Source organism: Plantibacter sp. CFBP 8775 (genome assembly GCF_014839505.1).
Lineage (GTDB): Bacteria > Actinomycetota > Actinomycetes > Actinomycetales > Microbacteriaceae > Plantibacter > Plantibacter auratus.
This window is the reverse complement of record NZ_JACYNV010000001.1, coordinates 453,509-509,968: the sequence shown is the minus strand read 5'-3', so window position 1 is coordinate 509,968 and position 56,460 is coordinate 453,509. Positions and strand designations below refer to the sequence as shown.

General features: G+C 70.0%; 52 protein-coding genes (1 of these 52 running past the window's edge). 26 read left to right on the top strand and 26 right to left on the bottom strand.

Annotation, left to right across the window (positions count from 1 at the left end; genetic code table 11):
* The 5 genes from IFR14_RS20715 to IFR14_RS02320 all read right to left on the bottom strand — a co-directional run.
* Nucleotides 1–5,643, bottom strand: partial view of an OmpL47-type beta-barrel domain-containing protein gene (locus tag IFR14_RS20715; RefSeq protein WP_342365624.1) — the 5' portion only. It extends 618 nt beyond the left edge of the window; the window shows 5,643 of its 6,261 coding nt (coding positions 1–5,643); it begins with the start codon at nt 5,641–5,643; its stop codon lies beyond the left edge, outside the window.
* 203 nt (nt 5,644–5,846) lie between these two features.
* Nucleotides 5,847–7,814 carry a glycoside hydrolase family 127 protein gene (locus IFR14_RS02335; RefSeq protein ID WP_137242735.1) on the bottom strand — a complete coding sequence of 656 codons (1,968 nt, stop codon included), beginning with the start codon at nt 7,812–7,814 and terminating at the stop codon, nt 5,847–5,849.
* A 2-nt stretch (nt 7,815–7,816) separates the two neighbouring features.
* A complete protein-coding gene (locus IFR14_RS02330) occupies nt 7,817–8,740 on the bottom strand; it encodes a carbohydrate ABC transporter permease (protein ID WP_307783524.1) in 924 nt (307 codons plus the stop codon).
* Between the two features lie 2 nt (nt 8,741–8,742).
* On the bottom strand, nt 8,743–9,660 hold the full coding sequence (locus IFR14_RS02325; protein WP_137242736.1) for a carbohydrate ABC transporter permease: 918 nt from the start codon (nt 9,658–9,660) through the stop codon (nt 8,743–8,745).
* Between the two features lie 77 nt (nt 9,661–9,737).
* Nucleotides 9,738–11,033: an ABC transporter substrate-binding protein gene (locus IFR14_RS02320; protein ID WP_137242737.1), complete on the bottom strand. Its 1,296-nt coding sequence runs from the start codon at nt 11,031–11,033 to the stop codon at nt 9,738–9,740.
* Between the two features lie 166 nt (nt 11,034–11,199).
* Here IFR14_RS02320 and IFR14_RS02315 point away from each other — a divergent pair, with 166 nt between their 5' ends.
* Nucleotides 11,200–12,246, top strand: coding sequence for a LacI family DNA-binding transcriptional regulator (locus tag IFR14_RS02315; RefSeq protein ID WP_137242738.1), 1,047 nt, complete (start codon nt 11,200–11,202; stop codon nt 12,244–12,246).
* A gap of 70 nt (nt 12,247–12,316) precedes the next feature.
* Complete coding sequence (locus tag IFR14_RS02310) at nt 12,317–12,568, top strand: hypothetical protein (RefSeq protein WP_161578577.1); 252 nt, start codon at nt 12,317–12,319, stop codon at nt 12,566–12,568.
* 26 nt (nt 12,569–12,594) lie between these two features.
* On the opposite strand, the gene IFR14_RS02305 is transcribed toward IFR14_RS02310, so the two are convergent.
* Nucleotides 12,595–13,212, bottom strand: coding sequence for a hypothetical protein (locus IFR14_RS02305; RefSeq protein ID WP_137242739.1), 618 nt, complete (start codon nt 13,210–13,212; stop codon nt 12,595–12,597).
* Between the two features lie 73 nt (nt 13,213–13,285).
* Between IFR14_RS02305 and IFR14_RS02300 the strand changes: the two genes are divergently transcribed.
* Entirely contained in the window at nt 13,286–13,600 is a 315-nt protein-coding gene (locus tag IFR14_RS02300; RefSeq protein ID WP_137242740.1) for a hypothetical protein, read from the top strand.
* On the opposite strand, the gene IFR14_RS02295 is transcribed toward IFR14_RS02300, so the two are convergent.
* Complete coding sequence (locus tag IFR14_RS02295) at nt 13,597–14,163, bottom strand: TetR family transcriptional regulator (RefSeq protein ID WP_191940088.1); 567 nt, start codon at nt 14,161–14,163, stop codon at nt 13,597–13,599. The two genes, IFR14_RS02300 and IFR14_RS02295, sit on opposite strands and share 4 nt — an antisense overlap.
* 46 nt (nt 14,164–14,209) lie before the next feature.
* On the opposite strand from IFR14_RS02295, the gene IFR14_RS02290 reads away from it, so the two are divergent.
* Nucleotides 14,210–15,379, top strand: coding sequence for a zinc-binding alcohol dehydrogenase family protein (locus IFR14_RS02290; RefSeq protein WP_249406886.1), 1,170 nt, complete (start codon nt 14,210–14,212; stop codon nt 15,377–15,379).
* Nucleotides 15,380–15,404: 25 nt separating this feature from the next.
* On the opposite strand, the gene IFR14_RS02285 is transcribed toward IFR14_RS02290, so the two are convergent.
* A complete protein-coding gene (locus IFR14_RS02285) occupies nt 15,405–15,989 on the bottom strand; it encodes an NADPH-dependent FMN reductase (protein ID WP_191940087.1) in 585 nt (194 codons plus the stop codon).
* 59 nt (nt 15,990–16,048) lie between these two features.
* Here IFR14_RS02285 and IFR14_RS21335 point away from each other — a divergent pair, with 59 nt between their 5' ends.
* Entirely contained in the window at nt 16,049–17,116 is a 1,068-nt protein-coding gene (locus IFR14_RS21335; RefSeq protein WP_342365623.1) for a GrpB family protein, read from the top strand.
* A gap of 51 nt (nt 17,117–17,167) precedes the next feature.
* Here the strand turns inward: IFR14_RS21335 and IFR14_RS02275 are convergent, their stop codons facing one another.
* Complete coding sequence (locus IFR14_RS02275) at nt 17,168–18,442, bottom strand: threonine/serine ThrE exporter family protein (protein WP_191940086.1); 1,275 nt, start codon at nt 18,440–18,442, stop codon at nt 17,168–17,170.
* A 50-nt stretch (nt 18,443–18,492) separates the two neighbouring features.
* On the bottom strand, nt 18,493–18,699 hold the full coding sequence (locus IFR14_RS02270; protein WP_191940085.1) for a hypothetical protein: 207 nt from the start codon (nt 18,697–18,699) through the stop codon (nt 18,493–18,495).
* Between the two features lie 143 nt (nt 18,700–18,842).
* Here IFR14_RS02270 and IFR14_RS02265 point away from each other — a divergent pair, with 143 nt between their 5' ends.
* Both IFR14_RS02265 and IFR14_RS02260 read left to right on the top strand, forming a co-directional pair.
* Complete coding sequence (locus IFR14_RS02265) at nt 18,843–19,055, top strand: DUF2945 domain-containing protein (protein ID WP_191940084.1); 213 nt, start codon at nt 18,843–18,845, stop codon at nt 19,053–19,055.
* A gap of 69 nt (nt 19,056–19,124) precedes the next feature.
* Nucleotides 19,125–20,033 (top strand): cation diffusion facilitator family transporter, encoded by a 909-nt coding sequence (locus IFR14_RS02260; RefSeq protein ID WP_137242748.1) that lies wholly within the window; start codon nt 19,125–19,127, stop codon nt 20,031–20,033.
* 69 nt (nt 20,034–20,102) lie between these two features.
* Here IFR14_RS02260 and IFR14_RS02255 read toward each other — a convergent pair whose 3' ends face one another.
* Complete coding sequence (locus IFR14_RS02255) at nt 20,103–20,306, bottom strand: hypothetical protein (protein ID WP_124768057.1); 204 nt, start codon at nt 20,304–20,306, stop codon at nt 20,103–20,105.
* Nucleotides 20,307–20,466: 160 nt separating this feature from the next.
* Nucleotides 20,467–21,021: a GNAT family N-acetyltransferase gene (locus tag IFR14_RS02250; protein WP_191940083.1), complete on the bottom strand. Its 555-nt coding sequence runs from the start codon at nt 21,019–21,021 to the stop codon at nt 20,467–20,469.
* Between the two features lie 53 nt (nt 21,022–21,074).
* On the opposite strand from IFR14_RS02250, the gene IFR14_RS02245 reads away from it, so the two are divergent.
* From IFR14_RS02245 to IFR14_RS02205, 9 genes are all read left to right on the top strand, one after another.
* Nucleotides 21,075–21,362 carry a hypothetical protein gene (locus IFR14_RS02245; RefSeq protein ID WP_191940082.1) on the top strand — a complete coding sequence of 96 codons (288 nt, stop codon included), beginning with the start codon at nt 21,075–21,077 and terminating at the stop codon, nt 21,360–21,362.
* A gap of 62 nt (nt 21,363–21,424) precedes the next feature.
* Entirely contained in the window at nt 21,425–22,153 is a 729-nt protein-coding gene (locus IFR14_RS02240) for an alpha/beta hydrolase (RefSeq protein WP_191940081.1), read from the top strand.
* Between the two features lie 397 nt (nt 22,154–22,550).
* A complete protein-coding gene (locus tag IFR14_RS02235; RefSeq protein ID WP_191940080.1) occupies nt 22,551–23,903 on the top strand; it encodes a purine-cytosine permease family protein in 1,353 nt (450 codons plus the stop codon).
* Nucleotides 23,904–23,984: 81 nt separating this feature from the next.
* Nucleotides 23,985–25,538, top strand: coding sequence for a hydantoinase/oxoprolinase N-terminal domain-containing protein (locus IFR14_RS02230; RefSeq protein ID WP_191940079.1), 1,554 nt, complete (start codon nt 23,985–23,987; stop codon nt 25,536–25,538).
* Complete coding sequence (locus tag IFR14_RS02225) at nt 25,535–26,638, top strand: DUF917 domain-containing protein (RefSeq protein ID WP_191940078.1); 1,104 nt, start codon at nt 25,535–25,537, stop codon at nt 26,636–26,638. The genes IFR14_RS02230 and IFR14_RS02225 overlap by 4 nt, the downstream gene beginning before the upstream one ends.
* The gene (locus tag IFR14_RS02220; RefSeq protein WP_191940077.1) at nt 26,635–27,795 is read left to right on the top strand and encodes a DUF917 domain-containing protein; all 1,161 of its coding nucleotides are present in this window, start codon (nt 26,635–26,637) and stop codon (nt 27,793–27,795) included. The genes IFR14_RS02225 and IFR14_RS02220 overlap by 4 nt, the downstream gene beginning before the upstream one ends.
* A gap of 17 nt (nt 27,796–27,812) precedes the next feature.
* A complete protein-coding gene (locus IFR14_RS02215) occupies nt 27,813–28,067 on the top strand; it encodes a DUF1016 N-terminal domain-containing protein (RefSeq protein ID WP_191941209.1) in 255 nt (84 codons plus the stop codon).
* Nucleotides 28,068–28,076: 9 nt separating this feature from the next.
* On the top strand, nt 28,077–29,132 hold the full coding sequence (locus tag IFR14_RS02210; protein WP_191940076.1) for a DUF917 domain-containing protein: 1,056 nt from the start codon (nt 28,077–28,079) through the stop codon (nt 29,130–29,132).
* A complete protein-coding gene (locus tag IFR14_RS02205) occupies nt 29,129–30,637 on the top strand; it encodes a PucR family transcriptional regulator (RefSeq protein WP_191940075.1) in 1,509 nt (502 codons plus the stop codon). Before IFR14_RS02210 ends, IFR14_RS02205 begins: the two co-directional genes overlap by 4 nt.
* Before the next feature lie 351 nt (nt 30,638–30,988).
* Here the strand turns inward: IFR14_RS02205 and pdxY are convergent, their stop codons facing one another.
* On the bottom strand, nt 30,989–31,837 hold the full coding sequence (gene pdxY / locus IFR14_RS02200; RefSeq protein ID WP_079704522.1) for a pyridoxal kinase PdxY: 849 nt from the start codon (nt 31,835–31,837) through the stop codon (nt 30,989–30,991).
* A 170-nt stretch (nt 31,838–32,007) separates the two neighbouring features.
* Between pdxY and IFR14_RS02195 the strand changes: the two genes are divergently transcribed.
* On the top strand, nt 32,008–33,033 hold the full coding sequence (locus IFR14_RS02195) for a diacylglycerol/lipid kinase family protein (protein WP_191940074.1): 1,026 nt from the start codon (nt 32,008–32,010) through the stop codon (nt 33,031–33,033).
* Here the strand turns inward: IFR14_RS02195 and IFR14_RS02190 are convergent.
* The 3 genes from IFR14_RS02190 to IFR14_RS02180 form a co-directional block, all read right to left on the bottom strand.
* Nucleotides 32,987–34,306, bottom strand: coding sequence for a TetR family transcriptional regulator (locus IFR14_RS02190; RefSeq protein ID WP_191940073.1), 1,320 nt, complete (start codon nt 34,304–34,306; stop codon nt 32,987–32,989). The two genes, IFR14_RS02195 and IFR14_RS02190, sit on opposite strands and share 47 nt — an antisense overlap.
* Complete coding sequence (locus IFR14_RS02185) at nt 34,303–35,997, bottom strand: purine-cytosine permease family protein (RefSeq protein ID WP_191940072.1); 1,695 nt, start codon at nt 35,995–35,997, stop codon at nt 34,303–34,305. The genes IFR14_RS02190 and IFR14_RS02185 overlap by 4 nt, the downstream gene beginning before the upstream one ends.
* 100 nt (nt 35,998–36,097) lie before the next feature.
* A complete protein-coding gene (locus IFR14_RS02180; RefSeq protein ID WP_191940071.1) occupies nt 36,098–37,807 on the bottom strand; it encodes a purine-cytosine permease family protein in 1,710 nt (569 codons plus the stop codon).
* A 204-nt stretch (nt 37,808–38,011) separates the two neighbouring features.
* Between IFR14_RS02180 and IFR14_RS02175 the strand changes: the two genes are divergently transcribed.
* The 7 genes from IFR14_RS02175 to IFR14_RS02145 are packed head-to-tail and all read left to right on the top strand — an operon-like array spanning nt 38,012 to nt 43,760.
* Complete coding sequence (locus IFR14_RS02175; RefSeq protein WP_191940070.1) at nt 38,012–38,314, top strand: urease subunit gamma; 303 nt, start codon at nt 38,012–38,014, stop codon at nt 38,312–38,314.
* Between the two features lie 11 nt (nt 38,315–38,325).
* Nucleotides 38,326–38,682 (top strand): urease subunit beta, encoded by a 357-nt coding sequence (gene ureB / locus IFR14_RS02170; RefSeq protein WP_191940069.1) that lies wholly within the window; start codon nt 38,326–38,328, stop codon nt 38,680–38,682.
* Nucleotides 38,663–40,366 (top strand): urease subunit alpha, encoded by a 1,704-nt coding sequence (locus tag IFR14_RS02165; protein ID WP_191940068.1) that lies wholly within the window; start codon nt 38,663–38,665, stop codon nt 40,364–40,366. The genes ureB and IFR14_RS02165 overlap by 20 nt, the downstream gene beginning before the upstream one ends.
* Nucleotides 40,367–40,375: 9 nt before the next feature.
* Nucleotides 40,376–41,110: an urease accessory protein UreF gene (locus tag IFR14_RS02160; RefSeq protein ID WP_191940067.1), complete on the top strand. Its 735-nt coding sequence runs from the start codon at nt 40,376–40,378 to the stop codon at nt 41,108–41,110.
* Nucleotides 41,103–41,912 (top strand): urease accessory protein UreG, encoded by an 810-nt coding sequence (ureG, locus tag IFR14_RS02155; protein ID WP_446728071.1) that lies wholly within the window; start codon nt 41,103–41,105, stop codon nt 41,910–41,912. The genes IFR14_RS02160 and ureG overlap by 8 nt, the downstream gene beginning before the upstream one ends.
* A 49-nt stretch (nt 41,913–41,961) precedes the next feature.
* A complete protein-coding gene (locus IFR14_RS02150) occupies nt 41,962–42,696 on the top strand; it encodes an urease accessory protein UreD (protein ID WP_191940066.1) in 735 nt (244 codons plus the stop codon).
* Between the two features lie 8 nt (nt 42,697–42,704).
* Nucleotides 42,705–43,760, top strand: coding sequence for a HoxN/HupN/NixA family nickel/cobalt transporter (locus IFR14_RS02145; protein ID WP_191940065.1), 1,056 nt, complete (start codon nt 42,705–42,707; stop codon nt 43,758–43,760).
* A gap of 24 nt (nt 43,761–43,784) precedes the next feature.
* Here IFR14_RS02145 and IFR14_RS02140 read toward each other — a convergent pair whose 3' ends face one another.
* Together IFR14_RS02140 and IFR14_RS02135 are read right to left on the bottom strand one after the other, a co-directional pair.
* Nucleotides 43,785–45,104 (bottom strand): MFS transporter, encoded by a 1,320-nt coding sequence (locus tag IFR14_RS02140; protein ID WP_191940064.1) that lies wholly within the window; start codon nt 45,102–45,104, stop codon nt 43,785–43,787.
* A gap of 10 nt (nt 45,105–45,114) precedes the next feature.
* A complete protein-coding gene (locus IFR14_RS02135) occupies nt 45,115–45,393 on the bottom strand; it encodes a hypothetical protein (RefSeq protein ID WP_138945899.1) in 279 nt (92 codons plus the stop codon).
* A 363-nt stretch (nt 45,394–45,756) separates the two neighbouring features.
* Here IFR14_RS02135 and IFR14_RS02130 point away from each other — a divergent pair, with 363 nt between their 5' ends.
* Nucleotides 45,757–46,272 (top strand): GNAT family N-acetyltransferase, encoded by a 516-nt coding sequence (locus IFR14_RS02130; RefSeq protein WP_191940063.1) that lies wholly within the window; start codon nt 45,757–45,759, stop codon nt 46,270–46,272.
* Between the two features lie 241 nt (nt 46,273–46,513).
* Here the strand turns inward: IFR14_RS02130 and IFR14_RS02125 are convergent, their stop codons facing one another.
* From IFR14_RS02125 to IFR14_RS02090, 8 genes are all read right to left on the bottom strand, one after another.
* On the bottom strand, nt 46,514–48,451 hold the full coding sequence (locus tag IFR14_RS02125) for a hypothetical protein (protein WP_191940062.1): 1,938 nt from the start codon (nt 48,449–48,451) through the stop codon (nt 46,514–46,516).
* 10 nt (nt 48,452–48,461) lie between these two features.
* Nucleotides 48,462–49,214: an SDR family NAD(P)-dependent oxidoreductase gene (locus IFR14_RS02120; RefSeq protein ID WP_191940061.1), complete on the bottom strand. Its 753-nt coding sequence runs from the start codon at nt 49,212–49,214 to the stop codon at nt 48,462–48,464.
* A 221-nt stretch (nt 49,215–49,435) separates the two neighbouring features.
* Nucleotides 49,436–50,308 (bottom strand): phosphogluconate dehydrogenase C-terminal domain-containing protein, encoded by an 873-nt coding sequence (locus IFR14_RS02115; RefSeq protein WP_079704514.1) that lies wholly within the window; start codon nt 50,306–50,308, stop codon nt 49,436–49,438.
* Nucleotides 50,305–51,102: a sugar phosphate isomerase/epimerase family protein gene (locus tag IFR14_RS02110; RefSeq protein WP_191940060.1), complete on the bottom strand. Its 798-nt coding sequence runs from the start codon at nt 51,100–51,102 to the stop codon at nt 50,305–50,307. The genes IFR14_RS02115 and IFR14_RS02110 overlap by 4 nt, the downstream gene beginning before the upstream one ends.
* Entirely contained in the window at nt 51,099–51,881 is a 783-nt protein-coding gene (locus IFR14_RS02105) for a triose-phosphate isomerase family protein (protein WP_191940059.1), read from the bottom strand. Before IFR14_RS02105 ends, IFR14_RS02110 begins: the two co-directional genes overlap by 4 nt.
* Nucleotides 51,881–52,351: a ribose-5-phosphate isomerase gene (locus tag IFR14_RS02100; RefSeq protein WP_064295405.1), complete on the bottom strand. Its 471-nt coding sequence runs from the start codon at nt 52,349–52,351 to the stop codon at nt 51,881–51,883. Before IFR14_RS02100 ends, IFR14_RS02105 begins: the two co-directional genes overlap by 1 nt.
* Complete coding sequence (locus IFR14_RS02095; protein WP_191940058.1) at nt 52,348–54,132, bottom strand: dihydroxyacetone kinase family protein; 1,785 nt, start codon at nt 54,130–54,132, stop codon at nt 52,348–52,350. Before IFR14_RS02095 ends, IFR14_RS02100 begins: the two co-directional genes overlap by 4 nt.
* Entirely contained in the window at nt 54,129–55,508 is a 1,380-nt protein-coding gene (locus tag IFR14_RS02090; protein WP_229940051.1) for an MFS transporter, read from the bottom strand. The genes IFR14_RS02095 and IFR14_RS02090 overlap by 4 nt, the downstream gene beginning before the upstream one ends.
* 164 nt (nt 55,509–55,672) lie before the next feature.
* On the opposite strand from IFR14_RS02090, the gene IFR14_RS02085 reads away from it, so the two are divergent.
* The gene (locus IFR14_RS02085; RefSeq protein WP_064295407.1) at nt 55,673–56,410 is read left to right on the top strand and encodes a FadR/GntR family transcriptional regulator; all 738 of its coding nucleotides are present in this window, start codon (nt 55,673–55,675) and stop codon (nt 56,408–56,410) included.
* Nucleotides 56,411–56,460 lie beyond the last annotated feature (50 nt).

Here is a 56,460-nt window from a genome sequence, read left to right as displayed (position 1 = left end):
GGTGTACGTGGTCCACGCCCCGTCCCCGATCCGAACCTCCGTGAACGCGACACCGGAGTGTTGGTCCTCGGCGGTCACGGTGACGGTGCGCGCGGTCCCATCGAATGTACCCGCGGGCGTCGGGACGGTCGCATCGCGCCGCACCTCCACGACCGACGGCTCCGACACGTTGCCGGCGGCGTCCGTTCCACGGAAGGACACCGTGGTGACCCCGTCCGCGGTGACGACCACCGGGCCGGTGTACGCCACCCACTCGCCGGTCCCGACCCGCGCCTCAAGGGTCGCGACGAGGTCGCGGTCGTCGAGGGCGGTCGCCGAGACGCTCACGTCCTCGCGGAACCATCCGGAGGCGGGCAGCTCGGGGGTGACCGTAGTGGTCACGACGGGAGCGGTGACGTCCGGGACCGGCTGGTCGGCCGCCTCGAACACCTGCCACTCCTTGATCCCGAGGCTACCCTTGCCGCTCTCGGCGCCCGAGGCTTCGAGGAGCAGACGCAGCTTCGTCGTCGTCACCGGGGTGAAGGCGACCGGGTTGAACGCGTCGACCTCGGTCCCATACGCGCCCAGCGCTTCGACATCGACCCAAGCGCCGGCGCCGTCTCCGGCCTCGGCATCCCAGTACTGCGCCTTCCAGGACGTCGGGACCTCGATGCCGAGGCCCGCGTCGTCGAGGTTCGAGACGAAGTACGCCCCGGTCTCGCCGACGGTGACCGCCTCGGCCCAGTCGTACTGGACCCACTGCTGACCGATCTCCGGCCACGCACCCCAGACGGTCGCGTTGTCGTTCGGCGTGACATCACCCGACGAGGTCGGAGCGACGTCGTCGTTGAGACCGTCGACCGTGTTCCAGGCGGCCGTGAACGAGGCCGTCGGGACGGCTCCGATCGCGACGTTCCGGCGGAGCTGACCGTCGCTCTTCGGCACGACGACCGTGGTGTCCGCGGACACGTTGCCCGCGGTGTCGGTGGCACGGAGGTGGACCTTGGTCTCCTCCAGGCCAACGAGGACCGCCTTGGCGTAGGGCGTCCACTCCGCTGCATCACCGATGCGGACCTCGATGGAGGCGAGACCCGAACCGGCGTCCGTCGCGGTCGCCTTGACCGTGCGGGCCGCGGCGTCGGCGACCGGGGTCACCGACGGCGCTGTCGCGTCGATCCGGACGGTGACGTCGGAGGAGGCCGAGCGGTTGCCGGTGGCGTCCGTCGCGCGGGCGGCGACGGTGTGGACACCGTCACCACTCACGGCGATCGGACCGGTGTACGGAGCCCAGGCGGCGTCGTCGACCGACACCTCGACGACAGGCGCCGAGTCGAGGTCGTCGGTCGCGGTGACCGAGACGGTCGCAGCTCCCGTGTGCCAGCCCGAGGCCGGAGCCGCCGGGTCGGCGGTGAGGGCGACCACCGGAGCGGTGTCGTCCTCCTCGCCGCCACCGGCACCGACCGTCACCGTGGCGGTCGCCGACTTCGCTCCCGGCAGGGCCGATTCGACCGTCCCCGCGACCTCGAAGACACCTTCAGCCGCGTAGGACGAGGGATCGACGGTGGCCCACATCACCGGCAGGTCCTCGCGGGACCCGTCGTTGTAGAGGACACCGAGCGAGGTCGGCAGTGCGGGTGCGACCCCGGCTGCGGTGGTGACCGCGACCGGGTCGACGGCGTTGATCTGCCCGGGAGCGGTCGCCCGCACCCAGACGGTCGCCTTCGCCGGCACCGCGGAGCCGGTCACGAGACCGACGACGGAGAAGCTGCCCTCACCCGCGACCTGCTCGGGTGTGATCGACGCCCACGAGACCGGGAGGTCGGCGTGGCTGCCGTCCGCGAACGTCGCGTCGACCGTCGACGGCAGTGTCGGCACGACACCGGTGGTGGTGCGCACATCGATGGGTTCGATCGCCGTCGGGGCGACCGCGAACACCTCCCACTCGCTGACCGCGACACCGGCGTACGGGTCGGCTCCGGTGCCGGGACCGGCCGCGCTCAGCACGAGGCGGAGCTTGGTGGTGGTCACGGCGTCGAAGTCGACGGCGTTCGGTGCGTCGCGCTCGACGCCGTAGGCGGAAGCGCCCGTGACGTCGGCCCAGGCGTCGCCGGTCCAGTACTGCGCCTTCCAGGACTTCGGCACGTTCACACCGGCGCCGGAGGAGGGGTCCGTCTGGTCGCCCCAGAACGACACCGTTGCGGCGTCGACCCGGACCGGGTTCGCCCAGTCGTACTGCAGCCAGCGGGTGGCCGGACGGCTCCCCGACCAGGTGCCCCAGATGTCGGCCTGAGATCCGCCGCTGTGGAGGACCGTGCCGTCGTTCACCGCGTTGACGCTGTTCCATCCCGCCGTGAACTCGCCAGTCGGCGTCGCCTCGCGGGCGACGTTCTGACCGCCCGCCGACGCCGCACCCTGGACCACGAGGTCCTTCGTGCTGGTGAGCTCGCCGTCGCTGGCCGTGAGGCGCAGCGTGTACGAACCCTCGGCGGTGAAGCTCGCGGTCGTGGACGCCGCGGTGGCGTCACCGAAGATGACGAGGCCGTCGTCCGGGGCGTCGACCACGGACCACGCCGAGGTCACGTCGCCGAGCGGCAGCCCGTCGTCCTTGACCTCGCCGACGAGCGCGAGCGTGCCGCCGGCGGAGTTCGCCTGGTCGACCCAGGCGTTCACCGACGGAGCCTGGTTGGTGGAGGCGGGTGCCGCAACGCCGGTCGCGAAGAGTTGGAGCTCCTTGACCCCCGTCTTGAACCCGGCGGCGTGGTTGACCGTCAGCCGCACGGCGTCGCCGGTGACCTCGGGGAACTGCACATGGTTGTAGTTGGCTCGGGGGTAGACCGGGCCACGCGCCTGGGCCGGGATCGCCGTCCAGGTGTCGCCGTTCCGGACCTCGAGCGAGTACGTCGCCGGCTCCGAGTACCCCTGCACGGTGGCGGTGGACGAGGAGTTGTAGAAGTACACCCTGGCGTCGTCGAAGGTCTTGGTGCCTCCGAGTTCGACCACGAGCGAGTCCTTCGCGTTGGGTGACCCCGCGGTTCCCCAGAAGGGCTCGTTGGCGGTCGTGCCGTCCACCGCCGCGGTGGCGGGACGGCTCGGCGCGGAGAAGCTCGCGCTGACCTCGGCACCCTCGGCGGCGTTCGCGGATCCGGCGCTGGCCGGGTCCACGTCGGCGCCCGCCTTGGCGAAGAGGTCCACGACCCGGTCGCCGGCGGCGAAGGAGACGTCCTGCGGCGCCTGCAGCGAGGCGGTCGTCGAGGACAGGACGGTGACGTCGTCCGCCACCTCGACCGTGCCCGTCGCGGGGTCGTAGACGACCTTGCTCAGGGAGTCGATGGTGAAGGCGAGCTTGCCGTCGAGGAACACCGAGTAGCCCTCCGGGATGCTGTCGCCGTAGTGGCGCTCACCGCCCGGTGCGTCCCAGGTGATGGTGAGGTCCTGGTCGCGGAAGGCGATGTTGTTCGCCGTGAAGTGGTCCCAGTCGATGTCGATCGGGTCCAGCTCGATCTTCGCGTCGCTCCGCGGACGGAGCCCCATGGTGTCCTCGATCATCGTGAAGTTCGTCGCGCCGAGGATCGTGTGGTGGATCCAGGAGCGGTAGCCGATGTCCTGCGGGTCGGCGTCGCCGTCGGACCAGAACTCGTTCTGGTCGGGCAGGCGGTTGTCGCCGCCGTTCTGGTAGTGCGACCACGCGTTCCAATACAGGAGCTTCTTGTACCACTCGGCGTCGATCGCCTTCGTCGGGTAGTCGCGGAGCACCTTCGCCAGCATGCGGAACGTCACGGTGGAGTTGATCACCGAGAAGTTGTTGCTGCCCGGTCCGCCGTAGTCCGCCTGGTCGGCCTGGTTCGCCGTGTAGAAGGGGAAGATCGGGTACTGGGCGTCGTCCGCGAAGAGGTCGAGCGCCTTGACGTAGTCGTCGGCGTAGTCCGCATCGCCCGGCTTCGGCATGAGACCGACGGTGAAGGGGTAGAAGTTGTTGATCTCCTTCCACTTCGCCAGCTTGCCGTCGGACGTGAACCGGTGCTTCAGGACCTTCGCGTCGGCGTCCCAGAGGAGCTCGACGACCTTGTCCTTGATGCCCTGCGCGAACTCGTCCATCTCGACGGCCTTCGCCTCGTTGCCGGCGGTCCGGTAGGCGGCGGCCGAGGCGAGCGCGTTGGAGTACAGGTACGCGTTCTCGGTGCGGTCCATGTACGCGTTCGGGCGCTCGTGGAACGACACCGCGTCGGCGTCGTTGCCCGTCATGGCACCCCAGTTGTAGTCGATGAGGCCGCTGTCGTCGGTGTCGTACGCGTCGAGCAGGCCCTTCACGTCGTCCTCGGCGTACTCCGCCAGGTTCTCGGCGATCGCCGTCGGTCCGCCGTGCAGCTGGTAGGAGCGCCACGCCGCCTCGGAGATGTACTGCGTGTAGCTGTTCGACCAGTTCGCCGGGTCACCGGGGTTGTCGACGAACTTGTAGCTCTTCGAGGTCTCCCCCGCCGACACCCAGGGGCCGTAGGAGTAGATCGGGTTGCGGAAGTACTTGAGGTCGTCGATGAACATGCCCGTGGTGAGCACGATGGCGTTGTTGTAGCCGAGCACGCCCTCCATCGAGGTGGGGAACTGGTAGTCGTTGCCGGGGATGTCGGCGTCGAGGAAGTTGAAGCGCATGAGCCACCAGCGGTAGTACAGCGTCTTGTCGATGTTGTCCTCGGGCGTGTCCAGGTAGGGCACGTTGTCGGCCCACCACTGGTTGTACGCGGTGACCTGCGCCGTGTACGAGGCGTCGGGCGCGAGTCCGCGGACGGCGTCGTACTGGGTGCGCGACTCCGCGATCTCGTCGGTGACGAACCCGAGCTGCACCTTGGTGGACACGGTGCCGCCGGCCGGGACGGCGAGGCTGGCCGTGATGCCGCCGCCGTCCGGCGTGAAGCCGTCGCCGGAGAGCCGCGGGAAGATCGTCGTGAGCTTGTTGGCCGCGGACACGACGCCGGTGAGCTCATCGCCCTCGACGGTCGTCGTGTAGGCCGAGCTGGCCGTGAGCTGCACGGTGTGCGCGCCGTTGGTACTGCGGACCTGCAGCCCGGTGACCGCGACGTTCCCGTCGGTGATGTACTTCGTCTGGACGACCTCGATCCCCGAGGCCGCGTGGCGGTGCACGCTGCGCCAGTAGCTCGGCGTCTGCACCCGGCTCGCCGTGTCCTCCGTGAGCGTCACGTCGGAGCCGTCGATCTTCGCCGCGACCGTGTACGCGGCCTTGCCGTCGATGGCCTCCCAGTAGGCGACCTGGCCGCCGAACCCGAGCTTCGACGGGTCGTGCTCCTTCATGAACACCGCACGGCCGCGGCTGAAGAGCCACTGGTTGTCGTCGCCGAAGCTGCCGGTCGTGCCGGTGCGCTGGAGCATCCGGTCCATCCAGAAGTCGGGCCCGCCGAGGGCTCCGGCTCCAGCGGCCACGTCCGCGTCGAAGATCGCCTGCAGCTGGTTGCCGGCCGTGTAGCCGGTGCCGGTGGCGGGGACCGGGGTGTCGCTGCCCGAGAACGTCGGGTAGCCGATGTCGGCGTTCGCGGCCTGCGCCGGCGCCGTGAGGAAGGTCGTGCCGATGACGGCGAGAGCGGCTGTCGCCGCGATCCCGCCACGCCATCCACGCGACCCCCGCTTGGGGGTGGATTGCTGTGTTCTGACCACGCTGTCTGATTCCCTCTCGTCAGTGAGTAGGACACTCCCGGGGAGGTTATCGGGAGATTCGCAGGATTCGCAAGGCTTTTCGGAAGTTTCGGCACACCGGGCGGAAATCGGATGACAGCACGACGAAAGCGCCCGACACCATACCGAAAGTCCAGCTGTTCCGGTGTGGTGTCGGGCGTTCAACGGCGCTCCGCGGGCGTCGGTCAGCTCCGCGTCGTGGGGATCCAGACGCGCATCGTCGACGGACCGCGCTCCGCCCAGGAGTGGTACGGGGCGATGCTCGCGGTGAACGGATCGGCGTCACCCGGGGCGTCGAACCCGTCCGCGTACGGCCAGGCGGCGTCCACGACCGGGCGGGTCCGGAGCACGACCGTCAGGCGCCCGTCGGACGCCTCCTCGATGTCCGCGTGCTCGTCGATCTCGACGCGGGCGAGCGACTCGTCGCCACCCGGAAGGTCGACCGACTCGACGCAGTAGACCTCGGGGCCGCGCTCGATCGCGACGGTGCCACGGATCGCGTCCACGCGCGGGTCGGGGTGCGTCACCCGAGGCCGGATGCTGAAGGACAGCTCGACGACGTCGCCGGCGGAGAACGCGCGGGTGACGTCCGCGTACCCGGTCGGGACCTCATGCTCGTCGCGGGAGCCCGAGGCCGTCTGCACCACGAGCCGGGCGTCGTCCGCCCAGGACGGGACGCGCAGCGACACCGTGAGTGCCTGGGTGGGAGCCTCGACGATCCGAAGCGAGACCACCCCGGTGCGCGGGTACTCCGTCACCAGCTCGGCCCGGAACCGGCCGCCGTGCTCACCGCCGACGACGGTGTCGATCGTGGCGGAGGCGAACTGATGGATCTGCACGCCGTGGTCGTCGGTCGTCGCGATGAAGGCCGCGAGGCTCGCGAGCGTGCGGGCGACGTTCGGCGGGCAGCAGGAGACGTCGAACCAGGGCGCGCGCTCCGACGACGACGCCCGGGGCGACACCTCGTCGTCCGGGCTCGACTCCCCGGGCGTCCGCTGGTGCAGCGTGTTGGCGTAGAAGAACGCGGTGCCGGCGGCTGACGGCGACGTCGCCACGACGTTGTACAGCACTCGCTCGATGTGGTCCGCGTACCGGACGTCGCGGTCCTCAAGGAGGAGCCGCCAGCTGAACATGATGGAGGCGATGCCGGCGCAGGTCTCGGAGTACGCGCGATCGGACGGCAACTCGAAGTCCTCACCGAAGGCCTCGTCCTGGTGGTGCGACCCCTGGCCACCGGTCAGGTAGGTGCGCCGGGCGATCGTGCGGTCCCACTGGCCGCGGAGCGCGTCGAGCAGCCCGGTGTCCCCGTGTTCGACCGCGATGTCGGTCGCACCGGCGGCGAGGTAGTTCGCCCGGACAGCGTGTCCCCGCAGCGCCTCGGCGTCGCGGATCGGGAGGTCGTCCTGGAAATAGGCGCGCCCCCACTCGATGTCCTGGAGGACCCCGTGGCCACGACGTTCCACGAACAGCGACGCGAGGTCGAGGTACCGCGACTCCCCCGTCACGCGGGAGAGCTCGGCCAGACCGACCTCGACCTCGGCGTGCCCGCACACGGACTGGATGCCGTCTGCGCCGAACACCTCGCAGATGAGGTCGGCGGCACGCGTCGCGATGCCGAGCAGGCCGTCGTCGGCACCGGGACTCGTGCGCGCTCGCGCCACCGCCGCCTGGAACAGGTGACCGAGACAGTAGAGCTCGTGGCCCCACTCGAGGTCCGACCAGCGCGCGCCCTGGCCGGGCCGGCCGAAGCGGGTGTTGAGGTACCCGTCGGACTCCTGTGCGGCGGCGACGCGGTCCACGACGCTGCGGAACCGGGATTCGAGCGCGTCGTCACCGCCCCGTCGCCCGATCTCCCAGGCCACGGCCTCGAGGTACTTGTAGACCTCGGAGTCGGCGAACTCGCGACCCCGGCGACCCTCCGGCAGGGTGCCGGCGGCGGCCAGGTCGAAGTTGCGGATCCAGCCCTCCCGCTCCAGCCAGTGCTCGACGTGCGCGAGGGTCGCGGTGCCGTTCACGCGCTGGCGGTCCGCCCAGAACCCCTCGGTGATGCCGACCTCGTCGAGCCCGAGCGGGGTGAGCGCACCGGTGGTGGGGACGACCGGGGCCATGCTGGTCCCAGTGCCCGTTGCTGTGGTCCTGATGGTGGTGCTCATGGTTACCCCTTGAATGCGCCGGACATGAAGCCGCGCACGTAGTGACGTTGGAGGATGAGGAAGAGGAGGATGCACGGCAACGCGAGGACGACGACGCCGGCCTCGGTCGCGCCGTAGTCCACGACGCCCTGGACCTGGCCGCGCAGGTTGGAGACGGCGAGCGGCAGGGTCATCTTCGCGGAGTCGTTGATGAGGATCAGCGGCGCCATGAAGTCGTTCCAGGCGGCGAGGAACGCGAACAGTCCCACGGTGATGAGGCCGGGCTTGACCGCCGGGACGAGCACCTTCCAGAGCACGGTCCAGGAGTTGCAGCCGTCGACCATCGCCGCCTCGTCGAGCTCCTTCGGGATCGACTCGAAGGCGATCCGCATCATGAAGGTCGAGAACGGCAGCTGGAACATGGTGAGCACGAGCGCCACCCCGACGAGCGAGTTGGAGAGACCGACCAGGTTGAGGAGCACGTAGAGCGGGATGAGCAGCGTCGCGTACGGGACCATGAGGATCGCGATGGTGGCGAGGAACAGGGCGTTCTTGCCGCGGAACTGGAACCTCGCGAAGGCGTACCCGCCGAAGAGCGAGATGACGAGCGTGAGGATCACGGTCAGCAGCGAGACGAACACCGAGTTGCCGATGTATTGCAGGATGCCGTCCTGGTACCCGGCGAGGGTGATGTAGTTGCCGAGCCCCCACCCCTCGGTCTGGTTCGTACCGGCAAGCGGAGACACCGAGCGGACGGCGGTCCAGACGAGCGGGTAGAGGAAGATCACGGCGAGCGCCGCGGTGAAGATCCAGAACGGCATCCGGATGGCGATACCGAAGAAGTTCGTCGGCTTCCCGTCCCGTCCGCGGCCGCGAGTGCGTCCGTGACCACGGACGTCGGGCATCGTCGAGGTGACGGTGGCCGGTTCCTTTCGGGTGATGGTCATGCTCAGTCCTCGACCTTCTTGCTGAACGCGCGGATCTGCACGATGTTGATGACGATGAGCGCGGCGAGCACGATGACCGACAGCGCGCCGGCGACGCCGAGGTTGTTCGGGCCCTGGAACGCCACGTTGTAGATGAGCTGGACGATGGTGATGGTGCTGTTGTCGGGACCGCCCTTGGTGAGGATGTAGAACTGCTCGAACGCGAGGAGCGAGCCGGTGACGCACATCACCGTGGTGAGGGCGAGGGTCGGCTTCAGCAGCGGGACGGTGATGTCGCGGAAGGTCTGCCAACGCGACGCGCCGTCGATGCGGGCGGCCTCGTAGACCTCCTCCGGGATGCCCTGCAGCCCGACGAGCATGAGCAGCATGTAGAAGCCGGCGAAACGCCAGACGATGAGGAAGACCGTCGACCAGAGCGCCGCGTCCGGGGTCCCGAGGAAGGTGAAGCCCATCGCCTTGGTGAGGTCCGCGAACGGGCCGGCGATCGGCGAGTACAGCACGTAGAACAGGAGCGACGCCGAGGCGAGGCCGAGCGCGCTCGGGATGAGGAAGGCGGTGCGGAGGAAGCCCTTCCATCGGCTGGACTCCTGGACGAGGAGCGCGAGGCCGAGCCCCAGGCCGATGAGGAGGACCGTCGCGATGACGGTGTACTTCAGCGTGAAGACGACCGAGTCGAGGAAGAAGCGGTTGTCGATCGCCTTCGGGAAGTTCTCGGGGAAGTTCACACCCTGGTTGCCGCCGAGGAGCGGCCAGTCGGACCCCGCCATCTGGAAGACGAGCCCGAGCGGGACGAGGAAGAGGAGGATGACGAAGACGGCGGTCGGGAGCGCGAACAGCCAGCCGGTACGGGCCTGCGCGGCGCGGCGCTTCCTGGCACCGACCGAGTCCGTCGGGCCTCGTCTGGCGAGGGTGGTACTCATGGGTGGGACCTTTCGAACGGGTGGGTGCCGATGCGCCGTCGCGATGGGGGGATCACGGCGGCGCACCGGCGGTCGGACTACTGCGAGAGCACGTCCGTGATGGCGTCGTTGTCGGCGTCGACGGAGTCGGTGCCCTCGAGTACCGCGTTGCGCACGAGCGTCAGCCAGGGGCTGGTCGGCGAGTTGAAGGCCTCCTGGAAGTTCAACGAGTACGGGGTGTCACCCTTCGATGCGACCTCGTTGATCGTGACCAGGCGCGGGTCCTTGCTCGAGTACTCGTTCTCCGCGAGGTCGGAGCGGGAGACCACGTCGTTGTCCTTTGCGAGAACACCGACCTGGGCGTCCTCGGACATCAGCCAGCTGAGGAAGTTCCACGACTGCGCGGCCTTCTTGCTGTCCTTGGAGACACCGATGCCGTCGCCACCGACGAAGGTCGAGTCGCCGCCCTTCGGCCCCGGGATGCCGGACACGCCGACGTCGAACGGGGTCGAGGAGAGGAGCGTCGCCGGGTAGGGCATGACGCCGACCTTGCCCTCGGTGAAGCCGGCGGTCCAGGTGGGTCCGGCCTCGTCCTTCGAGGAGGGGAGCACGGCGCCCGACTTCCACAGATCGGCCCACGTGCTGTAGACCTCCTTCGCGCCGTCCTCGGCGAGGAGCGACTCGGTGCCGTCCTCGTTCATGACCTGCTCACCGTCGGCCCACACACTGGGGAACCAGGTGAAGACGAGGCAGCCGCCGCAGTTGAGGCCCGTGGCGGTGCCGTAGGTGTCCGGCTTGTTGAGCGCCTGCACGGCTTTGGCGTCCTCGGCGAACTCGGCGAGGGTCGTCGGACCCTGCTCGGGGTCGAGGCCCGCCTCCTTGTAGAGTTCCTTGTTCCAGAAGAGCATCGAGAGGTCGAGGACGAAGGGGAGGACGTGTTCCTTACCGTCCGCGGTGCCGGCGGCGAGGTGGCCCTGGTTGATCTCGTCCTTGAAGTCGAGCCCGTCGATGTTCGCGGTGAGGTCCTGGAAGAGGCCCTGTTCGACCCAGTTCGGGACGTACACGATGTCGGCGGCGAACAGGTCGGGGAGGCTGTCGGAGCCGGCCGCCGCACCGACCTTCGCGACGTAGTCGTCGTTCGGGACGACGGTGAGCTTCACCTGGTTCTCGTGCGAGGCGTTGTAGGCCTCCACGAGGAGCTTCGCCTGCTTCTCGAGTGGGGCGCGGGTCCAGAGCGTGAGCTCCGAGCCGTCGTCGACGCCCTCGGGTCCGGCGCTGGCGAGCGGGGCGCTCCCACCGCCGCTGGACGAACAGGCGGCGAGGCCGAGGAGCAGGGCGCTGGCCGCCAACACCCCTCCGACCCGCTGCTTGCGTGTGATGTGCGTGCTGCGCATGTGTGACTCCTCTGACTCTTCGTTGAGCGGACCGGTCGGGTCCGGCGGTGCTTCGGGAGAGGTTTCGAAACTGTCGAAAGCCCTTTCGGTAAAGCTAGCCTGGGATCAGAGTAGCGTCAAGAGGAATATCCGGTAACGTTTCCGAAAGATGAAGAGGGGGCGTTTCATGCCAGACAACGATGTTTCGGCGACGACCGGGATCGCTGCCGGTCGGGCGGCGACCCTCGGTGACGTCGCGCGCATCGCGGGCGTCTCGATCGCCACGGCGTCGAAGGCGATCAACGGGCGGAGCGAGGTCGCGCCGAAGACCCGACAGCGCGTGCTCGATGCCGCGAAGTCCGTCTCGTTCACCCCGAACGAACTCGCCCGGAGCCTCATCAACGGCCGGACGGGCACCGTCGGCCTCCTCACGAGCGACCTCGAAGGCCGGTTCGTGATCCCCATCCTCATGGGCGCCGAGGACGCGTTCGGCGCAGGCCAGGTGAACGTGTTCCTCTGCGACGCCCGCGGCGACGCGATCCGCGAGCAGCACCACCTCAACGCGCTGCTCACCCGGCGCGTCGACGGCATCATCGTCGTGGGTCGCAGCACCGACCCACGGCCCTCGCTCGGCCACAAGCTGCCCGTCCCCGTCGTCTACGCGTACGCACCGTCCGACGATCCGACGGACGTGTCCATCACCCCCGACAACCGCGACGGCGGGCGCCTCGCCGTCGAGCACCTGATCGCCTGCGGGCGCTCCCGCATCGCGATGATCACGGGTGAGCCGCAGTACGCGGCTGCCAGGGACCGCGTGACGGGCGTGCAGAACGCCCTCGCGGCGGCGGGACTGGAGCTCGTCGGCTCGCCGATGTTCTCGGAGTGGACCGAGCACTGGGGTCGCGATGCGGCGGCGATGCTGCTCGCACAGCACCCGGAGATCGACGGCATCGTCGCCGGTTCCGACCAGATCGCCCGCGGCGTGCTCGACACCGTCCGCGACCTCGGGCGCGACGTCCCGAGCGACGTCGCGGTCGTCAGCTTCGACAATTGGGAGATCCTGGCCACCAACTCGCGCCCGGAGCTGTCGTCGATCGACGCCAACCTGCAACAGCTCGGCCGGCTCGCCGCCACCCGCATCTTCGAGGCGATCGAGGGCACGGAGGTCGCGCAGGGGGTCGAATACCTGCCGGGCCGCCTCGTCCTCCGCGGTTCCACGATCCCGAGGCGCTGAAGTCCGGTCGGACGCCGATACTCGCCGCGCGGGTAATGCGACAGCCGTCGGACATCGCTACGGTCGAGCCATGGACAGCTCAACCGTCATCATGATCGTGGTCCTCGCCGCCGTCGCGGTCATCGTCTTCACGATCACCGTGCAGGCCAGACGACGTAGCGGCGGGTCGAAGCATCGCGGTGGTACGACCTCGGACTCCGGCATGCCGTTCATCGTCGATGGCGACGGTCACCATGGAGGCGGCCACCACGGCGGAAGCGACTCCGGCGGTTGGGACGGTGGCGGCGGCGGAGACGGGGGCGGTGGGGGCGGCGGCGACTGACCGGTCCGCCCGGGCCGCGTGAGCCGTCAGCGACGTCGCTGCTGCTTCGGGCGACGCTTCGGTTTCGGACGCGGCTTCCGCTTCGGTGGCGGGACCACCGCGCCAGAGCCGACCGAGTCGCCTTCTCTACCCCTCAAGCGCCTGCGCGAGACGTCGATTCCCCCGGCCGGCCCGCCGATCCACATCGGGACATCGCCCTGCCAGCCGGCGACGAAGAACAACACCCCACCGACGACCAGTCCGCCCACCCCGCTTGCCTGCCAGATCGCCTCGTCATAGATCACGGGTCCCACAGCCTGACCGTCGAAGAGCAGATGGAACCCGTTGTTCACGACGACGACGAGCAGCGTCAGCCACCCGACACCGAACACCGTGCCGGCCACCCACCCCCATGAGGCGATCGCCAACCCGCCCAAGACGGCGGCCGCAGCGACGGGTACGCCGAACGCCACGAACAGGACGATCGCGACCCAGGACTCGGCACTGTCGCCGCCGATGGCGGCCAAGACGATCGCGACGACGACGAGCAGCACCACGGAGGCGATGAGCGCGCCAGTCCACGTCGTGATGCGCCGTCGACTCATCCGGTACGGGTTGGTGGTGGGATCGCGGTGCTCCTGCGAGCCCGACTGCTGCTTCGACATGCCCTCATCCTCGACCATCGGACGCCGCTCCATCGATCGACCTCGTGGCACGGCGTCGCGATAGCCTCGCTGCATGGGGGAATCGCGAGGCACACGAGCGCGCCCGGGCGCGACCCAGGCCCGAGGCTGGCTGACCCTGTCCTGGTGCGCATCAGTCTTGGCCGCGGCGTTCCTGGGGGCAGGCGTCGTGAGCATCTCGACCTACGCGTCGTTCCTCGACTTCCCGCAGGACGATCCCGGCTGGATCAGCCACCACGACTGGCTCGCCTCCACCGGCACGGCTGCACTGATCATCGGCGCCGCGCTCGCGGTCTGCAGCGCGGTGGCGTTCATCCTGTGGCAGGTCGGGCTCCCCGAGCAGCAGACGCGGAGCCGGGATCGGCCCTAGCGACCCGCGAGGTCGCCGAGTCGGGCGCGCATCGCGCGGAGCACGTCGACGAGGAGCACGTCGTCCGGTCCGGCGAGCCACTGCTCGAGGGAGGCGTCGAAGAGTGCCGAACCGATGGACGCTGCGAGCGCCGCGTCGGCTGACGTGACACCACTCTCCATGAGGGCATCGCGCATCGCGTCGGTGAGGACCGCCGACTTCAACCGTTCCCGCTCGCGCAGCTGCGGTTCCGACCGGATGACAGCGCGGCGGGCGGCGATGTCGTCCCGCCAGCACTGCAGCTCACCGGCGGCCACGGTCTCGAGGCCGGACATCACCAGGGCGAGCGGGTCGAGCCCTGCTGGCGCCGCGGCGACCAGCCGTCCCACCACCGTCGGGAGCTCGCGCTCGCGGAGGAAGAGCACGTCGCGCTTGTCGGCGAAGTGACGGAAGAACGTGCGGGTGGTGAGCCCGGCGGCTTCGGCGATCTCCGGGACCGTCGTCGCCGCGAAGCCCCGGTCGGCGAACAGCGCCATCGCAGCGCTCTCCAGTCGGAGAGCGGCGTCGGGTGCCCAGCGTGCCATACGATCAGGATAACCGATGACACGTCGTGTCGTCAGGTGTACAGTGATGACACACCGTGTCATCATCGCCACGCCAATCCGCAACACCCTTGGAGACCTCATGCCGACGAACACCGCAGCCTGGCTGCCAGCACCCCGAGCGGACTTCGTCGTCGGTCCGGCCGCGATGCACGAACCCGGCCCTGGCGAACTCCTCATCCGGAACCGAGCGGTCGCGGTGAACCCGCTCGACGACGTCAAGCAACAGACCGGGAACCTCATGTACCGGTGGCTGCCTGTGCCCGCCGTGCTCGGGGAGGACGTCGCGGGCGAGGTCGTGGCCGTCGGGCCGGACGTCCGTCGCTTCGCCGTGGGCGACCGCGTCGTGGCCTACGCGGTCGGCATGGAGCGCGGGCGGCGCCATGTCGCCGAGGGCGGGTTCCAGCAGTTCACCGTCGTGCGGGCGGACCTCGCTGCCCCGATCCCGGACGCTCTGCGAGACGAGGACGCCGTCGTCCTGCCGCTCGGGATCTCCACAGCCGCGACCGCCCTCTTCCAGCGCGACCACCTCGCGCTCCCCCATCCCTCGGAGCACCCCACCCCCACCGGGACGACCGTCGTCGTCTGGGGCGGTGCCACCAGCGTCGGGAGCAACGCCATCCAGCTCGCTGTCGCCTCCGGCCACCGGGTCGTGACCACCGCCTCGCCGCACAACCACGACCGGATGCGCGAGCTCGGTGCCGACATCGTGCTCGACTACCGCAGCCCGACCGTCGTGGCGGATCTGGTCAACGCCCTCCGTGGTTCCTCGGTCGTCGGGGTCCTCGCCGTCGGGACCGGCTCCGCAGAACCCGCCGTCGCCGTCGCCGCCGCCACCGGTGCGCGCCGCGTCGCACTCGCGAGCCCGTCGGTGTCGTTCGGGTCACTGCCTCGTCGGGCCGGCCCGAGTCTGACGTTCGTCCGCACCATGACCCGGCTCGTGGCGGCCAACGTCGCGCTCCAGATCCGTGCCCGTCGGGCGGGGATCTCGGCGCGGTACGTGTGGGGCAGCTCCCTCATGACCAACGAGGTCGGGCCGATGCTGTGGGAGGACTACCTGCCGGGCGCGCTCGCCGGCGGACGACACGTCTGCGCGCCAGCCCCCGAGGTGGTCGGCGAAGGCCTCGAAGCGATCCAGCCGGCCCTCGACCGACTCCACGGCGGCGTCTCAGCCCGCAAGCTCGTCGTGCGGTTGTGAGGCGCGGGACCGTGACGCTCCGCCCTCACACCTCCCAGACCGAGCGGTAGCTCCGCTCGGCGAGGAGCCCCGACAGCTCCGCGTGCACGGTCATCGTCTTGGCGAGACGTTCGGCGCGGTCTGCCCTCAGTACCTCGGGACGTTCCCAGTCCCGCTCCGACAGGTAGGCCGTGTACGGGTTGATGACGCACTTGAAGTCCAGCATGAGCGACTGCCCGAGCGTGGCGGTGGCCATGTAGCTGTGCGGCAGGCCGGCGGCGCAGACGAAGGTCACGACCTTGTCGAACCAGGCGGCGACCCTGCCGTCCCCACCGGTTGCGCCGGTCGCCTCGATGAGCGACTTCACCGTTGCGGCCGGTGCCCAGTTGTAGACCGGGAAGGCGAGGACGACGCCGTCCGCAGCAGTGATCAACGCATGCAGCCGACGGAACGCAGGGCTCTCGAAGACCCGGTCGTTGTCGAACGGCGGCAGTTCCATCTCGGCCAGATCGATGACGGAGGAGTCATGACCTTGCTCGCGCAGCAGCTCGCTGCTCGCCGAAGCGAGGGTCCGGCTCCGACTCGCCGGATCAAGGCTGCAGGAGATCACGGGCAGGTTCAAGGCGGCCATCCCTCTACGCTAACCCGCCTGCCCATGCTCCGACCGCGGCGGGTGTGCGAGGGTGGAGCATGCTCTCCCCGCAGTCCCTCAGTGAAGCCGACCGCCGTCTCGTCGCCTCGTGGGCCACCGATTGCGCCGAGCGGGTGCTACCGCTGTTCGAAGCGGAGGCCCCGGACGACGACCGTCCGCGCGACGCGATCGCCCGTGCGCGGGCGTTCGCAGCCGGTGACCTCGACACCGCCGGGGAGATCCGCCGCCGCTTCGTCGCCAACCGCGCCTCGCAGGTGGTGTCCTCACCCGCAGCCAAAGCCGCCGCGTGGTCGGCCGGGCAAGCAGCAGGTGTCGCGCACATGGGCGCCCACGCGCTCGGCGCCGCCGCCTACGCGGCGAAGGCCGCCGAGCTGGACCGTCCCGGAGCCGGCGCAGCCGAGATCGCCTGGCAGCTCGCGCACCTGAGCGACCCGGTCCGCTCCGCACTGAGACTCCTGCCGGCACTCGGCACCGATCCTTCAGGGCCGCTCGGCTCCGGCCTCCTGGCCTCGGGTGCGCTCGGAGCCAACATCCGCGCCCTCCAGGACGGCTTGCGCCGACGCCCCCGCCACCCGGACGTCACCGCGCTCGAACTCGTCGGCGGCCCCGAGCCGGTCCGGGTCGAGTTGCACGACGCCGATCCCCAGTGGCCCGAACGGTATCTCGAGCACCGGCAGCGCATCCTCGACGCACTCGGCGCCAGTGCCGTCGCGATCGAGCACATCGGCTCGACCTCGGTGCCCGGACTCGCGGCGAAGCCGATCGTCGACATCGTGGTCGCCGCGGAGGACATCACGGCGGAGGAGGACTACCTCGACCACCTGCTCACCGCCGGCTACGTGCTGCGCGTCCGTGAGCCCCGCCATCGGATGGTGCGGACGCCGGAGCGCGACGTCCACGTGCACCTCTACGAACAGGGCGCACCGGAGATCGACGAGTACCTCCTCCTCCGCGACCACCTGCGTTCCGACGCCGACGACCGCGCGCTGTACGAGCGCACCAAGCGGGAGCTGCTCGGGAGGTCCTGGGACGACATGAACGACTACGCCGACGCGAAGACCGAGGTCATCCTCGCGATCAAGGCGCGCGCAGCCATGAGCCGCTGAGTCGCCCAAATCTGCACGATTTCGGCTCGGTTTCCGACGATTCCGGGCGACTCAGGGACGGGCGGTCGCACGCACCGGCGGGATGACGACCCCCGTCAGGACCGCCGCCGTCTTGACGCCGACGCAGAGGCTGATGAAGACCGTCAGCGCCGCCGTGACCGCTGAGCCTTCGAGCGTCGCGAGCGACACCAGTCCCACGGTGCCCGGCACGAGCATGAGCAAGGCCGGCTGGAACGTGACATTGGACGGCACCGCCGCCGAGTACCGCTCGACGATGCGAGCGACGACGAACACGAGCCCGGCGGTGAGCCCCGTCGCGACCGCGTTCCCCACGAGCGGGGCGAACAGGACGATGCCCGCGTAGGTCAGCGCCATCACACAGATGGTCAGCAGCGTCAGGGAGCGGCCCGAGCCGAACGCGATCCCGATCCCGGCCGCGAGCATCACGACGCCGATCCACGTGAACCACAGCGGCGGGACCGACTCCCACCCGACGAGGTCCGAGCTCCCGCGGACCACCTGACCGACGAGCGCCGTCGAGTCGGGGTCGATCGACAGGCCGGTGAGCAGCGCCCCGGCCGAGATCCCGGCCGCCATGAAGGCGAGCACGATGAGCCCGTACATCAGGCGCGCCGAGCCCGTCACGATGTCCGTCGCCGTCAACTCCAGCAGGGCGTTGGTGATGAGCGCGCCGGGCACGAGGATCGCGATCGGCGCGCAGACGGCGAACAGCGGCACGGGGCCGAGATCCATCGCCGATGCGAGCGTCCCGACGAGCGTCGTCGAGACGAACGCCGTCACGAACGGGGCGATCGCGACCGCTCCCCGCCACCGCGCCAGCAGGGTGATGACGAGGCCGACGAAGGCACCGACGAGCATGGATGCGACGATCGCCCACCATGGGCAGCGGAACAGCAGTGCGAGCCCTCCCGCGAGCAGCAGGTTCCCGACCACCCAGTGCATCGACGCATGCGGGCGCGGCGTCTCCCGGATCGACTGGATACGGGCCGGCAGATCACCGACCGGCCAGTGTCCGAGCTCGAGTTCGCGCATGAGCCGGTTCGCCCGCGCCGCACCCCGGAACGACAGCTCGCCGTGCGTGTTGCCGGCCGCGAGCACCGCGCCGGTGCGCACGTCGTTCACGATGATGAGCTGCGGCAGCACCGAGAAGGCCAGGCCCTCGTCGCCCGATGCGACCGTGGCGCGCTCCAGGGAGTCGCGGACGTCGGTGACGGAGGTGCCGGCATCGAGGAGCAGGCAGCCGAGCGCACTGTAGGCGTGCGCAGCGGTTCTGCGGTGCTCATCGGTCGCGGCGTCATCACTCATCCCGCCAACGGTACGCGAGATTCGAGGGGTGCCCGCGGCTGCCGTGCGCCTCAGCGGCGGTTGCGGAGGGCGACGGCTCCTGCCACACCGAAGTACAGGCCGGCGAGGATCGGGACGATGACGATCCACCAGAAATGGAAGCCGAAGTCGCCGTGGGCGTTCGCGATGGCGACCGGGATGAGCGCCACCCCGAGTACGACTCCCACGATGCCGATGCCGAGCGCGAGTCGGGGTCTTCCCGGAGTGAACGAGGCCATGGGGACACGCTATGCCCGCGGAGCCCCTGGACCTCGGGGGATATCCCCTGCGCTCGCGCGGCGCAAGCGCTTGTCCGGCCGCCGACACGCTGGCATCGTCGCTGTCACGTCGCGCGCGCGGCGTTGAGCGCCGAGGAGGCAGCATGGCAGACGTACGAGTGGGTGACCGCGTGTCGTGGGGCACCTCGCAGGGGCGGACGCAGGGGAAGGTCGTCGAGCGGAAGACCGCGGACTTCCAGTTCGACGACCAGCACTTCACGGCGTCGAAGGACGAGCCCGCGTTCATCGTGGAGTCCGAGAAGACCGGCGCGAAGGCCGCACATAAGGGCTCCGCGCTACGCGTCCTGAAATCCTGAGGCCCGGACCGCGGTCGTCCGGATGTCCGGGCGTACGCGGCGCACTCCGGCTGGGCGTAGCGTTGGCGCATGACCGTCGTGATCGCCTTCCTGGCCAACGTCATCGTCGCCATCGCCAAGTCCATCGTCGCCGCGCTCACCGGGTCGGCGTCGATGCTGGCTGAGGCCGCGCACTCGTGGGCCGACGCGGGGAACGAGATCTTCCTCCTCATCGCCGACAAACGGGCCGACAAGCAACGCGACGCCGCACATCCGCTCGGCTATGGCCGTGACGCGTACATCTTCTCGCTGTTCGCCGCCTTCGGGATCTTCACCGTCGGTGCGGTCGTCTCGATCCAGCACGGTATCCAGAGCCTCACCGCACCGGAGGCGATGGAGAACTACGCCCTCAGCTACCTCGTGTTGGGCGTCGCCTTCCTCCTGGAGGGGTTCTCCTTCACCCAGTCGATCCTCGAGGGTCGGCGCACGGCGAAGAAGTACGGCCGCGGCTTCTTCGACTACATCGTGAACGGCTCCAACACGACGCTCCGCTCGGTGTTCTTCGAGGACTCCGCAGCACTGCTCGGCCTCATCATCGCCGGGGCCGGCATCGGCCTCCACCAGGTGACCGGCGACCCGGTGTGGGATGCGATCGGCTCGATCGCGATCGGCGTCCTGCTCGGCGGGGTCGCGCTGCTGCTCATCAACCGCAACCGGCGCTATCTCCTCGGGGCCTCGCCGAGCCCCGCCTACCGCGCGCAGACGATCACCGCGCTCCTGACGCACCCGGAGATCGAGCGGGTCACGGCGCTGTACCTCGAGTTCAGCGGGCCGGAACGCCTCTTCCTCGTCGCGTCGGTCGACCTCGTCGGCGACGACCGCGAGAACGACGTCGCGCGTCAGCTCCGCCGACTCGAAGGCGACCTCGAGCAGGACGACCTCATCGGCAAGGCCGTGCTCACGCTCTCGGTGAGCGACGAGCCGTCGATCACCGTCTGAGCCTTGACTTGCCCAAAACTGCTCGAAATTCTTGGATTTCCGTGCAGTGTCGGGCGACTCAGTGCCGGCTCACGCCATGCAGGGAGCCCACTCCTGGTTGGACAGTTCCCGCTGCTCGTTCTCGGTCTGCAGGAGCCAACCGGTCTTCGTCGCGCCTCGGTACTGTCCGCTCACGAGGTCGGCACACCAGGAGCGACCGTCGAAGGCCCACCGGACGAAACTCGCCTCGCTCCCCTTGCGCAGGAGCGGGCGTTCGCGTTCTACCTGACTCATGTGTTCCATCTCGACCGTGGCTGACATATCTTCCAACCGTATCGAGGAACGTCTCCGGTGAACAGACTGCTTGCGTTTCGCGGCCGGTTGACCGAAAATACCCGGTCGCGCCCGGAAGCGGCGTCCTTCGAGACGCTCGGAGATCGGGTGCAGCGGTGGTTCAGCCCACGAACACGCGGAGCGCCTCGTCGCTGAGCGCCCGGTCGGCGAACACGAGGCGCACGGCATCGGGATCCGGGTTGCCCGCGTCGGGGCCACGCCAGACGACCTCCAACCCCGCGCGTTCGGCAGCCCGTCGTGATCCCTCGTTGTGCTTCAGGAGGAACGCCACCACGGGCAGATCCGGTGCCGACGCCGATGCGGCGGCTCGCGCGGCCGCGATGAGCTCCTGCGCGTATCCGCGCCCCCACGCCGCGGGCGCCAGGCGGTAGTAGAGGTTCCAGGCGACCCCGCCACGCAGGCTCGGGCCACCGATGCCGACCAACGCACCCGTCGAGGTGTCGCGCGCCACCCACACGTCGAGACGGTTCGCCTCCCAGTCGGCCTGATACCGCTCGATCAACGCACGGGTCTCGGCGAGCGCCACGTGTCGGGCGGACGGCAGGTGCGTCCAGACCGCGGGGTCGGCATGGAGCTCGTGGAGCTCCGGCAGATCGCGCTCGGTGGGACGCGTGAGCGTCAGTCGTTCCGTCAGGGTCGGCGGCGCGTCGGTCATGCCTTCCATTCTGCTCTCTGGTCGGCGGCTGCCCCACTCGATACCCTGAGCCCATGGCTGCGAAGAACGAACCGATCTCGGCGCGCGCGTGCGCGATCCTCAGTATCGCCATCGCCGCGTTCTCCATCTACCTCGTCGCCGCGACGGCGAGAGACGGCGGGTCATGGACGTTCTCGGTGCTCGCCTGCTTCGTGCCGCTGCTGTTCGCCGCCCAGGGCATCAGGATGAGTCGCCAACCCGGCGCCCCCTGGCCCACCTTCAGCCTCATCGGATCGATCGTCGGCGCAGCACTCGGACTCGTGTCCTTCGCCGCGTTCGCCTGGTTGCTCGTGCGCTCCTGAGTACAGCGACGCAGCGCGGCGTCGCCGCGTAGAGTCGTCACCAGCGCCGACGGAGGAGGGCCATGCGACTGCACGTCGAGGAACGCGGGCACGGACCGGTCCGGATCGCCCTCATCCACGGGTTCCTGGCCGACGGAGCCGCCTGGACCGACGTCGTCGCAGCGTCCGACCCGGAGCGGTACACGTTCCTGCTCGTCGACCTGCGCGGTCACGGCTCCAGCCCACGCGCCGATCGGACCCGGGGCGAGCGCTACGACATCGCCTCACTCGCGGCCGACCTCGTCGACACGCTGCCGACCGGCCTCGACGCGATCGTGGGCCACTCCCTCGGCGGGCGGCTCCTCATCGACATCGTGGGGCCGCTCCGCCCGGCGCACGCGATCTACCTCGATCCCGGGTTCGGGCTGAAACTCCCGGGTCGCGGTCTCGGAGCCCGCCTGTTCTGGGCGATCCCAGGACTGCCGCGGCTCTTAGCCTGGCTGTACGACCGCACGGACCCCGCGACGGGGCCCGCGAACGTCGCGCTCGCCGAGGCCGCCCATGCCGCGTGGGACCGCTCGATGGTCGCGGAGGTGCTGCAGGACGTCGCAGCGAACCCCGTGACACCGTCGGCGCCGACCGTCCCCTCGACGCTGGTGCTGTCGGACGACGCGAAGCTCGTCCTTCCGAGAGCCGACGTCGAGCGCTACGAACGGTTCGGCTGGACCGTCACGCGGTTCCCGGGGATCCGCCACGACATGGCGGCGCTCGACGGGGCACGGACCTTCGAGGTGATCCAGGCCTCGCTCTGAGCCGGCCCAGGGACCGAAACCAACCAAGCCGCCTTCCTCGGAAACTGAGCCTCCTTCCCCGGTCACTGAGCCTGTCGAAGTGCACACGGAGGACACCCCCTTCGACAGGCTCAGGGACCAGGTGGGTCACTCAGCGACCGAAACCAACCAAGCCGCCTTCCTCGGTCACTGAGCTTGTCGAAGTGCACACGGAGGACACCCCCTTCGACAGGCTCAGGGACCGGGTGGGTCGCCCAGGGACCAGGTGGGTCACTCAGCGACCTGGTGAGACGGGGTGCCTGTGCAGAGTGCTGATATCGCGCGCGGATTCCTGCATCATGCACATTCTGCTGCGGGCGGGCCGTCAGTAACGTTGCCGCCACCCGCACCGCTCCCTCCCCCACTTCTGGAGACCAGCATGGCTCGCATGGCACACGCAGACGACTTCGCCCTGTCCCGCGTCCGTCCCGACGCACAGAAGCCCTGGTTCGGCATCGCCGTCCAGCGCTTCGGACAGGTGTCGGCCCTGTCCCAGTTCCTCCTCGGCGCCACCCTCGGCTACAGCATGACCTTCGGCGAGGCGTTCCTCGCCCTGCTCCTCGGCTCGATCATCCTCGAGGTGATCATGTGCATCGTCGGCATCATCGGCCAGAAGGAGGGCCTCAACACCGCCCTCCTCGCCCGCTGGACCGGCTTCGGCGAGATCGGCGCGTCACTCGTCGGACTCGCGATCGGCATCAGCCTCATCGGCTGGTTCGGCATCCAGAGCGCGATCTCCGCCGAGTCGCTCGACGCCCTCCTGCCCGGCTTCATGCCGGTGTGGGCCTGGAGCCTCATCTTCGGCCTCGCCGTCACCGCCATCGTCGCCTACGGGTTCAAGGGCATGCAGTGGCTCGCGAACATCACCGTCCCGCTGTTCCTCATCCTCGTCGGCTGGTCGATCATCAGCGAACTCACCCAGCACGACTTCATGGAACTCGTCACCGGCCCGGCACCCGGCCCCACCATGAGCGTCTGGGCCGGCACCGGCATCGTCGCGGGCGGCCTCATCGTCGGCGCCATCATCACCGCCGACATGACCCGCTTCAACCGGTCCCGCGCCGACGTCATCAAGCAGACCGTCGTCGGCGTCTCGCTCGGTGAGTTCGTCATCGGCCTCTCCGGGGTCCTGCTCGCCCACGCCGCAGCCTCGGGCAACGTCGTCGCGATCGTCACGTCGTCGGTCGGCCTCATCGGCCTCATCATCGTCATCACCGGGACGCTCAAGATCAACGACTGGAACCTGTACTCTTCGACGCTCGGGCTGGTCAACTTCATCTCGACCGCGTTCGGCAAGAACCTCAACCGCGTGACCACCACCATCGTGCTCGGTGTGGTCGGCTCCATCCTCGCGGCGGTCGGCATCCTCGGGCAGTTCTCCGGATTCCTCATCATCCTCGGCGTCGCTTTCCCGCCCATCGCCGGCATCATGGTCGCCGAGTACTTCATCGTGAAGCGCTGGCGCGGCGAGCTCGACGAGACCCGCGCCTCGGGCCGCCTGCCCACGACCGCACCGCGCATCGTCCCGGCGACCATCATCATCTGGGCCGTGTCCGCGGTCACCGGCTACTTCGTCACCTGGGGCATCCCCGCCGTCCTGTCGCTCATCCTCTCGATGGTGCTGTACATCGCCGCCGGCAAGCTCGGCCTGGTCCGCGGTGTCGGCGTCGCCCACACCTCGCAGATCGAGGCGGACGTGACGACGGACAGCCCCGCCACCGCCTCGAGCTGACCCGCGGGACGCCCGTTCCATCCCGTCAGACCGTTCCAACGCACACCGCTCCACCGCACCAACAGAAAGCGAACCCCTCATATGCACATCGGTATCGATGTCGGCGGCACCAACACCGACGCCGTGCTCATGGACGGCACCACCACCCTGGCGGCCGTCAAGCACGCGACCACCCCGGACGTGACCGACGGAATCGTCCAGGCGATCGGCGAACTGCGGAGCGGACACCACTTCGATGGCGAGCAGATCACCGCGGTGATGATCGGCACGACGCACTTCATCAACGCCCTCGTGCAGGCCAAGCGGCTCGCACCCACCGCGGCTCTGCGCCTCGGACTCCCGGCCACCCGCGCACTGCCGCCGCTCGTCGACTGGCCGGCAGAGCTCGTCGAGGCGATCAGCGCACGCAGCTACCTCGCGCACGGCGGCTACGAGTTCGACGGACGCCCCATCTCGCCGATCGACCCCGACGAGCTGCGGGCACACGCCGAGGACATGCGTGCGAACGGCATCCGCTCCGTCGCGATCTCCTCCGTCTTCAGCCCCGTCAACCACGACCTCGAGGTCGAGGCGGCGCGGATCGTCGGCGACGTGCTCGGCCCGGACGTCGCCATCTCGCTCTCGCACGAGATCGGGCGCATCGGCCTCCTGGAACGCGAGAACGCGACGATCATCAACGCAGCCCTGCGCGAGCTCGCCTCGGAGATCGTCGACGGGCTCACCGCCGCCGTCCGGAAGCAGGGCATCAAGGCGCCCATCTTCCTCAGCCAGAACGACGGCACGCTCATGGACGAGGACTACGTGCGCCTCTACCCCGTCGCGACGTTCGCCTCCGGCCCCACCAACTCGATGCGCGGGGCGGCACTCACGAGCGGACTCGCGACGTGCGCGGTCGTCGACATCGGCGGCACCACGGCGGACATCGGCCTGCTCATCAACGGCTTCCCCCGCGAGACGGCGAACGAGGTCAAGGTCGCCGGCATCCGTACCAACTTCCGCATGCCCGACGTCCTGTCCATCGGGATCGGCGGCGGCAGCATCGTCGACGAGGAGACCGCCGAGGTCGGGCCGGCGTCCGTCGGGTACAAGCTCATGACCGAGGCCCTCGTCTTCGGCGGCAGCACCCTCACGGCGACGGACATCGCCGTGGCCGCCGGTCGCGCGTCGATCGGCGACGCGTCGAAGGTCGCCCACCTCGACCCGGTCTTCGTGGAGCGCGTCCTCGAGCGGATCGGCGAACGCATCGCCGAGGCCGTCGACCGCATGCGCACCTCCCCCGAGCCGATCCCCGTGGTGGCGGTCGGCGGCGGGTCGATCCTGCTCTCAGACGAACTCCCCATCTTCGGCGCCGTCCACCGGCCCGACAACTATGCCGTGGCGAATGCCATCGGTGCTTCCATCGCGCAGGTCGGGGGCGAGATCGACAAGGTCTACGCCATCGAACCCGGCCGGCGTGAGGAGGCGATCGCCGAGGTCCGTGCCGAGGCGATCGACAAGGCGATCGCGGCCGGCGCCTCCCCCGCGTCGGTCGCGATCGTCGATTTCGACGAGGTCCCGATCCCCTATCTCCCCGGGAACGCCACGCGCATCCGGGTGAAGGCCGTCGGCGACCTCGACATGGGAGGCCTCCGATGAGCTGGACCATCTCGGCCGAGCTCATCCCCGGCCTCGCCCGCGGAGCCGCCGTCCTCGGGACCGGCGGCGGCGGCGATCCGTACATCGGCGCACTCCTCGCCGCGCAGGCGCTCCGCGAGCACGGCGACGTCACCGTCGTCACCCTCGACGAGGTCCCCGACGACGCGCTCGTCCTCACCGTCGCGATGATGGGCGCCCCGACCGTCATGGTCGAGAAGCTGCCGAGCCTCACCGAGGTCGTGGCACCGGTCCACGCCCTCAGCGCGTCCCTGGGTCGCCCGGTCACGCACATCGCGTGCGCCGAGGTCGGCGGTGTGAACTCGACCATCCCGATCGCCGCAGCCGCAGCGCTCGGGCTCCCCCTCATCGACGCCGACGGGATGGGGCGAGCCTTCCCGGAGCTGCAGATGGTGCTCCCGACCCTGTACGGCGTCGACGCCTCCCCGCTCGCGTTCAGCGACGAGAAGGGCAACACCGGCGTCCTCACGACCGTCGACAACAGCTGGACGGAACGCATCGCCCGCGTCGCCTGTGTCGAGATGGGCTGCTCGGTCATGATCTCCGGCTTCCCGATGTCCGGCGCGCAGGCACGCGAGGCGCTCGTCGCCGACTCGCTGTCGCTGTGCCGCGAGATCGGCGACGGTATCGAAGCGGCCCGAGCCGAGAAGGCCGACCCCGTGGAGCGGACCGTGCAGCTGCTCGGCGGTCGCGAGCTGTTCTCCGGCAAGGTCGTCGACGTCGAGCGCGCGACCACCACCGGGTTCGCTCGCGGTCGCGCACGGATCGACGGGGCCGACGCGAGCCTCGAGCTGTCGTTCCAGAACGAGCACCTCATGGCGGCGCTCGACGGCGTCACCCTCGTGACGACGCCCGACCTCATCATGGTGCTCGAGCACGACTCCGGCGAGCCCATCACCACCGAGGGGCTCCGCTACGGACAGCGGGTCCGCGTGATCTCGGCGCCGAGCGACGACCGCTGGCACAGCCCCCAGGCGCTCGCGATGGTCGGGCCGGGGTACTTCGGGTACGAAGTGCCGTCGCACCGCTTCGACGGCACGGCCGAGACGCCTGCGCCTGACGCGCCGGAGGTCGCCGCATGAGCTGGACGCTGACCGCGGACGACCTGCCCGACCTCGCCCGAGGCGCCACCCTCCTCGGGACCGGCGGCGGAGGCGACCCCTACATCGGCATGATGCTCGTGAAGCAGGTGCTCGGCGACCGCTCCATCACGATCCTCGACCCCGACGACCTCGCCGACGACCTCTTCGTCATCCCCACCGCGCAGATGGGCGCTCCGACGGTCATGGTCGAGAAGATCCCGGCCGGGTTCGAACCGACACTCGCCCTGCGGACGCTCGAGGAGCACCTCGGGCGCACCGCCGACGCGACCATGCCGATCGAGTGCGGTGGCATCAACTCGATGATCCCGCTCATCGTGGCCGCCGAGACCGGGCTGCCGGTCGTCGACGCCGACGGCATGGGCCGGGCCTTCCCGGAGCTCTCCATGGAGACCTTCGCGGTGTACGGCGTGCATGGGTCGCCGCTCGCCATCGCCGGGGAACGCGGCGAGCGCGTGATCATCGACACCGGCGACGACGACCGACAGATGGAGTGGTTGGCGCGCGGCATCGCGATCCGTCTCGGCGGCGTCGCCCACATCGCCGAGTACGCGATGAGCGGGGCGGACGTGCGTCGCACCGCGGTGCCGCGGACGATCTCGATGGCGCTGGCCCTCGGCCGGGCGATCCGGGTCGCGCGCGAGGAGCACCGTTCACCGTTCGCCGCCATCGCCGACACGCTCTCCACGACGCTCTACTCCCACGTGCGGGAGCTGTTCGTCGGGAAGGTGGCCGACGTGGAGCGTCGCACCACCGAGGGCTTCGCCAAGGGCACGGCCGTCATCTGGTCGGCCGACCCGTCGAGCTCCGAACGCCTCGAGATCTCGTTCCAGAACGAGAACCTCATCGCCCGGTGGAACGGTGAGGTCGTCGCGATCGTGCCGGACCTCATCTGCATCGTCGACCACGAGACCGCCGAGCCGATCACCACGGAGGGGCTCCGCTACGGCCAACGGGTCCGGGTCCTCGGGATCTCGACGCCGGCACTCATGCGCACGCCGGACGCACTGCGTGCCTTCGGACCGACCGCGTTCGGGCTGACGGAGCCGTTCGTCCCGGTGGAGGGCGAGGCAGCGGCTGCGGAAGCCGCGGATGCGTTCGCCAGGGCGACGAAGGACGCTGTCAGGAACAACGGTTGATCGGCAGCAGCCGCTACATGCGTCCCTACTTTGAGGCATGGCCAGACCCGTCGGCAATTCGCCAACGGCCCGTTGGCGCATTGCCCTGGGGCCATGTGATCGAAATCCTCGGCAAACTCGACGACCCGGCGAAGCACGACTGGTGCGCGGCCACAGACGTGCATGACCACTACGGCCGATCCGTGCTGGCAGACCAGATCACGAAGCGTCTCCACGAGCGGGAGACGGCAGCTCCGACCAGCTTCTCAAGCACCAGGGACTCCCGAGCCTAGGCTGAGGGCATGCCGACCCTCCTCGAGCGCGATCGCCTCCCCGCCCTGGCGACGGGGTTCGCGATCCTGGGCTCGGGAGGTGGCGGCGCGACGACGATGCTCGAGCTGGCGCTCCGCGACGAGCGCGCCTGGCCGTTCGACCTCCACAGCGTCGACGACCTCGACCCGGAGACCCCGTGTCTCGCCGTCGGCTTCGTCGGTTCCACGATGCTGCTCAGCGAGCGCCTGCCCGGCACGGATCCGTTCGGGCGGCTGATCGGAGCTGCGGAACGCTGGCTCGGACACCGCATCCCGGCCATCTGTTCGTTGGAGGGTGGCGGGGTCAACGGGCTCACCCCCTTCGCGTTCGCCGCGGGGCGGACGATCGTCGACGCTGATCTGACCGGACGCGCCGTCCCCTCGCTCGACCAGATGTCGATCCTCGTGGACGAGGTCCCAGGCATCGTCGTCACCTGCGACACCGGTGCCGGCGGGGTCGCCCTCGTCGAGACGGAGCGGGCCCTCGACATCGAACGCGTCGTCCGCGCGGCGATCGTGCAGGCCGGCGGCAGTGGCGGCATGGTGTTCGCTGGCTTCACCGTCGGCGACCTCCGAGCGCACGCCATCGTCGGGAACGCCGCCCGGGCACTCGAGCTGGGCGGGGCGTTCCTCGCGCGGATCGACGGCCCGCTGACCGCCCTGGCCGAGTCGCTGGGTGGACGGCTCCTCGCGGAGGGACGGGTCAGCAGCATCGAGCCGGACTCCCGGGACCCGCACGTGCTCACCTTCGGGATCGACGGGAGCAGTGGCGCGCTGCACCGTCTCGTCGCCCGCTCCGAGACGCTCGCTTTCATTACCGACGGACGACTCGAAGCCGCCGCGCCGGACCTCATCGTCGTGGTCGACGCGGTCTCCCGGGACATCCTCGAGGTCACGGCGATCTCGATGGCGAGACACATCGCCGTCATCCGGGTCGACGGTCCGGACTGGTGGTCCGGCTCCCCGGAGCGACTCCGCCATGTGCTCCCGTCCGCTTACGGCCTGGACGAGCTCGACGAGGTCCGAACCGACGAGGTCCCGGCATGAGCGATCGCCTGCAGTTGGGTGCGCTCCTCGTCCACCCCGACAACGGCGGCGTGCGGCTCGTCGCCGGCCCGGCCGACGCCAACTGGGCCGGCGTCGTGGTCGAGACGAACGAGGCGGCCCTCCCCGAGGACGGCGCCGGACGACTGGCCGTGGTGACCGGAGCCCCACCCACGAGGCCGTGGCAGCAGGACGCACTCGTCCGTCGCACCCGGGATCGTGGCTTCCTCGCCCTGGCGATCCCGGAGGCCGACGGCTTCGGCGCGGGGACGCGCGCGCTCGCCGACCGACTCGGCTTCTCGCTCCTGCACGTCGACCGACCGATGCTGCTCGCGAAGGCGTGCTGGCAGCTCGTCGAGGCCCGCGACTCCCTGACCCTCGGGTACGTCCGCAAGGTCGCGCAGTCCATCGAGTACCACGCCGAGGGCCTGGCCGACCTCCTCCGCCACCTCTCGACGAGCATCGGCCACGGGATCGCCCTCATCGACAGTGAGGGCGTCCTGCTCGAGGCCGGCGGGCGGTTGCCGTCCGAGGTGCACGCGGCGATCGACTTCGGCCCCTGGGTCGACCTGACGAAGGCCGGGCGCGGCGCGGCGGCATCGGTCCGGGTGGACAGCCCGAGTCGGGAGGGCCTCCGGGTCGCGTTCTTCGGTGACGGACTCGACGACCGACAGCTGAGTGCGCTCGCGGTCGCCGCCGAGGTCGCCATGCCCGCCGTCGCGGCGCGGATCCTCATCGACGAGGTCGCCGAGGTCAGTGACGCGTCCGTGTCGTCCGGCGTCCTGCGGGACTTCGTGGACCTCCGAGGCCGCCCCGATCCCGACGTCGAACGCCGCATGCTCGAGCGGGGCTGGAGGACGACCGGCTACCACCTCGCGTTCCGGATCGTCGGCCGGAGCCGGGTGGACGCCCTGCAACTCCTCCGCTTCGTGACCGGCGCGCTCGGGCGGATCGCCGTGGACTCCCACGCGACGACGAGCGGCCGCGGGGTGAGCGGTTGGCTGACCTTCGCCGAACCGCCGGAGCCGCCGCAGGTCGAGCGGTACATCGCCGCCCTCCGCGACCTGCACGTGGAGGCGCGGCGCTCGTTCAACGTCGCGACGGCCGTCGGGTCGCTGGCGAGCGGATCGGCGGGCCTGACGTCGTCACTCGGCGAGGCGTCCGACGCGGTGCGCATCGCCGCGAACCGGTCCACGACGGGCTGGTTCGTGCGGGTGGACGGCCTCGGCCTGGAACAGCTGCTGCTCGCGTGGACCGGCAACGACACCTTCGTCCCGGCTGCGCGGTCGCTCCTCGCACCGTTGCAGACCGGCAACGGCGAGCTGCTGACGACGCTGTCCGCCTACCTCGACCACGAGTCAGCGGTCGCGCCGACGGCCGCCGCACTCGGACTGCACCGCAACACCGTCGCGACGCGGATCACCCGCGCGCAGGAGCTCCTCGGCGTCGACATGGCGGACCCGGAGGTGCGCCTCGCGCTCCACCTCGCCTGCCGCGCCGTGCGGTGAGTGAAGCGCTGAAGCACCCTGGTCACTGAGCTTGTCGAAGTGCGCCCTTCGACAAGCTCAGGGACCGGAAACCGTTCGACACACCTTCCCCGGTCACTGAGCCGCCCCCGGTCACTGAGCCTGTCGAAGTGCACACGGACAACCCCGCCCTTCGACAAGCTCAGGGACCGAAAACCGTTCGAGACACCTTCCCCGGTCGCTGAGCCGCCCCCGGTCACTGAGCCTGTCGAAGTGCACACGGACAACTCCGCCCTTCGACAAGCTCAGGGACCGGAAAGGGAGCTCAGGGACCGGAAAGGGAGCTCAGGGACCGGAAAGGGAGCTCAGGGACCGGAAGGGGACCTCAGCGGCTCAGACCGCCGTCGCGGTGAACTGCATCCGCGGGTTCGCGTAGAACTCCTGCGCCTCGACGAGCTGCAGCTCCCGCTGGCCCGAGCGGTACGTGAGCTCGACGAGGTCGAACACACTCGACGCCGTGCGCTCCAGGGCGAGCTTCGCGTCGCGGGTCTCACCGTAGTGCGCGGCGAACAGGGCGGCCGTGACGTCGCCGGAACCGTTCGCCTTGAACGGCAGCAGCGGCGTCTGGACGATCCACCGACCGGCATCGTCCACGACGAGCATCTCGATCGTCTCGGGGTCGCGGTCGGGACGCTCGACGCTCGTCACCAGGACGACCGACGGACCCATCGCGCGCGCGAGTTCGACCGACGCCAGCGTGGACTCGAGGGACGCGGGCTCGGTGCCCGTAAGGAAGCCCAGCTCGAACTGGTTCGGCGTGATGATGTCGGCGTTCGGCACGACGCGGTCGCGCAGCAGGTCGGGGATCTCCGGGGCGACGAAGCAGCCGGACTTCGCGTTGCCCATGACCGGGTCGCACGCGTACAGCGCGTCGGGGTTCGCCGCCTTGACCCGCTGTACCGCGTCCACGATGACGTCGCCGATGCCGACGCCGCCCTGGTAGCCCGAGAGCACGACGTCGATCTGCGGGAACGCACCGCGCTCCTCGACACCGGTGATGACCTCGCCGACCTGCTCGGGCGAGATCAGGGGCCCGCGCCACGCGCCGTACCCGGTGTGGTTCGAGAAGTTCACCGTGTTGACCGGGATCACCTCGACGCCGATGCGCTGGAGGGGGAACACGGCCGCGGAGTTGCCGACGTGCCCGTAGGCCACGGCTGACTGGATGGAGAGGATCTTCACGATGTCGCAATCACGATGGGGAGGCCGCCGCGGACACTGCGTTCGTGGCGGGCATGGACGGTGCCTGCAAGGACTCAACGATACTCTTCCGCCGCCTACAGAACCCACGTGCCGCGTCAACCCGTGAGCGGGATCCCCCTCACCCGCGTCTCCGCTCCTATGCTGATCGGATGACGACTCCTGAGAGCACGACCACGCCGAGCGACACCACGGCGACCAAGACCGCCGCCGTCATCTACAACCCCGTGAAGGTCGACCTCGACGCACTCCGGGAGTCGGTCGACCGCTCCGCCGCCGACGCGGGCTGGGGCGAGTCGCTCTGGTTCGAGACGAGCATCGACGACGTCGGCCAGGGCGTCACCGCCGAGGCGATCGCCGCGAAGGTCGACCTCGTCATCGCGGCCGGCGGCGACGGCACGGTCCGCGCTGTCTCAGAGGCCTTGCGGGGCAGCGGGATCCCCCTCGCGCTCCTCCCCTCCGGCACCGGCAACCTGCTCGCCCGCAACCTGAGCCTCACCCTGAACGACCTCCCGGGCTCCGTCGTCACGGCGTTCACCGGCGACGACAAGCCCATCGACCTCGGCGTCATCGACATCGAGCGCGCCGACCACTCGCGCGACCGCCACGTGTTCGTCGTCATGGCCGGCATGGGCATCGACGCGAAGATGATCAAGAACACCGACGACGACCTCAAGGCGAAGGCCGGTTGGGCCGCCTACGTCGACGCGATCGTGAAGTCGCTGCGCGACCCCGACGAACTGCACCTGCGGTTCCGCATCGACGACGAGCCGCAGACCCGCGCGACCGTCCACACCGTCATCATCGGCAACTGCGGTTCGCTGCCGGCCAACATCCTGCTGCTGCCGGACGCGGTCGTCGACGACGGCCTGTTCGACCTCATGTTCATGCGCCCCGGCGGGATCCTCGGGTGGATCCGCATCTGGGCGAAGGTCGCCTGGGTGAACGGCGTCCTCCGTCGCACGAAGGCGGGCAAGGCCCTCGCCGGCAAGCAGAAGGACGACGGCGACCTCCGGTACGGCACCGCGAAGCGCTTCGTCGCCCGCATGTCGAAGCCGGAGGAGATCGAACTCGACGGCGACGGCTTCGGCAAGGCCGTCGCGATCAACGCCTGGATCGAGCCGGGTGCCCTCACCGTCCGCGTTCCGGCTGCGGCGGAGGCGCCGACCGGCCGGTGACGCCCGTCTCGGTGCCGATCGCGCGGCGCGCCTGATGCAGGGCGTTGTCGCGGAGCGGGTCGAGCGCTGATTCGAGTGCCCAGGCCGCGGCGTCGGCGATCGCGGAGACGTCGCGACCGTGCCACCGTGCGAGGGTCGCCCAGGCCGCCGGGCTGTCGAGGTGCGTCAGCCGGGCGATGACGACGGCACGCACACCCGACTCCAGCCCGACGGCTTCCGCGTCGACCAGGGACGCGATGCGCCGCGCCTGCGCCGGGAGACCGCCGTGCGAGGTGCGCGTCGAGGCCTCCGCGGCGAGGTGCGCGAGCTCGTGGCGTTCACCGAAACGGAGCATCGACTCGCGGATGACGATCGGCAGCTCGAACACGGACGACGAGTGGGACGGGGCGAAGACCTCATCGGCGAGATGACGGGCGAGGCTCGTCACCAGGTCGAACCTCGTCGGGAAGTACCGCGCGATCGTGCGCTCACCGAGCCCGGACCTCCTGGCGATGAGCTTGTACGAGACGTCGTCGGAGCCGAGCTCTTCGATGAGCTCGATGAAGGTCGTGAGGATCAGCTCCGTGGTGCGCGGATTCCGCTCGTCGTGGCGATCGCCGAGAGGGTCCATCGGCTCGGGGACGGCATCGGACATGGTGAGCTCGACGGTCGAAGTGGTTCCGGGCACGACCCCGCCGTCCGCATCCACGACGGTGGCACCGAGACGCAGCGAAGCGAGGGTGGTGTCGAGGACGGCGTCGAACACCGCGGCGCTGCTCGCGCCGTCGAAGTCGAACGCCGAGCGCATGCGCGCCCAGTGCGTCGGTCCTGCTGCGAGCAGGAGCGACGCCACCCCGCGGCGCCGGTCCACCGAGGACAGGCCAGGGGCGACCCGCAGGAACAGGCGGTCGAGTTCCGTGGCGAGCGCCGTCGTCCCGTTGCGGGCGTCCTGGGCGCCCACCGGCGCCATCGTCTCGGCGCGGGCGAGCAGAGCGGCTTGCCCCGGTGCTTCGTCGTAGGCACGGAACGCCGACCGGACCGCGGCGCGCAGCCCGGCGATGCTGTGGAACCTCGGCGGCTCGAAGCCGTGTTGCGAGATCCACGCGGCGAGGCGCTCCAGCAGGTGCTCTCGCGTGGGGAACTGTCGGAAGACCGTGCGCTCGGACACGCCGGCCTGTGCACCGAGCTGGCCGTAGCCGATGTCGTCGAACGGGTGTTCGCGAAGGAGGTCTGCGGCGGCCTGCAGGATCGCTTCGGCGGAGCTCGATCCGATCGACGGCTCGACGGCCGTCACGCCCGGCTCCTGCGTCGCGGTGGGTCCGCCGGCAGGACGTACCGGCCCGAACGGTCGAGGGCGAGCGCGAGCGACGAGATGTACTGGACGCCACCGTCGGGCGCGCGCTCCGCCGAACGCAGCATGTCTGGCCGCTCGAAGAGGTACCCGGTGACGTGGCAGCGGAGCCGCTCGGCCGATGCGGTGCCGTCGCGGTCGTAGCGTGGGGTGTCGATGCCGTCGTCGCTCCGCCGCAGGGCGAACCGGCCGCGCGTGAGGATCGCCATGAGCGGCGTGGCGACGACCGCGACACCGATCGCGACGAGGACCGAGTACGGTGCCACGGCCTGCCCGAGCGCACCGAAGTACACCGCCATCGACAGGGCGGTCGCGAGGAGGAACGACACCATCCCTACAGGATTCCACGAGTAGAGCATTCCGCGGCGGAATTCGGGCGTCGCCGGCGAGAGCCGGAGGAGACGTCGGTTGACGGTGAGGTCCACCGCGACGGTGACGAGCCACGCCAGTGAGAAGTGCGCCGAGAATCCGAGCACCGTCGTCAACAGGGTGAAGACGTTGAACTGCATGAGCAGGAGCGCGACGCCGACGTTCACGACGACGAACGCCGCCCGACCCGGGTACCGCCGGAACAGGCGCGTGGTCACGTTCGTGAGCGCGAGCGAGCCGGAGTACGCGTTCGTGACGTTGATCTTGATCTGGGCCAGGATCACGAGCAGCAGGGCGAGCACGACGGCGACCCAGCGCGGCATGATCGTCTCGTACACGCCGAGGAACTGCCTGATCGGTTCGGTCGCCAACGAGCCGAGGGTCGGATCCACCACGGAGACGAGGTAGACCGCGAGGAAGACGCCGATGAGCTGCTTCACGCCGCTGAAGATCACCCAGCCGGGGCCGGCGAGCACGAAGGAGGTGCGCCAGCCCCGCTTCGTCGCAGCGGTTCGGGGCGGCATCAGCCGGAGATAGTCGATCTGCTCCGCCAGCTGCGGGATGAGGGCGAAACAGACGCTCGCGCTCAGGACGACGGACGCCGGGTCGAGGAGCGACCCTCCGGACGGACCACCGTCGCTCCCGGGGAACTCGAGGAAGGTGGAGACCGCTCCGGGGTCGGCGAGGACGAGGATCCCGACCGGGAGCAGCGCGAGGCCCAACCACAGCGGGGTCGTCCACCGCTGCACGCGCTCGAGTGCGCGCATGCCGTAGATCACGATCGGGATGACGACGATCGTCGCGATGAGGTACCCGATCGGGAGCGGGATCCCGATCCCCACGGACAGCCCCTGCGCCATGATGGCGCCCTCGAGGGCGAAGAAGATGATCGTGAACGACGCGAACACCGCGTTCGTGATCACCGAGCCCGCGTACCCGAAACCGGCGCCCCTGGTGATGAGGTCGAGGTCGAGGTTGAACCGCGCGGCGTGACGGGCGATCGGGTACCCGATGATGAAGATGAGCACCGAGGCGAGCAGGATCCCGACGATCGCGTTGAGCGCGCCGTGCGCGAGGCCGATCCCGGCGCCGATGGAGAAGTCGGCGAGGAACGCGATGCTCCCGAGCGCGGTGGCCCCGACCGCGCCCGCTGACCATCGGCGGAAGCTGCGGGGCACGTAGCGGAGCGCGTAGTCCTCGAGTCCGTCCTCCGTCGCGAAGCGGGCCGGGCCGGTCTGGGCGCGTGGCGGTCTCGACGTCGTCATGTCGCCTCCACCCTCGTCGTCAGCGAGCCGTCCGGAACGGTCCTGCTACCGGACGCGCCGCTGCCAGGACCGAACGCGTCGATCCTGGCAGAGGCACGTTTCAGACTGATTTCGGCTGCGCCGGCAGGACGTACCGACCGGTCCGATCGGTGGCGAGCGCGAGCGACGAGATGTACTGCGGCTCGCCGCCGGGGCCGTCCTCGGCCGAGCGCACCATGTCGGGACGCTCGAACGAGAGGCCGGTCACGTGACACCGCAGCAGCTCTCCGGACGGGTTGCCGTCGGCGTCGAACATCGGCAGGTCGATGCCGTCGTCCGTGCGTCGCAGGTAGAACCGCCCCTTGGTGATGATCGCCATGAGCGGCGTCGCGATGCAGGCGATCATGACGGCGAAGATCGGCGAGTACGGCTGCACGGCCGGCCCGAAGGCACCGAAGAACACCGCGATCGACACCCCGGCGGACAGGGCGAGGGACACCACACCGACCGGGTTCCAGGCGTACAGCATGCCTCGGCGGAACTCCGGCCGCTTCGGCGAGAGCTTCAGCACGTACTTGTTGATCGCGATGTCGGTCGCGACCGTCACGATCCACGCCATCGCGCAGTTCGCGTAGAACCCGAGGATGGTGTTCAGGAAGTCGAACATGTTCAGCTCCATGAGCAGCAGCGCGATCGCGAGGTTCACGATCACGAACACCATCCGCCCCGGGTAGGTCTTCGTGACCCGGGTGAACGAGTTCGTCCAGGCGAGGGATCCGGAGTAGGCGTTCGTCACGTTGATCTTCACCTGCGAGATGACGACGAGGACGACCGCGAGCGTCAGGGCGAGCCAGCCGGGCATCATCTGCTCGTACACGCCGAGGAACTGGTGGACGGGCTCGTTCGCCGTCGCGGCCGCGGCCGGGTCGAGCGTGGCGATGAGGTACACGGTGATGAAGAGACCGATGGCCTGCTTGAGCGCGCCGAACACGACCCAGCCGGGGCCGGCGATGATGACGGCACGCCACCAGGACACGCGGTTCTCGCGGGTCTTCGGCGGCATGAAGCGCAGGTAGTCGATCTGCTCCGCGATCTGCGCGATGAGTGACAGGCAGACACCGGCGGCGAGCATGACCGACGCGAGGCTGAGTCCGCCGTCACCGTTCTCGCCCTGGTAGGCGAAGAAGTCGCCCACCGAGTCGGGGTGCGTTGCGATCAGGTAGCCGAAGGGGATGACCATGAGGACGAGCCAGAGCGGTGTCGTCCACACCTGCACCTTCGACAGCACCTTCATGCCGTAGATGACGAGGGGGATGACGATGAGCGTCGAGAGCGCGTACCCGATCTGTCTCGGGATGCCGAGGCCGAGTTCCAGGCCCTGCGCCATGATCGAGCCCTCGAGCGCGAAGAAGATGAAGGTGAAGGTCGCGAAGATCACGTTGGTGATGATGGAGCCGGAGTAGCCGAAGCCCGAGCCGCGGGTGATGAGGTCGAGGTCGATGTTGTACCGCGCGGCGTAGTACGCCAGCGGGAGGCCCGTGACGAAGATGACGAGGGCGGCGACGGCGATCCCGAGCAGCGCGTTGGTGGTGCCGTGCGCCATGCCGATGTTGGCGCCGATCGAGAAGTCGGCGAGGTAGGCGATGCCGCCGAGGGCGCTCGTCGCGACGACACCCGCTCCCCACTTGCGGTAGCTGCGCGGCGCGAACCGGAGGGTGTAGTCCTCCAGGCTCTCCTTCGTGGCCGAGATCGCGGCGCCCTGGGCGGCCACGTCTGGCTGGTTCGGATCGGTCGGTTCGGACGGTGGTGCGACATCAAGGCGGCTGGACATGGGTCTCCGATCGGCGGTGCGGCGGATGGGGAGTGGTGGTTGGAACGCTTGGAGCCATCGTGTGGGTGTGGCATTGCTCTGACATTTCGCAGATGTCACAGTCTCGTTAACTCCTCGCGCGGAAACCCCGGGAAATCAACGATGTGGAGTCGTTGCGACACGATCACCCTCGTCGAAGCCGCACCTCGGTGGCAGAATCCTGACATGCATCTGACCCCCGGTGACACCGAGAAACTCCTGCTGGCCGTCGCCGGCATGGTGGCGAGAGACCGCCTCGGACGAGGCGTGCGCCTCAACCATCCCGAGGCCGTCGCCCTGCTCAGCACCTGGGTGATCGAGCGGGCGCGTGAAGGTGTCGAGGTCGCCACACTGATGGACGACGGCCGCCGCGTCCTCACCCGTGATCAGGTGATGGACGGCGTCGCCGACATGATCGCCGACGTCCAGATCGAGGCGATGTTCCCCGACGGGCGCAAGCTCGTCACCCTCCACCATCCGATCGACTGACGGGAGCAGACATGGCAGGCACGACACGCAGCGGCCCGGGGGCGATCCGGGTCCGGCCCGGTGAGATCGAGTTGAACGCCGACCGGCGCGACGACGAACGCATCACCCTCGTCATCGTGAACACCGGCGACCGGCCGGTCCAGATCGGTTCGCATCTGCATCTGCCCGATGCGAACGCGGCGTTGGACTTCGATCGTGAGGCCGCCAGGGGCTTCCGACTCGACATCCCGTCCGGGACCTCGCAGCGCTTCGAACCCGGAGCGTCGAGAAGCCTCGACGCCGTCGCACTCCGCGGGCTGCGTCTCGTGCCCGGCATCCGCATCGCCCGCACCGACCGAGGGGAACTCGATGGTCCGCATCGACCGTGAACGTTACGCCGCCGTCTACGGCCCGACCACCGGCGACCAGGTGCGCCTGGGCGACACCGACCTGTGGATCGAGATCGAACGGGATCTGACCGTCGGCGGCGAGGAGGCCGTCTTCGGCGGCGGCAAGTCCATCCGGGAGTCGATGGCGCAGTCGACGAGGACCCGCGCGGACGGAGCTCTCGACACCGTCATCACGAACGCGATCGTGCTCGACTGGTGGGGTGTCGTCCGCGCCGACGTCGGCATCCGTGACGGACGGATCGTCGCGCTCGGCCGCTCCGGGAACCCCGACATCGCCGACGGCGTCCACCCCGACCTCGTCATCGGTCCGTCGACCGACGTCATCTCCGGCGAGGGCCGCATCCTCACCGCCGGCGCCATCGACTCCCACGTCCACCTCATCTCCCCGTCGCAGATCCACGAGGCCCTCGCCACCGGTGTGACCACCGTCGTCGGCGGTGGCACGGGCCCGTCCGAGGGGTCGAAGGCCACCACGGTCACCCCGGGTGCCTGGCATCTCACGACCATGCATCGTGCACTGGACCACCTGCCCGTCAACGTCCTCCTCCTCGGCAAGGGGAACACCGTCTCCGCCGGAGCCTTCGCCGAGCAGGCCCTCGCCGGGGCGGCCGGCTACAAGGTGCACGAGGACTGGGGTGCCACGCCGGCGGCCATCGACGCGAGCCTGCGCGCCGCCGACGAGTTCGGGCTGCAGGTCGCACTCCACTCCGACTCGCTGAACGAGGCGGGCTTCGTCGAGTCGACGGTCGGCGCGATCGACGGCCGCGGCATCCACGCCTTCCACGTCGAGGGAGCCGGAGGCGGACACGCGCCGGACATCCTGACGATCGCGTCACTCCCCCACATCATCCCCGGGTCCACCAACCCGACCCTCCCCCACACGGTGAACACCGTCGCCGAGCACCTCGACATGCTCATGGTGTGCCACCACCTGAATCCCTCGGTGCCCGAGGACCTCGCGTTCGCCGAATCCCGCATCCGGGCCTCCACGATCGCCGCCGAGGACATCCTGCACGACCTCGGGGCCCTGTCGGTCGTCGCCTCCGACGCGCAGGCGATGGGCCGGATCGGCGAGGTCGTGACCCGCACCTGGCAGGTCGCCCACGTCATGAAGGCCCGCCGGGGGCCGCTCGGCGAATCCCTCCCGGCCGACAACGAGCGCGCCAGACGCTACGTCGCGAAGTACACCGTGAACCCGGCGATCGCGCACGGCATCGACCACGAGGTCGGCTCCGTCGAGCCGGGCCGGATGGCCGACCTCGTGCTGTGGGACCCCCGGTTCTTCGGCGTCCGTCCCGCGGTCGTCATGAAAGGTGGCGGCCTCGTCTGGGGAGCGCTCGGCGACCCGAACGCGTCGATCCCGACACCGCAGCCCGTGCTCATGCGCCCGGCGTTCCTGGATGTGATCGGTGCCGACCTCTCGACGACCTTCGTCTCGCCCACGGCCCTCGACGATGGGCTCGCCGAACGGCTGGGGCTCCGGAGACGCCTCGCCGCCGTCCGACCCACGAGGCACGTCCGGAAGCACGACCTCAAGAACAACGACGCGCTCCCGCGGATCGACATCGACGCGGACACGTTCGGTATCTCGATCGACGGCGAACCGGTCGTGCCGGCGCCCGCCTCCAGCCTCCCGCTCGCCCAGCTCTACACGATGTTCTGAGTGCACGGCATGATCCACGACCGCAGCGCGCACGCGTCGACGACCTCGACGCTCCTCGCGCCGGCCTCGACGACGGTCGCGATGCTGCTCGCGGACGCGCGCCTCCCCTCGGGCGGGCACGCGCACTCCGCCGGCCTGGAACCCGCCTTCGCCGGCGGGCTCCGCGCGGCGCAGCTCGCCGCCTTCCTCGACGGTCGCGCGCTCACGACGACCCTCGTCGACGCCGGGACCGCAGTCGTCGCTCGTCATGCGCTGCTGACGGCAGGGCAGGACGAGCAGGCCGTGGTGCTCCGATCAATCGAACGGGCGTGGGCCGCCCGCACGCCGAGCCCCGCCATGCGTGAGGCGGCGCGGGTGCTCGGCCGTGGTCTGCTCCGCCTGGCCGCGATCGTGTGGCCGGAGTCGACCGTCATCGCGATGCACCGCTCCGCCGGACGAGCCGTCTCCCGCCCCGTCGTGCTCGGCATGATCGCGGCCGCCGGAGGACTGACCGCCGTCGACCTCGTCCGGGTCAGCGTCTACGACGATGCGCAGACCGCTGCTGCCGCCATGTTGAAGCTGCAGCCCGGCGACCCGGCCGACGCGACCGTCGCCGTCCTGCGCGCCTGCGCCGCCGTGGACCACCTCGTCGTCGACATCGCAGCCATCACCACCCCGGAGGCGATCCCCGCCTCCGGCTCACCACAATCGGAGGGCTGGGCCGAGGCCCACGCCCTCCTCGACCGGAGGTTGTTCCGTGCCTGAACCCACCACGCCCATCCCGTCCACCTCGACCGCCGGACGCGCACTGCGACTCGGGGTCGCCGGGCCCGTCGGCACCGGGAAGTCGTCGCTCATCGCGACGGTCTGCCGGGTGCTCGCCCAGGAACTCCGACTGGGCGTCATCACCAACGACATCTACACCGACGAGGACGCCCGGTTCCTCCGTTCCGCCGGCGTCCTCGAGCCCGAGCGCATCCGCGCGGTCGAGACCGGTGCCTGCCCGCACACGGCGATCCGCGACGACGTCACCGCCAACCTGCTCGCGGCCGAAGACCTCGAACGCGACTTCACGCCGCTCGACGTCGTCATCATCGAGTCCGGCGGCGACAACCTCACGGCCACTTTCTCTCCGGCGCTCGTCGACGCACAGCTGTTCGTGCTCGACGTCGCAGGTGGCGGCGACGTCGCGCGGAAGGGTGGCCCCGGCATCACCGGCGCAGACCTGCTCATCGTGAACAAGACCGACCTCGCGCCCTACGTCGGCGTGGACGTCGAACTCATGGTCGCCGATGCGACGGCGGCCCGCGAGGGGCGCCCGGTCCTCGCACTGTCCCGCACCGACGAGGCGTCCGTCGCGACCCTGCGCGCCTGGGTGCTCTCGATGCTGTCGGCGCACCGCGCCGGCACGCACGTGCCGCAGGACCCTGGCCCGATGGCTCCGCACTTCCACGCCGACGAGGACGGCGGCGGACACACCCACAGCCACGCGCACGACGACGCCCACACCCACACCCACACCGCCCACGCCCACGACGACGCCACGGTCGGCGCGCACCAGCACTGACCATCCGGGCACCGGGCACTGACACGCAGCGAGGATGGCGACGACGACCATGAGCAGCACACGGATCGAGGTCTCGAGCGGCGTCGAACGCGCACGCGTGGTCCTCGGAGCGGGAGCCGTCGTGCCGCGTCTCGTCGAACGCGGGCCGTCCTCCGCCCGCATCGCCCTCGTCGCGGGTGGTGCGCTCCTCCTCGGCGGCGACGAGGTGTCGATCGAGGTCGACGTCGGCGACGGCTGCACGCTCGACCTCGAGGAGATCGGCGGCACCGTGGCGTACCGGGCCGACGGACGACCCTCCACGTGGACGGTCACGGTGCGCGTCGGTCGCGACGCCTCCCTCGCGTGGGCCGGGCTGCCGTTCGTCGTGAGCGACGGTGCCGCCGTCGTACGGCGGATGGACGTCCGGCTCACCGGTGGCGGTGTCGCCCTGCTCCGGGAGACCCTCGTGCTCGGTCGTTCCGGCGAGCGCGGCGGATGGATCGACACGACCCTCGCCGCGGGCGACGACGACGGGCCGATCCTCCACGAACGACTCGTCGTCGAGGGCGGAGCTCCGATGGTCGGTGTCCTCGGGGAGCACCGCGTCCTCGACACCGTCAGCGCACTCGGGTTCCGGCCGCCGCCCATCGGCCCCGCCGGCACCGTGCTCGACCTCGACGAACCCGGCGCCGTGAGCCGCTTCCTCGGTGCCGACACCCACGCGAGCCCGCTCGACCAGACCTGGTCGGTCTGGCGAGACGCGCTCAGCCCTGTTCCCCGACCCACTCCCGTCGTCGTCCCCTGAGAGGTCCCATGTCTTCGTCGTCCGTCCAACCCACGTTCGCTCCAGCACCGGTACCCGGCGCGCGGCGCTCCCTCCTCGTCGTCATCGTCGCCGTCGGTGCGCTGCTCCTCCTCGGTTGGGGCGTGTTCGCGTTCGTCGTCCTGCCCGGTCGGTTCGTCCTCGGTTCGGAGGGGGTCTTCGGTGTCGGTCTCGCCGTGACCGCCTTCCTGCTCGGCGTCCGGCACGCGTTCGACCCCGACCACGTCGCCGCGATCGACAACACGACCCGCAAGCTCGTGGCCGACGGTCGCGACTCCGTGGCCGTCGGCTTCTGGTTCGCGCTCGGCCACTCGACGGTCGTGGTCGGCACGGTGATCCTGCTGACCGTCGGCATCGGCGCACTGGCGTCGCAGATCACGAGCGAGTCGTCGCCGCTGTACGCGGTGACCGCGGTGTGGGGACCCGCGGTGGCCGGCGTGTTCCTCGTCCTCATCGGCGCCCTCAACATCGCCCCGCTCCGAGCGCTCCTGCGCGTCCGCGCATCCCGGGGCACCGCGGCCGAACGGGTGACGGATGCGGATGCCGCACTCGCGCGTCGCGGATTCCTCGCCCGCGTCCTCGCGCCCATCAGTCGGCGGGTCGACCGGCCGTGGAAGATGTACCTCGTCGGGCTGCTGTTCGGACTCGGCTTCGACACGGCGAGCACGATCGCCCTCCTCGTCCTCGGTGCGAACGCGGCGACCACCGCGCCCTGGTACGCGGTGCTCGTGATCCCGTTGCTCTTCACCGCGGGCATGGTCACCTTCGACGCCGCGAACGGACTCGCGATGACGAGCGCCTATCGGTGGGCACACCGCCGGCCGGAGCGACGGATCGACTACAACATCGTCGTTACCGCCCTGTCCGTCGTCATCGCCTTCGCGATCGGACTCCTCAGCCTCTCGACGGCACTCTCCGAGCTCGTTCCGGGTGGTCTCCTGAGCACACTCGCCGCCATCGACCTCGGTGACCTCGGGTTCGCGATCGTGGCGCTCTTCATCCTCATCTGGGCCATCGCCTGGCTGGCGGGCCGCTCCCGTCCCTGATACCGGACGCGTGGCTACGACCGCTCAGCCACGTGGGGTGACCCGGCGGGCCCAGAGCAGCACGGGGATCAGCAGGAGGGCGAGCACGCCGCCCGCGATCGACAGCGCACCGTAACCGACCCCCGCCATCACGACGCCGGACATGACACCGGCTCCGGCACCGGCGAGCGCGATGAGGACGTCGAGCGTGCCCTGGGTGCGTGCCCGGTTGGCGGGCACGGTGTGGTCGACGACCAGCGCGGTGCCCGCGATGAGCCCGAAGTTCCAGCCGAGTCCGAGGAGGGCGAGCGCCAGGATGAGCAGGCCGAGCGAGTCCGCCGGCGCGAGTGCTCCCGTGACACCGGCGAGCAGGAGGGTCACGCCGGCGGCGATCGCCATCGGGGTGCGGCCGATCCGATCGACCAGGACGCCGGTCACGAGCGAGGGGAGGTACATCGCCGCGATGTGGATCCCGATCACGAGCCCGACCTCGCCGAGGCCGTGGTGGTGGGCGCGCATGTGCACCGGGGTCATGGTCATCACCGCCACCATGGCGATCTGCGTGACCACCATGACCGCGGCGCCGACGTAGGCACCGACGCCGGGACGCGGGCGTGCGGCGGTCGTCGGCGATGCCTGCTTCGACCCCACCTGCTCCGCGGCGGTCTGCTCCACCTCCAGCTGCGCGAGCTCGGCGTCGAGACGGCGGGCGAGGAGGAACGGGTCGGGCCGGAGCAGCACGAGGAACGCCGTCCCGGCCGCGAGGTAGGCGACCGCGGCGAGGAGGAACGGCCCGGCGAGCGACGGCAGCCCGAGGCCGGTCGCGAACGCTCCCAGCGGCTCGACGAGGTTGGGTCCGGCGACGGCGCCGAGCGTCGTCGACACCATCGCGACGCTGATCGCCGAACCACGTCGGGCCGGGGTCGCGAGGTCGGTCCCGGCGTAGCGCGCCTGGAGGTTCGTGGCCGTGCCTGCGCCGTAGACGAAGAGGGACAAGAAGAGGAGCGGCACCAGGGCGGTGGTGGCGGCCACGACCACACCGATCGCGCCGACGCCACCCGCCGCGAATCCGAGTCCGAGCCCGATGCGCCGGCCGAGCCGCTGGGTGACGCGCCCGACGAGGAAGGCGGTGAGCGCGGAGCCGAGGGTCAGGAGCGCGGCTGCGACGCCCGCGAGGCTCATGCTGCCGAGGACGTCCTGCACGAGGAGCGCCCCGACCGTCACCCCGGCGGCGAGACCGGCGCCGCCGAGGACCTGGCTGATGACGACGACCGTGAGCGTCCGCCGCTGCACGCGGGCGCGCTCGGCGGCGATGACAGCTCTGGCGTCGGTCTCCCGGGATTCGCTCTCGCCGCGCGCGCTCATGCTCCGACCGTCAGCGTCGCGTGGAGATGCGACCGTAGGCGTCGACCGTCACGATGAGCGACTCGACCTTGCGGTTCACGACGCGGATGATCACGACGATGAGCCAGAGCCCGCCGGTGATGAGCGTCAGGATCAGGTTCCAGAACCAGCCGATGCGCTTCTGTCGCTGCAGCACGGCCTGCTGGCCCTGCACCGACGACACCGTCCAACCGCGCGCGGCGTAGCGGGCGACTTCGGCGTTCAGGACGGCGGTGAGCTGCTCCATCGGGAGCGGAGTGGAGGAGGACATGCCTCGAATCTACCCGTCACGGGCACCGGGCCCCTGAGCCCAACACCGTCGGTCCCTGAGCCCGACACCGTCGGTCTCTGAGCCGCACACCATCGGTCCCTGAGCTGGACACCCCGGTCCCTGAGCTGGACACCCCGGTCCCTGAGCCGCACACCACCGGTCCCTGAGCTTGTCGAAGGGCTGGGTCGTCCGTGTGCACTTCGACAGGCTCAGTGACCGAGCAGGGTGGCCCGGGCACGTGCAAGTCCCTCAGCGCCGCCGGCAACTGTGCCCGAGCCACCGGTCCCTGAGCCCAACCCATCGGTCCCTGAGCCCAACACCATCGGTCCCTGAGCCTGTCGAAGGGCGCTCTACGATCGATGTATGCGCATCCGTCTCGCCGAACCCGCCGACCTGCCTGGCGTCCTCGCCATCCACACCGACGCCGTCGCGAACGGTGTCGCGATCTGGACCGAGGTCACACCCGACCTCGCCGAGCGCGAGGCATGGCTCGCCCGCCACCAGGAGCCGGGCCGGGTCGCGCTCGTCGCCGTCGCCGACGGCCCCGACGACGCGCTCCCCGAGGGTGAGGTCCTCGCCTACGGCAGCTACGGCCCGTACGCCGCGAAGGACGGGTACCGCCACACCGTCGAGAACTCCGTGTACGTGCACCCGGACGCACAGGGGCGCGGCCTCGGCAAGGCGCTCATGGTCGAGCTGCTGGAACGCGCCACGGCCGACGGCCACCACGTCATGCTCGCCCTCATCGAGGCCGAGAACACCGCATCGATCGCCCTGCACACGAAGCTCGGGTTCGAGCAGGTCGGCCTGCTGCCGGAGGTCGGGACGAAGTTCGGCCGCTGGCTCGACCTCGCCATCCTGCGCCGCACGCTCGCCTGAGCCCTCCCGCCGGTTCACAACTCCTGCTCGCGTCGGTCGCACGTTCGCAGATCGGCTCAGCCCCGGCGTGCCGCTGCGCTCCCGCGACGAACTGCAGGAGTTGTGAACCGGCGGGACGCTCGGCGAGGCGTCCTGCCGGCTGAGGAGCTCGGACCGGATGCTCTGCGCACAACTCCTGCTGGTCGGTCAGAACACCGCCCAGGAGCATCCCGGACCCGGGTACGCGCCCGGGATGCAGGAGTTACGAGCCGGAGACGGGACCCGAGACGACCACCCGGGCGACCGCGCCCGCACCGAGGTCCACGGTGTGCGGCTCGGACGCGCCGGTCAGGATGACCCGGACCGGTGTCTCGCCGAGGTTGCCGAGGATCACGACGGTCTCGCCGGCGCCATCGACGGCGGCGATCGCGGTCACACCTGCCGGCGTGACGGGCGACCCGTCTCCGAGCGACACCCCGCCGATCCCGACCGCGACGCGCTGCTGTCCGCTGAGCTCGGCGATCCACCCGAGCGCCCGTCCCGCAGCCGTGAGCGTCCCGTCGGCCGCGACGAGCCCACGCGGTCCGGTCGCCTCGAAGTACGACAGCGATTCGACACCGGAGACGGCCAGGGCCGCGACACTGCCGACGACCCAGGCCCCGAGCGCCTCCGCCGCCTGCCGGTCGTCTGTCGCGCCGGGCACGTGCTCCGCGCCGAAGCCCGCGCGGAGTTCCGGGTCGCGGGAGTCACCGGCGCTCGCCCGCGTGGTGGCGACCGCGTTGTAGCGGGCGCCGAGCGTGACCGGCCCGACGTGCAGCGGGCGGCCGTCAGCGATCCTGACAGCGTCCGCCACGACGACGGCCTGCATGCCGAGCGACTCGACGAGCTGGTGCCCGCCACGGTCGTGCATGAACGGCGTGATGCTGAAGGCCACCGGGCCCGCCCAGCGCTCGAGACGCGCGTGGTTGCGGTTGAGCTCCGTGAAGTGCGCGCGCGTGCCGCCGACGAGCTCGGGGTGCGGCGTCGGGCCCTCGGCCCACAGGGTTCGCAGGACGTCGGCGAGCGCGGTCAGCAGCGTGACCTCGGAGAGGTGGGTACGGCGATGGAACGCCCCGATGCGCACGACGGGCACGGCCGCGTCGCGGAGCCGTCGTAGCACCGGCTCGGCCTCCTCGCCCGTCCCGAGCACCAGTCGGAGATCGAGGGGCCCGGCGCCGGCCTGGCGTACGGCGCGGTCGAGGATGGCCGGCCAGTCCGGGTTCGTCGGGTCGATCTCCACGAGGATCCCGGAGATCGGGTCCGAGATCTCGCCGCCCGCACGGCCTCCATCGAGGTCGCTCGACACCGACGTCGAGATCGTGGGGACGACGCTGCCGAGTAGCGCTCCGATCCGCGCTTCGACTGGCTCAGGGACCAGGCCCTGCCGTTCCGCCGCGAGCTCCGTCTCGGGCACGACGGTCACCGCGAGGGGCGTCGCCAACGGCGAGTCGGCATGCTCGGCAGCGTCGACCCGCGCACAGCTGACCTCGACGGACTGCTCCACGACGTCACCGACCGCCAGCGCGACGGGGAACGGTAACGAGAGCGGCGTCGAGTAGGTCTTGAACGAGGCGTCGGTCCAGTTGCGCTGGTCCTCCATCTCGAAGACGTCACCGCTGAAGCGGGCCGTGGTCGCGATGCGGTCGCCGGTCCAGGCGAGGGACTCGATGCGGATCGCCGGCTGATGCGGAGCGACGTGCTCCGGGAGGCGCGTGGTCGTCGTGGACCCCTCCGGGTGGCCGACGACGAGCTCGGTGCCGGCGAGAGCCGGTGACTGCAGCACGATGAGACCGATGCGCGCGCGCCGGAACGCGGCGGTCACCTCGGCCCGGACGGCGACCCGCAGTGTCGACGCACCGAGGTCGACCGACAGGGACCATGCGACGGTCTCGCCGTCGTCGCCGACCCGGCCGCGCAGGTGCAAGCCGCTCGTCGTGTGGTCGACCGCGTCGACGATGACGGGCAACGTCTTCCAGTCCTGGTCGCGGACGACGAAGCGGATGCTCCGCAGCACGAGCTCGCCGTCGAAGGCGATGTCATCCAGCTCCGAGCCGCGGAGCGAGGCCGACCAGGGCCCCCGGCCGACGGCGAGGGCGTCGCGCTCGCGGTCGAGCAGCAGGTCGGATGCGACGCGGAAGGTGGTTCCCGAACGCGAGGTCATGATCGTCGGCTCAGAGGCTCGTCATGCCGCCGTCGACCCGGAAGGTCGCGCCGGTGGCGAAGCTCGACTCGTCGCTGGCGAGGTACACCATGATGCCCTCGACGTCGGAGGCCTGGCCGGGACGACCGAGCGGGATGCGGCCGACGATCGCAGCGCGGGACTCGGGGTCGCCGGAGATCGCGGTGACGAGCGGGGTCTCCGTGTAGCCGGGGACGACGGTGTTCACGCGGATCCCCTGATCGGCGTAGGCCGCGGCGACGGTCCGGCCGAGGCCATGGATCCCGGCCTTCGTGGCGCTGTAAGCCGTGAAGTCGGCGCCCTCCCCGTTGAGACCGGTCGGGCTGCCCGTGAGGATGATGGAGCCTCCGCGGCCGAGCATGGCGCGGACGGCGTGCTTCGTCGTCAGGAAGGTGCCGGTGAGGTTGATGTCGACCGTTCGCTGCCAGACCTCGAGGTCGAGGTCGGCGATCTTCGCGTCCTGGCCGAAGAGCTGTACGCCGGCGTTCGCGACGACGACGTCCGGGGTCTTGCCGGCTGCGTCCATGACCGCGAACGCAGCCTCGACGCTCGCTTCGTCGGCGATGTCGAGTCGCACGGCGATGGCGGTCGGGAAGGGTGCCGCCGCATCGCGGGCGGCCTGGATGTCGCGGTCGGAGAAGACGACGGCGGCGTCCTCTCGCGCGAACCGTTCGGCGACCGAGCGTCCGATCCCCGATCCGGCACCCGTCACGAGCGCGGTCTTTCCTGCAAGTCGTCCAGTCATCGTCGCCTGTCTCTCGTGCGGTGTTGCGGGGGTGGTGTCGCGGGTGTCGCAGTGGCTGTCGCGGGTGGTGCATCGGATCGTCTGCAGCCTATCCGGCACAACCGGTTGACCGCATGTGACGTTCGCAATTCAGGACGGCCGCGGCGCGCTGACCCGGATCGGGGGTGGAGCGGGCCGACGCGCCGGGCACGTCCTGAACTGCGAACAGTTCGGGAAGTGGGTTACCGCTCGATCTTGTCGAGGTGGAGCATGGCGGCGAGGTTCTTGTCGAGCTCGTCGTCCTGGAAGACCTTCTTCCAATCGTCCTTGATGATCGCGCTGCGGCCGTAGTCCATGGCGATGAGGCACGCGTCGGAGAACGGGTTGTCGCCCTTGAGCGAGTTCGCGAGGGCGACCTGCGTGTGGCCGAGGAGGATCGCACGAGCGGCCGGCTCCGGCACGCCCATGGTGTTGACGGCCTCGTCGAGCGACTCCTTGAGGAGCGCACCGATCATGCAGGCGATCGTCTCCACGAGGGTCGGCTCGAGCTGCGCGAGCTGCTTGACCGTGACCCAGTGGACCTCGCCGACGGGCGCGAAGATCGCCCGGACGACGGCCTCGACCTGCGCCTGCTTCTCAGCGTCGTCGGACTCGATCGCCGCGATGGCGTCCTGGAGGGCGGCGATGCCACCGAAGGTGTCCGCGTACTCCTCGGGCGTGTGGCGCTCGACGAAGACGGAGGGGTGGCAGGGGTGCGTGACGGCCTGGATGACGTCGTCGCGACGCGTCAGCAGACCCGCGTACGCTGCGGCCGGGTCGAGCGTGAGGAGCACGGCGCCCGACTTCATGAGCGGGACCACGCCGGCGGACACGGCCTTCAGGGCGAGGTCCGGGACGGCGAGGATGACGACGTCGGCGTCGGTGACGGCCGCGTCGGTCTCGGTGAGCTCGCGACCGGCCTCGGTCACACGCTCCTGGCCGGCGGGCGAGACCTCGCTGTAGAAGACGGTGTGGCTGGTCTTCACGAGGTTGTTGGAGACGCGCATGCCCATCTTGCCGCCCGCGCCGATGACGGCGATGGTGAGCTGGTCCGCGACGGTGGTGGTGTCGGTCATGATCTTCCTTCTCTCAGGTACTGCAGGTTGTGTGCGGTCCACGTGCGCTCGAGCTCGATCGTCTCCGTGATGGAGTCGCCGAGCGGGAGCCAGTGTTCGATGATCTGGTTGACACCGCGCTCGTCCGGTCGGACGACGGCGGTGAGGGCGGGGTAGTCGAGCAGGCCGGTGCCGAGCGGGGCGCCCTCGAGGGTGAAGCCGACCCAGCCGCCCCGGCGGGTGAACGCGAAGTCCTTGACGTGGATGTTTCGGACGTACGGAGCGGTGCGCTCGATGACGTCACTCGGGTGCTCGAGCCGGGCCACGGTGTTGGCGGGGTCGAGGCAGATGCCGAGGTTCGCGTGGTCGACGGCGGTCACGAGGTCGACGAGCTCCTGCGACGACAGCTGCTCGTAGGTCTCGAGCGCGATCGTCACGCCGGCCGCTTCGAACGCCGGGAGCACCGCGCGGAGTCGATCGACGGCGTCCGCGTGGGACGGCCGGTCGTCGCCGGACGTGACCATGCTGCGGAGGAGCTTCGCGCCCAGCACGGTGGCGATGTGGAGGAAGCGTTCGAGGTGCGCGACCGCGATCCCCTTCGTCCCGAGTTCGAGGGTGACCCCGCGCTCGCGGGCGACCTCGGCGATCTGGCGCAGCTCATCGTCGGACATCGCCTCGATGCGGGCGTCGTCGCAGATCTGGAAGAGCTCGACGCCGGCGTCGGCCGTGCGCTCGATCATGCCGATGACGCTCAAGCGCTCGGGTGCGAGCTCGGAGCCCTCCCAGAAGAAGGTGTAGGTGCCGAAGCCGATCATGCGCGGGCCGCCTCGTCGAGCACGGCCTCGAGCGCCGCGACGTCGTGGGCGAAGCGTCCGAGGAACACGCCGTCGACGTCGTCACCGAGTGCGGTCAGCAGACCGGGACCCGCACTGCCGCCGTAGATCACGGAGCTGCCGACCCGGTCGGGCCGCTCGGCGATCGATTGCTTCAGGATCGCGCCGACGGCTCGCACGTACTCGGCAGACGCGGGTTCAGCCGCACCGATCGCCCACACGGGCTCGTAGGCGACGATGACCGGTCCCGCCACGGCATCCGCGAGCGCAGAGTCCAGCTGGCGCACGCACTCCGTCGCAGCCGCCTCGGGCGTCGTGCGCTCGACCTCGCCGATGCAGAGGACCGGCGAGAGGCCGTTGCGGAGGGCCGCGGCGGTCTTCTCGGCGACGACCTCGTCGGTCTCGCCGAAGAGCGAACGGCGCTCCGCGTGGCCGACCTCGACCACGGCGACGCCGACCTCGGCGAGCTCGGGGCCGCCGACCTCACCGGTGAACGCACCACGGTCCGCGCTCGCGAGGTCCTGTGCTCCGACCAGCACGCCCGTCCCGGCGAGGGCCGCCACCGAGGGCACGACCGCGAGGTAGCCGGGGATGACGAACAGTCGCACGCGACCATCGACCACGGCCTCGTGCCGACGGGCCACGGCGCCCACCTGCTCGATCCACTTGAGGGTCTGCGCGTGGCCGAAGTACATCTTCAGACTCACACCGACCACGCGGGGCGCGGCCGACGTGCTCGCGGTTGACGGGGAGGTGGTCATCAGCAGGAGCCCGTCGCCTCGTACTCACCGATGACGGCGACCTTCTCGGCGCTCGCGCTGGTCTCGTCGAAGCGGTAGGTGAGCCACTCGCGGACGAGGCGGCGGGCGAGCTCGATGCCGATGACGCGCTGGCCCATCGTCAGGACCTGCGCGTTGTTGCTGAGGACACCGCGCTCGACGGAGAAGCTGTCGTGTGCCGTGACGGCGCGGATACCGGCGACCTTGTTGGCGGCGATCGCGACGCCCAGACCGGTGCCGCAGAAGAGGAGCGCGCGGTCGGCCTGGCCGGACGCGACGAGCTCCGCGGCGGCGATCGCGACCCGCGGGTAGGCGGTGTGGCCATCGGCGTCCACGCCCACGTCGACGAGCGAGGCGACGCCGTCGTGCTGCTCGAGGTCGCGCTTGACGATCTCCTTGTAGTCGAACCCGGCGTCATCCGAGCCGATGACGATGCGCAGCTGATCGGTCATGCGTGTACTCCTTCGTTGGTGGTGGTGCTGGTGGAGCCGTCCGGTGCAGTGGTGCCGCCGGCGCGCTCGAGGACGGGGACGATCGCCGTGACGATCAGGCCGAACGAGTAGGCACCGGCGTCGACGGTACCGAGACTCTTCTCGGCGTGCGGTCGGGCGCGGCCCATCTTCGGCAGGAGGTCCGCGGTCTCAGCGGCAGCGGTGGAGGCAGCCGCAGCGGCGGTCGTCCAGGCGGTGACGAGGTCGGAACCGTCGGCGACGGCTGCACTCAGGGTGGTGGTGAACGGCACGAGCGCGTCGACCATCGTCTTCTGTCCGACCTCGGCCTTGCCGAACGACATGATGCCGTCGACCGCGGCCTGCACGCCGGTCGCGACGTCGGTGCGGCCTGGTGCGACCTCGTCGCCGAGGGCGGTTCCGACCGAGCGGAGCGCGAGGCCCCACAGGGCACCGGACGTGCCGCCAGCGCGGTCCGCCCAGGCGTCGCCGGCCAGGTGCAGGACGGTGTGGGCACCGGCCCCCGCATCGGCGGCGGCGTGTGCGGCGGTGACGGCGGCACGAGCACCGCGCTGCATGCCGATGCCGTGGTCGCCGTCACCCGCGACGGCGTCGATCCGTCCGAGCTCCTCGACGTTCGTGTCGATGACCTGGACGAGCGCGTCGAGGGCCTCGACCACGACCGCGGCGGCGGCCCGGGACGCGTCGGTGGACTCGGGGATCTCGGCTGCCGTCTCGGCGACGAGCTCGGAGGGGTCGAGCTGCTCGGCCGCTGCGACGACGCCTTTGCGGTAGGCGGGGGTGTCGGCACCGGCAGCCCAGAAGCCTTCGAGCTCGTCGTCCAACCAGAAGAGCGTGAGCGAGACGCCGGCCATGTCGAAGCTCGTGACGAGCTCGCCGACCTCGGGGTCGACGATCTCGACTCCTGCGGCCTCCAGCTGCGCGGCGACCGCACGGTAGACGACGAACAGTTCCTCGTACTTCACCGAGCCGAGGCCGTTGAGGATGACGCCGACGCGAGCGCCCGCGGCCTCGGAGACGCCCTCGGGCAGTTCCGCGAGCAGGGAGGAGACGAGCAGGGTGGCGAGTTCATCGGCCGTCGGCACGTCGGTCTCGTCGATACCGGGCTCGCCGTGGATGCCCATGCCGACCGCCATGCGACCCTCGGGCACGGTGAACAGCGGCTCGGTCGCGCCCGGCAGGGTGCAGCCGCTGAACGCGACGCCGAAGGACCGGGTGCGCTCGTTCGCGTGGGTGGCGACGCGGACGACCTCGTCGAGGTCGTAGCCCGCCTCGGCCGCTGCGGCGGCGGACTTGAAGACGGTGAGGTCGCCCGCGATGCCGCGACGCTTGTGCTTCTCGGCGAGGGGCGCGCTCGAGATGTCGTCGGTCACGGCGACGCTACGGGTGGGGATGCCCGCCGCGTTCAGCGCGTCCTGCGCCTGAGTGAAGTGGAGCACATCGCCCGCGTAGTTGCCGTAGCTGAGGAGGACGCCGGCCCCGCGCTGCGCGGCCTTCGCGACCGACTCGACCTGGTGGGCGGACGGCGACGCGAACAGGTTGCCCATCGCCGCGCCATGAGCGAGGCCCTGGCCGACGATGCCGCCGAACGCCGGGTAGTGGCCGGAGCCTCCGCCGATGACGAGCGCGACCGTGCCCTCGGGCGTCCGGGTGCTCCGGACGACGCCACCGGTCACGCGCCGGACCTGGTTGCGGTTCGCGGCGACGAAGCCGTCGATCATCTCGTCGGCGAAGTCCGCCGGATCGTTGAAGAGGCGCGTCATCGGGTCTTGCCCGTGAGGTCGTCGTGCGAGACGCGCAGCTCGCGAGAGCTCCGCTGCTTCGAGAGGATGACCATGAGCGTGGCGGAGATCATCATGAAGCCACCGACGATGAACATCGGGACGACGTACTGCGGGGTGTCGCCGACCTTGGTGAGGTCCGCGACGGCACCGGTGATGTACGGCGCCGAGAACCCGGCGAGGTTGCCGACCGTGTTGATGAGCGCGATGCCGGCAGCCGCTGCCGCACCGGTGAGGAACTGCGTGGGCAGCGTCCAGAAGTTCGGCAGCGCGGCGAAGATCGCCATGGCGGTGACCGCGATGATCGCGATGGTGAGGGCGGGCGAGTTGGCGAAGAGCGCGAGCGGGATGCTCACGGCGCCGACGATCGCGGGGATCACGATGTGCCAGGTCTTGAGACCACGACGCGTCGCGTCACGCGACCAGAAGTACAGGGCGATGGCGGCCGGCACGTAGGGGATCGCCGTGATGAGGCCCTTCTGCATGACGTTGAACTCGGTCCCGAACGTCTCCTGGAAGCCCTCGATGATCGTGGGGAGGAAGAAGCCGAGCGCGTAGAGGCCGTAGATGAAGCCGAAGTAGATGAACGCGAGCATCCAGACACGACCGCTCGTGAACGCGTGCTTGAGGCTGACGTGGCCCTGCTTCTGCTCGGTGGTGGCCTTCTCGTGCGCGAGCGCCGCCGTGAGCCAGACCTGCTCCTCGGTGGTCAGCCACTTGGCGTCCGCGGGGCGGTCCTTCAGGTAGAACCAGGCGATGACACCGATGAGGATGGCCGGGAGACCGACGCCGAGGAACATGAACCGCCAGCCCTCGAGGCCGAAGAACACGCCGTGCTGGCCGATGAGCCATCCGGCGAGGGGTGCGCCGATGACGGTGGTGAGCGGCTGCGCCAGGTAGAAGAGGGCGAGGATCTTGCTGCGGTGCTTGGCCGGGACCCAGAGGCTCAGGAAGAGGATCGCTCCGGGGAAGAAGCCGGCTTCGGCGACACCGAGCACGAAGCGGAGGATCGCGAGCTGCTCGAAGTTGGCGACCCAGGTGAACAGGACCGCGACGATGCCCCAGGTGACCATGATGCGGGCGAGCCAGCGGCGGGCACCGAACTTGTTGAGCGCGAGGTTGCTGGGCACCTCGAGCAGGATGTAGCCGATGAAGAACACGCCGGACGCGAAGCCGAACTGGGCGGCGGAGAGCGCGAGGTCCTCGTTCATGCCGTTGGGGGCGGCGAAGCCGATCGCGGTGCGGTCCAGGTAGTTGATGAAGAACATCAGCGCCACGAACGGCACGAGACGGATCGAGACCTTCCGGATGGCTGATCGCTCGACAGCCGGGTTGGCCGCGGGGGCGGTGGTGTCCACTATGACTCCTCGGGTGGGCGGCATCGATGCCGCGGGCAGGGCGTGGTCCGGGCCGGACCGGAATGAACGATACATCAACCGGTTGACCAATTCAAGCATCGCTGGTCCCCCGAGCACCCCTCCCGGTCCCTGAGCTTGTCGAAGGGCCGCGATACAGTGAACCCATGCCTGCGTTCCCGGATCGGCCGACCGACGACATCTCGTCCAGCCTCGGTCCCGTCGCCGTGGGATCCGCCGTCTCCGCCGTCGCGAAGCGCTTGCTCGACCACTTCACGAGCGGTGAGATCGCCCCGGGGACCCGCCTCCCACCGGAACGTCAGCTCGCCGCGTCCCTCGGCATCGGGCGCTCAGCCGTCCGCGAGGCCCTCGCGGCGCTCGAGATCCTCGGCGTCGTCGACGTCCGCCCGGGCAGCGGCACCTACCTCCGCGGCAGTGTCTCCGAGCTCCTCCCCGAGACACTCAGCTGGGGCCTCATGCTCGGCGAACCACGGACCCGCGAACTCATCGAGGTGCGCGGGCAGCTCGAGGTCTTCGCCGCCGGCCTCGCCGCGACGCGCATGGACGACATGGCACGCAACCGGCTCCGCAACCACCTCACCGCGATGAGCGAGGCGGGTGCCAACCGCACCAAGTTCATCGAAGCCGACCTCAAGTTCCACTTGGAGCTCGCCTCGGCCACCGGGAACCGCGTGCTGTCCGACCTCCTGCAGAGCATCCGCTCGCTGCTCCGCATCTGGGTGGAGCGCGGCATCCACGAGGACGTCGACGCACAGCGCGCCTTCGAGGAGCACGAGGCCGTCTACGAGGCGATCATGTCGGGCGACCCCGCCGCGGCCACGGCCGCGATGCAGCACCACATGGACACCGCGACCGAGCGCCTGAACCGCACCCTCACGGCGTAGCACTTCGACAGGCTCAGTGACCGGAGGGGGCGGCTCAGTGACCGAGTGCC

Excerpts from the sequence above, each read along its gene's own strand:
- IFR14_RS02100 (WP_064295405.1), bottom strand. The coding sequence starts at position 52,351 with ATGACCGATCAGCTGCGCATCGTCATCGGCTCGGATGACGCCGGGTTC.
- IFR14_RS02225 (WP_191940078.1), top strand. The coding sequence starts at position 25,535 with ATGAGCTGGACCATCTCGGCCGAGCTCATCCCCGGCCTCGCCCGCGGA.
- IFR14_RS02265 (WP_191940084.1), top strand. The coding sequence starts at position 18,843 with ATGGCAGACGTACGAGTGGGTGACCGCGTGTCGTGGGGCACCTCGCAG.
- IFR14_RS02310 (WP_161578577.1), top strand. The coding sequence starts at position 12,317 with ATGGACAGCTCAACCGTCATCATGATCGTGGTCCTCGCCGCCGTCGCG.
- IFR14_RS02160 (WP_191940067.1), top strand. The coding sequence starts at position 40,376 with ATGATCCACGACCGCAGCGCGCACGCGTCGACGACCTCGACGCTCCTC.
- IFR14_RS02325 (WP_137242736.1), bottom strand. The coding sequence starts at position 9,660 with ATGAGTACCACCCTCGCCAGACGAGGCCCGACGGACTCGGTCGGTGCC.
- IFR14_RS02270 (WP_191940085.1), bottom strand. The coding sequence starts at position 18,699 with ATGGCCTCGTTCACTCCGGGAAGACCCCGACTCGCGCTCGGCATCGGC.
- IFR14_RS02185 (WP_191940072.1), bottom strand. The coding sequence starts at position 35,997 with ATGACGACGTCGAGACCGCCACGCGCCCAGACCGGCCCGGCCCGCTTC.
- IFR14_RS02105 (WP_191940059.1), bottom strand. The coding sequence starts at position 51,881 with ATGACCACCTCCCCGTCAACCGCGAGCACGTCGGCCGCGCCCCGCGTG.
- IFR14_RS02240 (WP_191940081.1), top strand. The coding sequence starts at position 21,425 with ATGCGACTGCACGTCGAGGAACGCGGGCACGGACCGGTCCGGATCGCC.
- IFR14_RS02130 (WP_191940063.1), top strand. The coding sequence starts at position 45,757 with ATGCGCATCCGTCTCGCCGAACCCGCCGACCTGCCTGGCGTCCTCGCC.
- IFR14_RS02120 (WP_191940061.1), bottom strand. The coding sequence starts at position 49,214 with ATGACTGGACGACTTGCAGGAAAGACCGCGCTCGTGACGGGTGCCGGA.
- IFR14_RS02300 (WP_137242740.1), top strand. The coding sequence starts at position 13,286 with ATGGGGGAATCGCGAGGCACACGAGCGCGCCCGGGCGCGACCCAGGCC.
- IFR14_RS21335 (WP_342365623.1), top strand. The coding sequence starts at position 16,049 with ATGCTCTCCCCGCAGTCCCTCAGTGAAGCCGACCGCCGTCTCGTCGCC.
- IFR14_RS02320 (WP_137242737.1), bottom strand. The coding sequence starts at position 11,033 with ATGCGCAGCACGCACATCACACGCAAGCAGCGGGTCGGAGGGGTGTTG.
- IFR14_RS02260 (WP_137242748.1), top strand. The coding sequence starts at position 19,125 with ATGACCGTCGTGATCGCCTTCCTGGCCAACGTCATCGTCGCCATCGCC.
- IFR14_RS02205 (WP_191940075.1), top strand. The coding sequence starts at position 29,129 with ATGAGCGATCGCCTGCAGTTGGGTGCGCTCCTCGTCCACCCCGACAAC.
- IFR14_RS02150 (WP_191940066.1), top strand. The coding sequence starts at position 41,962 with ATGAGCAGCACACGGATCGAGGTCTCGAGCGGCGTCGAACGCGCACGC.
- IFR14_RS02255 (WP_124768057.1), bottom strand. The coding sequence starts at position 20,306 with ATGAGTCAGGTAGAACGCGAACGCCCGCTCCTGCGCAAGGGGAGCGAG.
- IFR14_RS02180 (WP_191940071.1), bottom strand. The coding sequence starts at position 37,807 with ATGTCCAGCCGCCTTGATGTCGCACCACCGTCCGAACCGACCGATCCG.
- IFR14_RS02095 (WP_191940058.1), bottom strand. The coding sequence starts at position 54,132 with ATGACGCGCCTCTTCAACGATCCGGCGGACTTCGCCGACGAGATGATC.
- IFR14_RS02315 (WP_137242738.1), top strand. The coding sequence starts at position 11,200 with ATGCCAGACAACGATGTTTCGGCGACGACCGGGATCGCTGCCGGTCGG.
- IFR14_RS02245 (WP_191940082.1), top strand. The coding sequence starts at position 21,075 with ATGGCTGCGAAGAACGAACCGATCTCGGCGCGCGCGTGCGCGATCCTC.
- IFR14_RS02295 (WP_191940088.1), bottom strand. The coding sequence starts at position 14,163 with ATGGCACGCTGGGCACCCGACGCCGCTCTCCGACTGGAGAGCGCTGCG.
- IFR14_RS02285 (WP_191940087.1), bottom strand. The coding sequence starts at position 15,989 with ATGGCCGCCTTGAACCTGCCCGTGATCTCCTGCAGCCTTGATCCGGCG.
- IFR14_RS02115 (WP_079704514.1), bottom strand. The coding sequence starts at position 50,308 with ATGACCGACACCACCACCGTCGCGGACCAGCTCACCATCGCCGTCATC.
- IFR14_RS02230 (WP_191940079.1), top strand. The coding sequence starts at position 23,985 with ATGCACATCGGTATCGATGTCGGCGGCACCAACACCGACGCCGTGCTC.
- IFR14_RS02330 (WP_307783524.1), bottom strand. The coding sequence starts at position 8,740 with ATGACCATCACCCGAAAGGAACCGGCCACCGTCACCTCGACGATGCCC.
- IFR14_RS02275 (WP_191940086.1), bottom strand. The coding sequence starts at position 18,442 with ATGAGTGATGACGCCGCGACCGATGAGCACCGCAGAACCGCTGCGCAC.
- IFR14_RS02235 (WP_191940080.1), top strand. The coding sequence starts at position 22,551 with ATGGCTCGCATGGCACACGCAGACGACTTCGCCCTGTCCCGCGTCCGT.
- IFR14_RS02085 (WP_064295407.1), top strand. The coding sequence starts at position 55,673 with ATGCCTGCGTTCCCGGATCGGCCGACCGACGACATCTCGTCCAGCCTC.
- IFR14_RS02305 (WP_137242739.1), bottom strand. The coding sequence starts at position 13,212 with ATGTCGAAGCAGCAGTCGGGCTCGCAGGAGCACCGCGATCCCACCACC.
- IFR14_RS02175 (WP_191940070.1), top strand. The coding sequence starts at position 38,012 with ATGCATCTGACCCCCGGTGACACCGAGAAACTCCTGCTGGCCGTCGCC.
- IFR14_RS02290 (WP_249406886.1), top strand. The coding sequence starts at position 14,210 with ATGACACACCGTGTCATCATCGCCACGCCAATCCGCAACACCCTTGGA.
- IFR14_RS02165 (WP_191940068.1), top strand. The coding sequence starts at position 38,663 with ATGGTCCGCATCGACCGTGAACGTTACGCCGCCGTCTACGGCCCGACC.
- IFR14_RS02135 (WP_138945899.1), bottom strand. The coding sequence starts at position 45,393 with ATGTCCTCCTCCACTCCGCTCCCGATGGAGCAGCTCACCGCCGTCCTG.
- IFR14_RS02140 (WP_191940064.1), bottom strand. The coding sequence starts at position 45,104 with ATGAGCGCGCGCGGCGAGAGCGAATCCCGGGAGACCGACGCCAGAGCT.
- ureB (WP_191940069.1), top strand. The coding sequence starts at position 38,326 with ATGGCAGGCACGACACGCAGCGGCCCGGGGGCGATCCGGGTCCGGCCC.
- IFR14_RS02110 (WP_191940060.1), bottom strand. The coding sequence starts at position 51,102 with ATGATCGGCTTCGGCACCTACACCTTCTTCTGGGAGGGCTCCGAGCTC.
- IFR14_RS02145 (WP_191940065.1), top strand. The coding sequence starts at position 42,705 with ATGTCTTCGTCGTCCGTCCAACCCACGTTCGCTCCAGCACCGGTACCC.
- IFR14_RS02220 (WP_191940077.1), top strand. The coding sequence starts at position 26,635 with ATGAGCTGGACGCTGACCGCGGACGACCTGCCCGACCTCGCCCGAGGC.
- IFR14_RS02125 (WP_191940062.1), bottom strand. The coding sequence starts at position 48,451 with ATGACCTCGCGTTCGGGAACCACCTTCCGCGTCGCATCCGACCTGCTG.
- IFR14_RS02250 (WP_191940083.1), bottom strand. The coding sequence starts at position 21,021 with ATGACCGACGCGCCGCCGACCCTGACGGAACGACTGACGCTCACGCGT.
- IFR14_RS02210 (WP_191940076.1), top strand. The coding sequence starts at position 28,077 with ATGCCGACCCTCCTCGAGCGCGATCGCCTCCCCGCCCTGGCGACGGGG.
- IFR14_RS02195 (WP_191940074.1), top strand. The coding sequence starts at position 32,008 with ATGACGACTCCTGAGAGCACGACCACGCCGAGCGACACCACGGCGACC.
- IFR14_RS02335 (WP_137242735.1), bottom strand. The coding sequence starts at position 7,814 with ATGAGCACCACCATCAGGACCACAGCAACGGGCACTGGGACCAGCATG.
- IFR14_RS02215 (WP_191941209.1), top strand. The coding sequence starts at position 27,813 with ATGCGTCCCTACTTTGAGGCATGGCCAGACCCGTCGGCAATTCGCCAA.